Below are 56680 nucleotides of genomic sequence, written 5' to 3' on the forward strand. Positions count from 1 at the left end.
CGCTTACCTCGCGAAGGCGGGGTTGTCGGTCGCGGTCGTCGAGCGCAACGATGTCGCGGGCGGTGGTTGCAGCACCCAGGAACTCACGCTCCCCGGGTTCCGGCACAACACCCACAGCAGCTACCACTTCCTGGAGGAGGGCCCGGTCCCCGCCGACCTGGAGCTCCAGCGGTACGGCCTGCGCTACGTCTACCCCGAGACCCAGCACGCCACGGTCTTCAGGGACGGCCGGGCGATCACGGTCTACACCGATCCCAAGCGCACCGCCGAGTCCTTCGCCCGGTTCTCCAAGGCCGACGCCGCGCGCTGGCTGGAGCTGTACGAGCGCTACGCCGAGGCGGCCAGGGGTCTGATGAACGGCTTCCTGTACTCCAGGCCGCTGCCGCCGCCGGTGCTCGCCGAGCGGATCAAGGGCGACCTCGGCCGCGACATGATGAGCTACATGCCGCTCTCGCTCTACGAGGCCGTCGACAGGAACTTCGAGAGCGACCAGGTCAGGGTGCTGTTCAAGTCCTTCCTGCACGCGATCTCCATCGAGAACGTCCCCGGCACCGGCGGCTTCTTCCCCCGGCTGCTGTCGCGCATCGCCAGGCTCGGGGTGCCCGTGGGCGGCGCGGGCAACGTCGCGAGCGCGCTGCGCGCCGTCATCGAGGAGCACGGCGGCACCGTGGTGACCGGCGCCCACGTCGAGCGGATCCTGGTCGACGACGGGCGGGCCACCGGGGTGCGGCTCGCCGGCGGCGACGTGCTCACCGCCCGCCGGTTCGTGGCCAGCGCGGTGGACGCCCCGCAGACCGTACGCCTGGCGGGCCCGGAGAACTTCGGCGCGGAGATCGCGGCCAAGGTCGAGGACTACAAGTGGGCCGGGCACAGTCTCGTCACCCTCCACCTGGCGCTCGACGAGGCGCCGCGCTACCGGGCCGCCGAGTTCGAGCCCGACGTGGACCGGGCTTTCCTCGTGGTGCTCGGCGCCGACGACAGCGAGCAGCTCGGCCGCACCTTCGACCAGATCCACCGGGGACAGCTGCCCGACCGGCTGGCCGGCAACGGCGCGTGCCCCTCGCTGTTCGACCCCTCGTACGCGCCGGACGGCAAGCACGTGGCGTTCTGGTGGCCGTGGGCCCCGTACGACCTCGGCGGCGACCCGGCCAACTGGGACCTGCGGCGCGAGGAGGTCGGGGAGCGGCTGCTCGCCGAGTGGGCCGAGTACGCCCCCAACCTCGCGGGAGGCGCCGTCCTGGGCAAACGGGTCTTCTCACCGCTCGACATCGAGCGGCACTGCGTCAACATGGTGCGCGGCAGTCACCACGTGGGGGCCTACGAGCCGTCCCAGCTGGGCGGCAACCGGCCGGTCCCCGAGATGGGCCAGTACCGTACCCCCGTCGACGGCCTCTACCTCTGCGGCGCCAGCAGTCACCCGGGCGGCTCGGTCTCCGCGGCCCCCGGATACAACGGCGCCAACGCCATCGCAGAAGACCTCGAACTGGAAACCTGGTGGACGCCGGTTCCCGCACCCCGGTGGAGCGAGTGAAGTCCCGTTTTGTCACCAAGGATCCAGCGACGCCAGGGTTCAGGATGGGCAGTCCCGCATCCATGCACGAGCAGCTGTCCCTGCTCAACGCCGCCAGCAAGCGCATCGGCAGCACGCTGGACATGTTCGAGACCGGCAGGGAGCTGATGGACGTCGCCGTGCCGCGCTTCGCGGACGCGGCGGGCATCCTCGTACAGGACCGGCTGGTGACCGAGGGGGAGTTCCCCCAGGAGACCACCGACGGCTCGGCGCTGGTGCGGCGGATCGCGGTCGGCGTGGCCGACCCCTCCCCCGGCGAGTACGCCAAGGCGTTCCCCGTGGACGAGGTGGCCGTCTACGAGGCCTGGACCCCCTACGCCCGGTGCATGGCCACCGGCAACCCGATCCTCTACCCCCGGCTGGGGCGCAGGACCGCCGAGGAGATCGGGCGGTTCTGGAAGCGCGACTCGGTGTCGAAGGTGCTGGAGGACAGCTCCTTCCTGGTGGTGCCGCTGAAGGCGCGCGGCCGGGTGCTGGGCTTCGTCATCTTCACCCGCAGGCCGACCAGCCAGCCCTTCGACGAGCAGGACGTCAACCTGGCCGAGGAGCTCGCGGCCAGGACCGGGGTCTGCCTCGACAACGCGCGGCTCTACAACCGCGAGCGCCGCACCGCGCTGACCCTGCAGAGCAGCCTGCTGCCCGTCGACCTCTCCCAGCCGCTGGGGCTGACGATCGCCTCCCGCTACCTGCCGGCCAGCGACCTGGTCGGGGTGGGCGGCGACTGGTACGACGTGATCCCGCTGCCCGGCTGCCGGGTCGCCCTCGTCGTCGGCGACGTGATGGGGCACGGCATCAGGGCGGCCGCCACCATGGGCCAGCTCCGCACGGCCGCGCGCACGCTGGCCAGCCTGGACCTGAGCCCGGCCGACGTGCTGTTCCGGCTCAACCTGATGAGCCAGGACCTGGACGCCAGCCAGATCGCCACCTGTGTGTACGCCACCTACGACCCCGTCACGCGGCGGTGCGAGATGGCCTGCGCGGGGCACGTGCCGCCGATCCTGGTGCGGCCCAACGGCGAGACCGAGCTGCTGGAGCTGCCGCCGGGGCTCCCTTTGGGCATCGGCAACGAGCCGGCCGAGATGCGGGAGTTCACCCTTCCCGGCGGGACCGTGCTCGCCTTCTACACCGACGGCCTGGTGGAGAGCCGCAACCGGGACATCGAGGAGGGCATCAACGCACTGCGCGGCCTGCTGGCCGGCCCCGACCACGATCTGGAGGAGGTCTGCGACCTCACGATCAGGGCCCAGCGGCCGGGGCACGAGCGTGACGACATCGCCCTGCTGCTGGCCAGGGTGTCCGAGCTGACGGAGAACGAGTTCGTCGAGACGTCGCTGCCCTCCGACCGCCGTTCGGCCTCCCAGGCCCGCCGTTTCGTCCGGGCCACGCTCGACGACTGGGAGCTGGCCTCGCTCTGCGACAACACCGAGCTCATGGTCAGCGAGCTGGTCGCCAACGCGGTCGAGCACGGTCAGGGCGAGGTCGAGCTGCGGCTGCTGCGCGGGCCCACGCTGGTCTGCGAGGTGTCCGACAGCTCCGCCTCCGAGCCGGTCATGCGGGAGGCGTCCAGCACCAGCGACACCGGCCGCGGCCTGCACCTCATCAACTGGCTCGCCCACCGCTGGGGATCCCGCCTCACCCCGAAGGGCAAGATCGTCTGGGTCGAGCAGAGGCTGCCCTAGCCTCGCGGCCCCGCCCGGTCACCCGTACGGGCTCCGGTGCCGCCTCCCGCGCCGCCGGAGCCCGTGACGACGACATGACGAGGCCCCACGCCGCGAGGATCGCGGCGTGGGGCCTCACGGTGCCGGAGCGGGGTCCGGCGAGTCCTCAGCGGATCTCGTAGACGGCGGTGGTGCCGCTGACCTCGTTGCCGACCACCAGGAGCGGGCGGTGGGTGGGGCTGTCCCCCGCGGGGACGAACAGCACGCCCTCGGGACCGACGTCCCCGGCCGTGCCGTCCTCGATCGAGCCGGTGAAGTCACGGGTGTTGACGTATCCGGCCAGGCGCGGCGCCCGCGGGTTCGCGAGGTCGTAGGCGACGATCCCGCCGACCCGCTCCAGCCCGGCGAAGGCGTAGGTCCGGCCGCGCACCTCGCCGACCGTGACCCCCTCGGGCTCGGGGCCCTTGTTGTCGCTACGGCTGTCGAAGGAGTCGTCCTCCTCGTTGTCGGCGTTGAAGGCGTCGGGCAGTTCCTTGGCGACGAGCCGCTCCAACTGGTCTCCGGAGTCCCAGACGAGCGCTCCCGAGGTGGACCTGATCGAGATCGAGCGGGCGCCGAACGCGTGCAGCTCGGTGTAGGCGCCACTCGCGTCCTTCGGAGAGTCGGCGGCCACGTTCAGCCGGCCGAGCTCGGTGTCCTTCTTGAGGTTCTCGGCGTCGGGCAGCGCGATGTTCGCCGACTTGACCCTGACCTCGTCGGCGTGGCAGCCCCACTCGCGCCCGTCGCCCTCGTTGGCGGTGACCAGGTAGGTCCGCCCGTGGTCGCGGAAGTGCGCGATCGCGTCGGGCTGGTACATGCCCTTCACCGGCCGGGGCCTGATGTCGATCTTCCCGTCCTTGTCCGAGGCGTCGAACCCGGTCTTCGACCAGTCCTTCAGCCCCAGCGGGACGACGTCGCGGACCGCAGCCCGGTCCAGGTCGACGATCGCGAGCGCGTTGTTCTCCTGGAGGGTCACGTAGGCGGTGTCGCCCTCGACGGTGACGTACTCCGGCTCCAGGTCCCGGGCGGCGGTGGCCCCGGGGCCGGTGATCCGCACTCCCCTGGCCCGCAGCCGCTCGGCGTCGAACCTGGCGAACCCCGCGGTCCGCACCGTCCAGCGGTTCAGGTCGACGACGCTCACCGAACCCTCGGGGTCGGCCACCTCTCCCTCGCAGTAGGAGGACGGCTCGCCCTCGTTGGCCACGACCACCCGCTTCCCGTCCGGGGTGAAGGTCACCATGTCGGGCAGCGCGCCCACGGTCACCTGCCTGAGCTTCTTCCCGCTCCGGGCGTCGAAGAAGGCGACGGTGCCCCGGTCGGTCTTGACCGCGGCCTGCTGGGCCACGGCGACCAGGCCGCGGCGCACCGCGACGCTGTTGGCGCCGGGGGTGGCCAGGGTGGCGACCTTGCGCGGCTTGCGCGGGTCGCGGATGTCGAGCACGTCGACGGTGCCGGCCTGCGCGTTCACCACGAAGACCCGGCGGGTCGAGGCGTCGTACGCGGTGATCTCCGAGGCGCCGGCGGCGACGGTACCGGTGGTGTAGCGGCCGAGGAAGGTCAGCTTGAGGCCCCCGTTGCCGGATTCGGCTGCGGCCGGGGCCACGGAGACGGGGAGAAGGAGCAGGCCGGTGACCGCCGCGGCGGCCGCCCGGGTGAAAGTCGTGGTGCGCATGAGGCGAATTTTCGCGAAATATCGTGACTTCCCCCTGACGTCGAGATGACCGCGGGATGAAGCCCCACGGTCGGGTGTACCCCGCACGAATTCCCCGGGGCACCTCCGGCATGCCGGTCATGTCCGTTGACGCGATGACTACTGGCTGTCGAGGGGTTACGGTCAAGATGAGAGCCGGGAGGAAACCCGGGAGGGCATCGGGAGGGGCATGATGACCATCGACATACCCGAGGCTTACCACCGTGCACTGGACGACTTCGGCGCTCTTGTCCACCGGATCGGCCCCGAGCAGTGGGAGAACCCGACGCCGTGCGTCGACTGGGACGTGCGCGCCCTCGTCAACCACGTGGTCGGCGAGAACCTGTGGGCTCCCGTGCTGCTGGCCGGCGGGACCTCCGCGGACGTCGGCGACGCCTTCGAGGGGGACCTGCTGGGCGACGACCCCATCAAGGCGTTCGACACCTCGGCCGTGCCCGCCATCCAGGCGGCGACGGGTGTCCATGCCCTCGATGCCCTCGGCCGCCTCGTCCACCTGCCGTTCGGCGACGTGCCCGGCCGGGAGTACGTCACCGAGCTGTTCGCCGACGCGCTCATCCACACCTGGGACCTGGCCCGTGCCATCGGCGCCGACGAGCGGCTCGATCCCGAGCTGGTCGAGGCCTGCGCCGCCTGGTTCAGCGACGCGGAGCCCGGCTACCGGCAGGCCGCGACCGTCGGGGGGTACCGGGAGACGCCCCCCGACACCGACGCGCAGACCCGGCTGCTGGCCTCCTGGGGCCGCCGCGCCTGACCGTCCGCTCTCCGGGCGCCCGCACGCGACCTCCGCGGGGAGACCGGGCCGCTAGCCGGCCGCGGGCCGCCGTCCGTGGTTGGCCCTGCGCTTCTTGCGGGCCCTGGCCTTGCGTGCTCGCCTGCCCATGCCGACCACCCCTTCGCCGAGGTTCTTCAGGGTTCCTCCGGGTCCGTACGGGACTCGATCTCACCCGCCCAGACCTTCACATTCCTCCCGGAACGCCCGTCGCACAAGGCCCGGACGACGATCCGTCCGGCTCCGGCGGAGCGTGTTTCCCGGCGTTTCCCCGGCACTGCCCCGACACTGCCCCGGCCTTGACGTTCCGCGCCCCGGCGGGCGGACGCACGGTCGACTCCCTGTCCGGCGACGGGCGTGTGATCGATTCTGCGCCCCGGCAGGGGGACGCGTGATCGTTTTCCCTCCCGCCCCCTCCGGCGCGGCGCCGGCCGGGTTCTAGGCTCCGTCACATGAGCGAGAAGCTGATGGCCCGCTGGCGATCCCTGGCCGGCCCCGGGGCCGACCCCCTCGGCCGCGAACTGATCACCCGGTACGACGAACCGCACCGCAGGTATCACACGACCGCCCACCTGGAGGCCGTGCTCACCCACATCGACGCCCTGGCCGATCACGCCGGGCGTCCGGACCTCGTACGGCTGGCGGCCTGGTTCCACGACGCCGTCTACGACCCGCGGCGCGGCGACAACGAGGAGCGGAGCGCGGGGCTGGCCGAGCGCGCGCTGCCGGAGCTGGGGTTGCCCGCGGAGGCCGTGGCGACGGTCGCCCGGCTGGTCAGGCTGACCGTCACGCACGACCCCGCGCCCGGCGACGCGGACGGGGCCGTGCTGTCCGACGCGGACCTGGCGATCCTGGGCGCGTCCCCCGAGGTCTACGCCGCCTACGCGGCGGCCGTGCGCGAGGAGTACGGCTTCGTCCCCGACGACGCGTTCAGGGCCGGGAGGGCCGCCGTGCTGCGCTCGCTGCTCGACCTTCCGGTGATCTTCCATGTCGCCGACCTGGAGGGGACGGCGAGAGCCAACATCACGGCGGAACTTGATCGGCTGTGAGCGGTTAGTCACCACGATCCAACAGTCTTCCGCCATCCTTGCCGTGGTAATTTGGTGGAATCTGGTGGATTAAGGGGAGTGGGGCAATGCTCGCCCAGCAGCGGCAACAGGCGATCCTGGAGAGGGTGCGCGGTAGCGGCGGGGTCAGGGTCGCCGATCTCGTCCGGGAGCTCGGCGTGTCCGACATGACGATCCGGCGCGACCTCGAGGTGCTCTCCGAGCGCGGCCTGGTGGAGAAGGTCCACGGCGGCGCCACCGCCGCCGGGCCCGGCGCGACCGAGGAACCGGGCTTCGCCGCCAAGTCGGCGCGCCGGCAGGCGGAGAAGGAGACGATCGCCCAGCACGCCGCCCGGCTCGTCCGGCCCGCCACGGCCATCGCGCTCTCCGCGGGGACCACGACCTGGACGCTCGCCCACCACCTGGTCGACGTGCCCGAGCTGACCGTGATCACCAACTCGATCCGGGTCGCCGACGTCTTCCACCGCTCCCCCAGGGCCGATCGCACGGTCGTGCTGACCGGCGGGGTCCGCACCCCCTCCGACGCCCTGGTCGGCCCGGTCGCGGTCTCGGCGATCCGCGGCCTTCACGTCGACACCCTCTTCCTCGGCGTGCACGGGATGAGCGCCCGCGCCGGGTTCACCACCCCCAACCTGCTCGAGGCCGAGACCAACCGCGAACTGGTCGCCTCCGCGCACCGCCTGGTGGTGCCCGCCGACCACACCAAGTGGGGCACGGTCGGCATCAGCACGATCGCGGAGCTGGCCGAGGCTCACATCGTGGTCACCGACTCCGGCCTGACCGAGGAGGCCCGGGAGGAGCTCGCCGCCTCGGTGGGCGAGCTGATCATCACGGAACCCCAGCGGGAGAGCGAGATCGCCGGCCGATGAAGCGTACGATCACCCACCTGGCCGACGGCCGGGAGCTCTTCTACTTCGACCGGCGCGACGACGCCGACCGCGGAGCGGCCGACCGGCGCGATCTGCCGCCCCGGCCCGCCGCCTCCGAGCTGCGCTACGACCCGCTCACCGAGGAGTGGATCGCGGTGGCCGGGCACCGCCAGGGCCGCACCTTCCTGCCCCCGGCCCGCGAGTGCCCGCTCTGCCCCTCCACCCCCGGCAACCTCACCGAGGTGCCCTCCTCGGGCTATGACGTGGTGGTCTTCGAGAACCGGTTCCCGTCGTTCTCCGCCCAGCCGGGCGACCACCGGGAGATCGGGGGGCTGAGCGAGGTCCGCCCGGGGGTCGGCAGGTGCGAGGTGGTCTGCTTCACCTCCGAGCACGACTCCTCGTTCTCCCGGCTCTCCCCCGAGCAGGTCGAGCTGGTGATGGAGGCCTGGGTCGACCGTACGGCAGAGCTGTCGGCGACGCCCGGCGTGGAGCAGGTGTTCTGCTTCGAGAACCGGGGGGCGGAGATCGGCATCACCCTGGCCCACCCGCACGGCCAGATCTACGCGTACCCCTACGTGACCCCGCGCACCAGGCTCACCCTCGGGGTGGCCGAGCGGCACCGGGAGCGGACCGGCGGCAACCTGTTCGCCGACGTCCTGGCCGCGGAGCGGGCGGCCGGGATCCGGGTGGTGGGCTCGAACGAGCACTGGACGGCCTTCGTCCCGGCCGCGGCGCGCTGGCCCGTGGAGGTCCACCTCTACCCGCACCGCGGGGTCCCCGACCTGGTCGCGCTGGACGCCGAGGAGCGCGCGGCGTTCGGCCCCCTCTACACCGACGTGCTCCGCCGCCTCGACGGACTGTTCGGCGTGCCCATGCCGTACATCGCCGCCTGGCACCAGGCACCGGTCTCCGTCGGCCGCGATCTGTCGTACGCGCACATGGAGCTGTTCAGCATCCGCCGCGCGCCGGACAGGCTGAAATACCTCGCCGGGTCGGAGTCGGCGATGGGCGCCTTCGTGAACGACGTGTCGCCCGAGGGCACAGCACATCTCCTGCGCTCTGTTATCACGAACTGATTACCGCTTGGTCTCGTCTTGAGGTCGCATGACCTGCTGTTTACCACTACTATCCTTCCCACATCAGCTTTAAACGCTGATTTGCCTAATCTCGGGCACCTTGCCCGGGAGCCGGGGAACCACCGCACCTGGGGTGAAACCACTTCGGTGGAAGGGCTTCCTCCAGCCCGAACCCGTCAGCTAACCCGGTAGGCGGAAGGAGAGGAGAGTTCGTGGCGGCCCCGTCCCCCACGTTCCGTCGGCATGCGGCTCTGGTCCTCTGCCTGAGCTCGATCGCCGCGTTCACCATCGGTGCCCCCACGGCGGGAATCGCGGAACCCAAGCCCACCGAGGCCAAGCTCCGCGCCGACCTGGCCAAGCTCGGCAAGAAGGTCGACAAGCTGATCGAGACCTACGCGGCCAAGCGCGAGTCCCTCAAGAAGGCGCAGAAGGCCGAGAGCGTCGCCAAGCAGAACCGGGAAAAGGCCGAACAGGTCTACGTCGAGGCCAAACGGCAGGTCGACTCCATCGTCCAGCTCCGCTACCAGAGCAGCGGCGGAGGGCTGCCCGCGCTGGTGTTCTCCGGCGACATGGGCGCCGCCGCGGTGATGGAGCAGCTCACCGCCCAGCAGAGCGCGCACCTGGAGGGCTTCGCCGGCAGCCTCGAACGCAGGAAGAAGGCGGCCGAGACGGCCGCCAGGCTCACCGACGAGATCGGTGAGGAGGCCAAGGAGGTGGAGGCCCAGCGCGAGGAGGCCGAAGACGTGATCCGCGACATGAAGGACAAGCTCGACCGGCTCGCCCCCACCGGTTCCGGCCGCCGCTCCGACGGCAGCTGGGCCCCGCAGCTCCCCACCGGCGCCGACAACATCACCGACCGTACCCGGATCATGCGCGACGCCGTCATGAGGCGCTTCAGCCTCCCGTACTCGGTCGGCTGCTACCGGTCCGCCAACGACGGCGGCGAGCACCCCCTGGGCCGCGCCTGCGACTTCATGATGAGCGCCGGCGGCACGATGCCCTCGGCCGCCAACACCGCACTGGGCGACGAGATCGCCGCCTGGGCCATCAAGAACAAGGCCAAACTCGGCGTGAAGTACGTGATCTGGCGCCAGCGCATCAACCACGGCTCCGGCTGGAGCTTCATGTCCAACCGCGGCGGCGTCACGGCCAACCACTTCGACCATCCGCACATCTCGATGTACTAGTTCTCGGGTACCCGCCTCTCTCGGGGCACATCCAGGGTCTGCGGCACGCCGAAGAGCAGCCGCGCCGTGTGCGGTGGGCCGTCCAGCGTGCGCCAGGGCGGCGTCAGCTCTGGCGGGTCGACGGTTTCGATGTGGGCGGCGAGCCGCGGCGCCACGCTCTCCGGAAGCGGGATGTCACGCAGCTTGCCCCCCCTTCGGGGAGCGAAGGCGCAGCTCGGCAAGCCGGTAGGTGGAGCGGCCGAGGTCTGCGCGGCCGGCCACTGCTCGTCGTACTCTCTGACAAAGATCTTTCCGGCGTCTATGCGCTCGTCGCGAGTACTCGCGACGAGCGCATAGACGCGGGGCATATGCCACTCCCGGAGGGGATGCCTGTGGCTCCGGTAACCGGCCAGGGCAACCGGGAACACACCAACCCTGTGCCATCTCAAACCATCGCATGCAGATTGAGCTGGGAGTCTTCCAGAACGGCTGTGCGGGACACCTAACGGATCAGTAAGGCCCGGGCCGACCCGCTCCGGAGTAGTGCTCCTGCACTCGGGTGTACTGCTTCACCCAGAACGTGTCTTTCTCGTCTTTCGAAGCACCTGGCCGGAGCAGCTTGAGTTCTGTCGCCAGGGCGTAGAAGCCGCCACCCGGGTCGGTCCCGCCCTTATGTGTAACGAGCGCCGAGATCATCAGCTTGGTTTCCGGATAGCTCCTCTCCACGATCAGCCCCAGGAGGTATCCGATACCGGCTCGCTCATCGGCCCGCCCGAAATCGAAGCCGGGAAGGCCGGTTCTCTGCATCAAAGCGTTGTTCAGGTCCTCGTACGACGTCCCGCTTGGACTTTGAGCACGCTCGACGAGAAACTCCAGCCCAGCTTCCGTAAGCTGATCCCATGTCTCTTCGTCACGACTGTACTTGTACATTGAATCGCCTCCATCCGGGGATGGTAGCAATGAATCCGGAAGATCGGACGGCACATGGCCGGATCTCCAAGGGTCCTCGAAATCCCTGCTTCGTTTGATCCGGCAGAATCGCTTCTACTCGATTCATGGCCCCTCGCCGACCGGTTACGCTGGTAGCGCTAATCCGAAAACCGTACAGTCCCATTCCTGGCTGTGCTGTGACCGGTGTCAGCCGGCGTCGCAGTAGCGGTTGCTCAGCGGGACGTTGTCGAACTTGATGGTCTTCCAGGCGAGCCCAGGCGTGCCCATGTAGGCGCCCCTCACCTTGACCACCACGCAACCGCCGCGGTTGTAGGCGGCTCTCACGTTGTTGCCGGCACTCCAGTAGTGGTAGCCGACCGCGATGACGCAGGCGGCCTTGGCGCCCACGTGTGGCACGAGCCTGCACAGGCGGGAGGCGGCGGTCTTCGCGCTCCATCCGTAGATGTCGAAGTTCCGCTTGATCGTGCGTGTGGTGGCCCTGCTGAAGTACCAGGAACACGTGGTGATGCCACAATTCCTCCGCACCCGGCTCACGGCCTGAAGGGCGTCCGCAGGCATGCTCGCCGGCATGAGGTCGCCGATGGCCTTCGTGGACGGGGTGGCGAGAAGGTGAACTGCCGTAGTGGGGGCGGCGTTCGCCCGGGGGGCGATCGCGAGTGTGCCCGCCCCCGTCGCGCCGGCGAGCGCCACCGTCGCGGTGAAAGCACGGAGGCGAGGGGAAGTCATGCGCATTGTTCTCCCTTTCCGGTTACGGCCTCGGCGGGAAACCTCTGGCCGGTGATCTGCTCGTGCCCTTCGCGGGACGGGCATGCGGTTTTTCTCGTAAGCCGAGATGGGATGGGGAAAGCGTCCGGCCGGACATTTCCAAGGGCATTTCACGGTGCTTTCCGACTCGTGTCGGCCGGTGAAACCAGATCTACCAAGCCGATGCTTCATTCCTTTTTGAATAGCAAGATCAGACGTACTGTCAGGGCCCGGCGGGTTGTTGACGGGCGGTGAGGCACGCGCCCGGCAGGAGCCGCTTTCAGCAGGTGACGGTCTTTTCGTACTTGGCGAACGCGGCTTGGGGAACGAAGGCCCAGAATTTGTTCTGGTTTTTCTTCATGGTGAAACACCAGCTGTCCTTGCCCCGCTTGACGAGCACCTTCACCCTCACCGTCTTGCCGCACTTGTTCGTCAGCCTGACTCCCTGACGGATGATCAATTGGCGCTTGACGCAGGACGGAGCGGTGCCGGCCGACGCGGACGCCACCACCGCACCGGCGGCCGTCGCAGGTGCCGCGCCGGCCGCGCCCGCGGGTGCCAGGGTGAGGGTCGCCGAAGCGACGACGACGGCGGTGGAGATCTTCAGCGTGCTGAGCATGGGGACTGTCTCCTGGTGTCGGCTCTCTACGGGAACGGTGTTCGAAACGTGGGACGACGATCCGCGGGCGCGGTCACGGGGGTCCCGTGCCGTCTCGGCGGACGGCACGGGGAAACGGTTCGCCGCGCGGATCCGGGAACCGTCAAGCCTGGGGAGCTTGGTCAGCACCGGAGCGAGAGGAGGCAGTAGAAGTACCTCTTGTGGTTCCAGAGCAGGGCCCTGAAGACCTTGGGGAGCGCGTCGAACGCCGCGGAGTAGCGGGCCCATCCCTCTCGCGCCGCCTTCTCCAGCTTCGACCACACCCACACGCCGCCAGCCTTCATCACGGCGTGGCAGGCCAGCCGCTGCTTCCAGCCTTTCACCCGGCCGCATGAGAACTTCGCCGCCACGGTTGCCGAAGTGACCGCCCCTGCCGTGGGAACGGGGTTCTCCGATGCCGTCTGCACAACCATGGTGTGCGCGGAGCGCGCCACGGGGGCCGCATGGGCCGTCACCGGTGCGCCGAGGCTCACAGCGGTGGCGGTCAGTATGACCGCCACCGCCATCTTGGGGAATCGCATCTGTCGTTCTCCTTTTCTCTCTCGGGTCTGCTTGAGGAAGGGGAAGTGCCACACCCCGGCCACCGGTGAAACACCGGTCCGGAGTCACGCGCCGGCCCGATATGTCACCGGACGGGACGTAGAAACCGTCCCGCTCTGGGCTGTACCGGCCGCGTATCCCCCGATCCGATGTGCATCGCCGTCAGCGCGGCGCCGGCGAGGCATCGATTCCGGGTCTTCGTCAGCAATTTCTCTCTGGACTCGTAAATGAGACACGAGTCTGGTGAGTGATCCGATGCGCGAACGTCTCGCGAGGCGTTTTCGAAACCCTCCGTCGAGATGTCCGGACGGGATGCCGCGGGATCGTGCGGTGGCCGGTTGGCGCACGTGTCAGCGCGATATGTCACCGGCACTTGATGTCGGTGATTCGAACCCTCTGCCCATTGCGCACCCTGTGCCAGCCCGGTCCGAAGCTGCGGATCCAGGCCACCTTGACCTTGCACCCTGGGCCGACCCAGTATCCGTCGACGTCTTTGACTCCGACATCGGAGCCGTCTTGTCCTGGCCTGAGCGAAAACTGAGTGCTGCGATGGTTTCGGCTCCCCCAGTCGTCCGTGATCAACAGGCTGTACCGGTTGTCACGGTTGTAGACGTAGCCGCATGCCGGCCTGAGGCAATTCCTGTCGGCGGCGGTAAGGCCGCCACTTTCGTCGTTCCGCACTGTCGAGTGGTTCTGCACCGTCGATGGGCTTGCGATGCCGGTGGCCTGCGCCGGCGCCGTGGACGCGATCACTCCCAGAAGAGCGAAGGTCGCGCAGATCCAGGGTCGGCTTGCTCTGTTCACGTTCTCCTCCTCGCCGCGTAGCCGTAGGGCCCGATGCCACGGGCTCGACACGCAGTCAATTTCCCGCCGGTTTTCGGCCGATCAGGTTTGCCGTTTTAGTCCCGCCCTCTTTTGTGGGCTTCGGTGTTTCTCGTTCCTCTGCGACCAGCCGGCCGCCGTCGCGATATATGTCTACTGTTCAAACGTTGTTCAGGGTCGGTGGCTGGATCCTGAACAACAACTGGTGAACAATCCGGTGTCTCAGCAACTGTCGACTTCGCGAGACAGCACGCCCGGACCTTTGACTCCCCCACGCGGCGAGCGACCGGCGAGAGAAATTCGGCAGCGATTCCTTGTTGAGGAATATCAACGAGTGGCGGTGACGAAACGGGGTGGGGCCGGTGCCCAGACCAGAAAGACCGGTGGGGCCAGGTGACGTCGTGGTGGTGGAATTCGCGACCGACCTGCGGCGATTACGGGAGAAGGCGGGTTCTCCGACGTATCGGGATCTGGTGCGAAAGGCGCACTACTCTGCGGCAGCGCTCTCCGAGGCCGCCGGCGGGCGGAAACTTCCCAGTCTTGCGGTGACCTTGGCCTACGTGCGGGCGTGTGGCGGGGATGCGGTCGAGTGGGAGCGGCGGTGGCATGAGGTCGCCGCGGAGCTGGCCCATGCGGATACGCCCCCGGCCGGGGCGGAGACGGAGGCCCCGAGTCAGGACCGGTCGCCTTACGTCGGTCTCGCCGCGTTCGAACTCGATGACGCCGAGCGGTTCTTCGGTCGCGAACGGCTGGTCGACGAGTTGCTCACACGGGTGTCCCAGCGGCGGTTCCTCGCGGTATTCGGTCCCTCCGGTGCGGGGAAGTCCTCGGTGTTGCGAGCCGGCCTGGTCGCGAAGATTCGATCGAATGGGCTTGGGACCGGGCAGGAATGGCCGACGGTCCTGTTCACCCCCGGACCGCATCCGCTGGAGGAGTGTGCGATCCAGCTCGCCGCCATGACGGAGCAGACGGCGGGGCGGGTGCATGCCGATCTGGTGGCTGATCCGCGCAATCTTCATCTCGGCATCCGCCAGATTCTGGCCGACCGGCACCCTCATGGTGAGCTGGTGCTGGTGGTCGACCAGTTCGAGGAGGTCTTCACCCTCTGTCAGGACGAACAGGAAAGGGCCCGGTTCATCACGGCGTTGGTGACGGCCGCTCAGGCCCCGAACAGTTGGACCCGGGTGGTGCTCGGAGTACGAGCGGATTTCTACACGCACTGTTCGGATCACCCCGACCTGGTCGCCGCGTTGAGCGACGCCCAGGTTCTGGTCGGGCCCATGAGCGCCGATGAGCTGCGCCGGGCGATCACACAGCCCGCGATTCGCGCGAACTGCACCGTGGAAGGCGCACTGCTGGCGGAGATCGTGACCGGCGCCGCCGGCCAGTCGGGTGCGTTGCCGCTGGTCTCCCACGCCTTGCTCGAGACATGGCGGCGCCGACGGGGAAATACCCTCACCCTGGCCGGATATCAATCATCGGGTGGGATCCGTGGCGCGTTGGCGCAGACGGCCGAGAACCTCTACACCGCCCTCACACAAGAGCAGCGCCACCAGGCGCGAGACCTGTTCCTGCGCCTGACCGCGCTGGGTGAGGGTACCGAGGACACCAAACGCCGTATCGGTCGAACCGAACTGGACCTCGACCACCCCGGCCTCGGTGCCGTGCTGGACAAGCTGGCCAAGGCCCGGCTCATCACGGTGGGCGACGAGACCGTGGAGATCGCGCACGAGGCGCTGATCGGAGCCTGGCCTCGCTTGCACACGTGGCTCACCACCGACCGCGAAGACCTGCGGACGCATCGCCAACTCACCGAGGCCACGCACACCTGGGAGTCGCTGGAGCACGACCCCGGGGCGTTGTATCGAGGGGCACGTCTGGCGCTGGCCCGCGAATGGGCGACCCGAGACAGTCACCGCGACAGGCTCAACTCCGCCGAGCGCACCTTCCTGGACACCAGCGTCGCCGCCGAGATGGCCGAGCAGCAGGCCACGGCACGCCGCCATCGACACCTGCGATATCTGACCGCCGGTCTGACGATCTTGCTGCTCGTCACCAGCACCGTCGGGGCGATCTCGGTCCGGCAGAGTCAGGAGGCGGCGCAGGCGGGCCGGGTCGCGCTCTCCCGTCAACTCGCGGCTCAGGCTCTCGCGCTGATCGACTCCCGGCCCGGCACCGCCATGTTGCTGAGCGTGGAAGCCTTCCGCGTCGCGCCCACGGCCGAATCTCGCAGCGCCTTGCTCAGCATGTCCGCGCGCCGGGCGTACCAGACCGAACTCACCGGTCACACCGACGCGATCGCCGAGATCGCCTTCAGTCCGGACGAGCGCACCATGGCCACCGCGAGCAAAGACAAGACCGTGATGCTGTGGGATGCTCGACGTCGTACCCATCTGGCCACCCTGACCGGCCACGCGACCTGGCTGAGAGCGGTGACTTTCAGCCCGGACGGGAGCACCCTGGCCACCGGAGGGGACGACCAGAACCTCGTGCTCTGGGATATGGCACGGCGCACGCGCCTGGCCACCCTCACCGGCCACACCGGGCCGATCAAAGACATCGCCTTCAGCCCGGACAGGCGCACCCTCGCCTCCGCCGGCGCGGACCAGACCGCCATCCTCTGGGATATGGCACGGCGCACGCGCCTGGCCACCCTCACCGGCCACACCGGCTTCGTGCAAACAGTGGCGTACAGCCCCGACGGGCGTACCGTCGCCACCGGCAGTGCCGACCACACGATAAAACTGTGGGATCCAGCCACCGGTAAACGGCTGGCCACCCTCTCGGGCCACACCCAGTCAGTAGACGACCTGGCCTTCAGCCCCGACGGTCGCACCCTCGCGTCCACCGGCGGCGACCAGACCGTCGTCCTCTGGGATATGGCACGGCGCACGCGCCTGGCCACCCTCACCGGCCACACGGGAGAGACCAGGACGGTCGCGTTCACCCCCGATGGACGAACCCTGGCCTCCGCCGGCCATGACCGGACAGTCGTCCTTTGGGACGTGGCACGGCGCACGCGCCTGGCCACCCTCACCGGCCACACCGACAGCGTCTACACGGTGGCGTTCCATCCGCGCTCACCCATGCTCGCCTCCGCGGGCGAGGACGGGAGAGTCATCTTCTGGGACCCCACGCGCCTGCCCCTCAGCGGCCACTCCTGGGTCAACGACGTCGCCTTCAGCGACGACAGGCGCACTCTCGCCACGGCCGGTTCGGATGGGACGATCACGGTGTGGGACACCGAACAGCGCACTCGGCTCGCCACACTCAACGGCCGGGCCGGGCCCGTCAACGCCGTGGCTTTCAGCCCCGATGGCCGCACCCTGGTATCCGCCACCGGCACGCCCCAGCACCGTTCGCGTACCCCTGACTACGCCCTCACCATCTGGAACACCACGGGCCGCGCATCACCGGTCAAGCTGACCGGGCACACCGATTCCATCCGCGATGTCGCCTTCAGCCCGGACGGACGCATCCTGGCCACCGCCGGCAACGATCGAACGGTGATCCTGTGGGACGTCGTTCGTCGGACCCGCCTGGCCACCCTCACGCACCCCGCCGCGCTCAACAGCGTCGCGTTCAGCCCGGACGGACGCATCCTGGCCGTCAATGGTCATGGTCACACCCTGGCGTTGTGGGACGTGGCACACCGCACCCGCCTGAGCTCCCTCACCCACGGCCGGATCCTTTCGGCGGTCAGGTTCAGCCCGGACGGCCGAACCATCGCATCCGCCGACCAGGATCAGTCCGTGATCCTCTGGGACGTCGTTCGTCGGACCCGCCTGGCCACGCTCATCCACGACGCGGGACCGGTGGACACCCTGGCGTTCAGCCCGGACGGTCGCGTCCTGGCCACCGCGGGAAGTAGTCGAACGATCACGCTCTGGGATCCGGCCACCGGTGAACGACTCGCCACCTTGGCCGGCCACACGGGATCCATCAGAGCCGTCGCGTTCAGCCCGGACGGCGACCTCGCCTCCGCCGGTGAGGACCAGACGGTGATCCTGTGGAACATCGACGCGCGGCGAACGGCGGCACACATCTGCGCCGCTCTTGCCCGCGACCTCGGCCAAGATGAGTGGAAGCAATTCCTGCCGGATGTCCCCTACCGCAAGACGTGCGGTACGACCTGAATTCCCTTCCTTCGCGCTCGGCGTCAGCGTGAACCGCAGCACCGATGCTTCGGTCTCGCGGTCCAGGCCTGCCGGACATCGTGACGACGCGCCCCCGCGAGTCACCCGAATGGATCCGGAAGCACTCGTCTCGGCATGAGAGCGCACGCATCCGCCGTGGTCTCCACCGTCTCGACCGCAGCGACGCACACGTCATGAGACGGCGGTGAGTGCAGGCATACAAGCCCGTACGGCCGAAAACCGTTTGCCTCGGGTGGCGGGCTCGGGGAACGTGGTGTCCATGACGCTCTGACGGACAGCACCCCGCCACCCCGAGATGCCACGGCGCCGACGCGCCCCGTAACGCTGTCAGCCCACACCCTTTTAAGCGAGCCTCTTTGTCTCAGCGACACTCCCCGCAGGACTCCCCGCCGTCGTCCACCGCGGCCACGGGTTCGGCCACGGTCACCGTGTTCGCCTCCTCCGCGAGCTGGATCGAGTCCGACGCCCTCGCGCAGTGCCACCAGGTGGCCGCCCTCGACGGCATGACGCACGTCGCCGCCATGCCGGACCTGCACCCCGGCAAGGGTGCCCCCATCGGGGCCGCCATGGCGTCGACCGTGCTGTACCCGTTCCTGGTGGGCTCGGACATCGGTTGCGGCATCGCCGTGTTCCCCATGAAGCTCAAGCGCGCCGTACCCGAGAAGCTCGCCGCCCGGTTCCCCGACCTCGATCGCGCGCTGGATCCGGAGCAGGACGCCGACGACCCGGCCTGGGCCGTCGTGAAGGGCGACATCCCCGCCGGTCACGTCGAGGGTCTCGGGACGGTCGGCCGGGGCAATCACTTCGTCGAGCTGGCGCGGATCGGGACCGTCTTCGAGCCGGGCCACGCGAGCCGTCTCGGACTCGCCGACGGCGACCTGGTTCTCATCGTCCACAGCGGTTCCCGGGGGCTGGGCGAACGGATCCTGCGGGCACACACCGCGGTCCACGGCGCGGGCCCCGCCCCTGATCCCGGCGCCTACCTGGCGATGCACGACGACGCCGTACGCTGGGGATCACTCAACCGGCGGCTGATGGCCGCCCGGGTCGCCCATGCCCTGGGGGCCGAGCCCGCCGAGCCGCTCGTCGACCAGTGCCACAACCTGGTCGAGATCCGCGACGGGGTCTACCTGCACCGCAAGGGGGCGGCGCCGGGTGATGGCCGCGACGTGCTCATCGCCGGTACGCGAGGCACCCCTTCCTACCTCGTGGCCGCCCACGCCGGACCGGACGCCAACCATTCCGTCGCGCACGGCGCGGGCCGCAAGATGTCGCGTGCGGACGCCCTGCGCCGGGGCCGGGCCAAGCACACGGTCGAGGAATTGCGCCGCACGCCGGTGGGGTCACTGGTGGTGTGCGGAGACCGCCAGCTGCTCTTCGAGGAGGCGCCGACGGCCTACAAGCGCATCGAGCAGGTGATCGCCGACCTCGTCGACCACGACCTGGCCACGCCCGTGGCCACCACGGTCCCTCTGGTCACCTACAAGACGTCCGACCTCGGATCCACGCCCCAGCGGGACCAGCGCCGCAAGCGAGGCCGGCGGTGAGCGTCCACCTTCTCCTGTCGGCCGGGCGTGGCCCGCAGGAGTGCGCCTGGGCGCTGGCCCGGCTGCTGCGCCGCCTGGAGGCCGACGCCACCCGGCAGAACCTGGAGACCCATCGGGCCGAGACCGTTCCCGGCGACCGGCCCGGCACCTACCGGTCGGTCCTGGTCCGGATCTCGGGAGCAGGCGCCGAGGCGTTCGCCGCCTCGTGGACCGGAACCCTGTGCTGGCAGGCCCCCAGCCCGTACCGGGCCGGCACAGGCCGGAAGAACTGGTACGTCATCGCCCGGCCGTGTCAGGTCGACATCCCGCGCACGACGTTCGCGGAGGCGGATGTCGACGTCGTCGCCTGCCGCACCGGCGGCCCCGGCGGTCAACATCGGAACAAGGCCAGCACGGCGGTACGGGCGACCCACCGGCCCTCGGGGATCGTCGTCGTGGTCGACACCGAGCGGCAGTTCAGCCTCAACCGCCGCATCGCCATGCGGTTGCTGCGGCAGCGTATCGAGGACGGCGACGAGGAGGCGGGGCGCGCCGTCACCACCGCCCGCCGACGCATCCACGACGAGCTCGTACGCGGTGACCCCACCCGTGTCGAACGTCCGGAAATGCCGGAGCAGGACCTGGCCTCGCAGGAGCGGACGCGCCGACGACCGCGGTAGTCCACCCGACCACGCCCCGCCGCGGGAGGAGAGGCGCACCCGCGAACCGGCGGGACCGCTGAGGCGTCGCGGCCACGGGTGCGTCAGCGGGCCGGGGTCCGGGGGCGGTTCCACCAGAGGGAGAGGGACAGGGCCGCGGCGATGAGGACGGCGCCGCCGGCGGCGAAGGCGGCGGCTGTGTCGACCCGTTGGTGGATGACGGTGAAGCTGCCGGGGAGGGCGTCGAGGGCGCTTTGGAGCTGGCCGGCGTTCTCGGCGCGGTGGTAGGAGCCGCCGGTGGTCTGGGCTATCCGTTTGAGTGCGGGCTCGTCGATGGTGCGGGGGCTGCGGCCCCTGTCGAATCCGCCGCGGCCGCCACCGCCGCCCCAGCCGCCGAATCCGCGGCCGTCGAACTGTGAGTTGTCGCAGACCATCGGGGCCGGGTTCGTGGTGCCGAAGCCGATGGGGAAGACGCGGACGCGGCGCAGGGCCGCCTCCTGGGCGGCGAGCTGCGGGTCGACGCCCTGGGTGTTGGCGCCGTCGGTGAGCACGACGATCGCGGCCCCGGCGTAGCCCGACCCGCCGCCGCCGGGGTCCGCCCCGGTGGAGGCGACCGACGGGTCGACCTCCGCGATCGCGTCGATCGAGGTGAGCATCGCCTGCCCGATCGCGGTGCCGCGGGACACGGTGAGGCCGTCCAGCGCCTCGATCAGCGAGTCGGTGTCGTCGGTGGGTGGGACGAGCAGGCCCGCGGTGCCCGCGAAGGTGACCAGGCCGATGCGCGGCCCGCCCCGCTGCGACTCGATGAACTCGGCGGCGGCTTTCCTCGCGGCGGTGATGCGGTTGGGTTCGACGTCCGTGGAGCACATGGAGCCGGAGGTGTCGAGCGCGAGCAGGATCGTCACCGACGTCTGCGGCACCGGGACCGACGCCTGTGGCCGCGCGGCCCCGACCGCGAGCAGCGCGAGTCCGGCCATGAACAGTGCCGCGGGAATCTTCCGCGTCCAGCGCGTACGGCCGGGCAGGGCGCTGCGTACGAGCGCGATCGAGGTGACGCGCACGGCGGCCCGCCGGCGGCGGCGCCGCGCCCACTCGCGGATGACGAGGATCAGCGGGATGACCAGGATGGACAGCAGTGCCCACGGCCATGAGAACACCATTCAGATCACCCGTCCGGACCGGAGCACGGTGAGCGCCGCACCTGCGGTGAGCAGCGCGAGGGCGAGCCCGATCAGCCCGCCGGCGAGGGGCAGCGGCTCGTCGGAGACGGTGAGCCGCAGGTCGATCGTGTCGGCGATCCCGTCGAGCCGCGCGGTGTCGGAGGCGGGGTGGTAGGCGCCGCCGGTGGTCTGCGCGATCACGGTGAGGGTGTCCTCCTCGAGCGAGGTCTGCAGATGGTAGCCGTCGACCTTCACCGTCGCCCCGGCCGTGGTGCCGACGCCGACGGTGTGGATGTGGACACCCGCCCCCTGGGCCACGGTGGCGGCCCGTTCGACGTCCGCGCCCTGGTTCTGGCCGTCGGAGAACATCACGATCGTCGCGGACGGCCAGTAGCCGATGTCGGGCGCGGTGCCGTCGCGGCCGACGGCCACCCGCTTGCCGGTGATCGCCGACAGGGAGCCCGTGATGGCCGTCCCCAGCGAGGTGCCGCCGGTGACCTTCAACCGGTCGATGGCCTTGAGCGCGACCGAGTGGTCGGCGTCGGGCCGGGCGGTGGTGAGTGCCCCCCGCTCGAACGCGACGACTCCGATGTCGACGCTGTCGGGCTGCGCCGCCACGAACGCGCGGGCCGCCCGCTGCGCGGCCGCCAGCCGGGTGGGCGCGACGTCGTCGGCACCCATGCTGTTGGAGACGTCGATGGCGAGGATGACGGTGCCCGCGGTCCGCGGGACCGGCACCATGGCCGTCGGTCCGGCGGTGGCGATCGCGAGTACCCCGACACCGGCGATCGTCAGGCCGATTCCGAGGTACGCCCGGCGGCCACCCGGCACGGCGACCCCGGCCGCGGTGAGGGCGGCCGTCCGGCGGCGCGCCGAGACGACGGCCGCCCAGGCGAGTGCCGCCGTGACGAGCAGCCCGACGGCCAGTGGCAACAGGGAGGACAGGGTCACGAGGCCTCCTTCCCCGGCCTCATGTGTCCGTTGACGACCTCGGCGGGCTCGGTCATGGCGACCGGTCCCCGGTTCGGGCGACGACCTCGACGAGCGCCTCGGCCAGATCGCGGTCGGTGTCGATGCGGTGGACGGGCACCCCGGCCCGGCGCATGCCCGCCTCGAGCTTGGCGTCGCGGGCGTCGACGGCGGCGCGGAAGCGGACCCGCAACAGCGGGTCGGCGGAGTCGACGACGAGCTGCTCGCCGGTCTCGGCGTCCTCGACCACGATCAGCCCGGCTTCGGGCAGCACGTCGTCGGCCGTGTCCACGATCCGCAGGGCGACCACCTCGTGCCGCCGGGCCAGGCGCTGGAGCGAGCGCTCCCAGTCGCCGTCGCCGATGAAGTCCGACAGCACGACGACGAGCGCGCGGCGGCGCGCGAGCCGTCCGGCCGCGTCGAGCATCTCCGCCAGGTCGGTGGTGGTGCCGCCGCGCGCCCCAGAGGTGCGTTCCAGCTCGGCGCCGATCCGCAGCGCGTGCCGCCGGGAGGTGCCGGGCGGCACGACGCGCAGCGTCCCGGTGTCGAACAGCAGGGCGCCGACGCGGTTGCCGCCCCGGCCGAACAGCCGGGCGAGGACGAGCGCGAGTTCGGCGAGTACGTCGTGCTTGCCGCGCCCCGGCCGGCCGGCCGCCATCGACGCCGACCGGTCGAGGACGAGCCACACCGTCAGCTCGCGGTCCTCGGTGAACACCCGCAGGTGCGGCTCGTCCAGCCGTGCGGTCACGTTCCAGTCGATGTGCCGGGCGTCGTCGCCGTCGCCGTAGGCGCGTAACCCGGTGAAGTCGATCCCGGAGCCGCGGTGCGCGGTGCGATGGGCGCCCTGGAGCCGGCCGTCGAGCCTGCGGACGACCTTCCACTCCAGGCGGAGCATGAGCCTGTCGGGGGCGGTGGCCATGACAGCTCAGCGGTTCTGCAGGACGACGTCGGGCGCCCGGACGGCCCCGAGCACCCTGGTGATGATCGTGTCGGCGTCGACGTCGTCCGCGAGGGCCTCGTAGGACAGCACGAGGCGGTGGCGCAGCACGTCGAGCGCGAGCTCGGACAGGTCGTGCGGCAGGACGTAGTTGCGACCGCGCAGGAACGCCAGCGCCCGGGCGCCCGTGACGAGCGCGATGGACGCCCGCGGGCTCGCCCCGTAGGTGACATACCGTTCCAGCTCGCCGAGCCCGGCCGTCGCGGGGGAACGCGTCACCGAGACCAGCCGTACCGCGTAGTCGACGATCGCCGGATCGACGTACACCTGCTGAGCGCGGGCCCGCATCGCGATCAGGTCCTCGGCCGTCACCATCGGCCGCGGCGGCTCGGGCGGACGCAGCGCTCGTCCGACGATCGCCTGCTCTTCGGCCTGCGTCGGATAGTCGACGACCACCTTCATCATGAAACGGTCGACCTGCGCCTCGGGCAGCGGGTAGGTACCCTCCGACTCGATCGGGTTCTCCGTCGCCATGACCAGGAACGGCTCGGGCACCCGGAACGTCTCACGGCCGATCGTCACCTGATGTTCCTGCATCACCTCCAGCAGGGCGCTCTGCACCTTGGCGGGGGCGCGGTTGATCTCGTCGGCCAGCAGCAGGTTCGCGAACACCGGGCCAAGCTCGGTTCTGAACTCCCCGGAGTGCTGGTGGTAGACCCGCGTGCCCACGAGGTCGGCCGGCACCAGGTCGGGGGTGAACTGGACGCGCTGGAAACTCCCGGCGATCGTGGCGGCCAGCGACCTCACCGCGAGCGTCTTGGCCAGGCCCGGCACGCCCTCGACGAGCAGGTGGCCGTCGGCGATCAACGCGACGGCCATGCGCTCCAGCAGGACGTCCTGCCCGACGATCGTGCGTTTGACCTCGAACAGCACATGTTCGAGCGGATGGGCCGACTCGGAGGACTTGGTCGAGGTCATATGGTGTTCCTTCTCGTGACGCTTCGGTCAGATCTGGGGCCCGTCGCCCGGCGGCCCGTCGCCTTCGCCACCGCCCAGGGCCGCGCCGATCGGCACCGCGAACGCGATGCCGGCGAACGCCTCGTCGCCTCCCGGGTCGGCGATCGAGACGACGATCCCGATGACCAGGCCGCGAGCGTCCAGGAGGGGACCGCCGGAGCTGCCCGGGTTCGCGGAGGCGTCGAACTGGATGAGCCCGTTCAGGTCGCCGTCCTTGGCGGTCCGGTTCAGGCCCGACACGACGCCGGTGGAGACGCTGTAGGTCAGGCCCAGCGGATTGCCGATCGCCACGACGGGCGCGCCCACGGTCGCGGCGCCGCCGAGCGTCGCCGGGACGACGATCTCCGGCAGCTTCGCGGGCGTGAGGGTCGCGACGTCGAGCTTGGGATTCGACGACGCGACGACGGCCTTCGTCCTGGTGCCGTCGGCGAACGTCACGGTGACGTCCTCGGCGCCTTTGTTCGAGGTGTCTTCGACGACGTGGTGCGCCGTCAGGATCGTCCCGTCCTCGGCCGCGATCACCCCGGTCCCGAGCGATTTCCCCGCCTGGATGACCACCACCGACGGCCCGACCCTCTTGAAGACGTCGGGCACCGTGAGCGTCGCACTCGGCGTCGGCGTCGCGCTCGGCCTGGGCGCGGCCTCCTCGCCGTTCCCGCCGCCGCCCCCCAGCCAGTACGCGAGCAGCGCCACGGCGACAAGCGCGCCGCCCCCGGCGACGAACCGCCGGGCAGGCCCGGTCGCGACTCCCCGAGCCTCGACCGCATCGGCCTCCTGCGGCACGCGCTCCATTTTCCCATACTCATAAATTTCAGTTGAAAATGCTACAAACTTCGCCTGAGAACTCCCTGGGAACCGGTCCCCGCAGCCCCGCGCGCGGCACGGAGCCGTTGAGTGCCGACCGGCCGGTGACGTCGAGCGGCGGCTATGCCGCCGCATGGTCGACGGTCTTGTCCACCAACGCTCTCAGGTTGGTCGCCTGCCCAGGTTGCGGGGCCGAGACGGCGCGCGTGCACGGCTATCACGAGCGGAGCGTGGCCGATGTCCCCATCGACGCCCTCCGTGTTCTGGTGGTGGCGCGGATTCGCCGCCTGGTCTGCCCGGCATACGGCTGCCACCAGACCTTCCGCGAACAGCTCCCCGGCGCGCTGGAACGCCACCAACCTTGACCAGGACCGCGATGCCGTCCGCGCGGCCCTGACCCCGCCGTACCACAACGGCGGCACCGAAGGCGTGAACACTTCGGCCTCGCCGCGCTCATGGGGTCAGCAGCCTCACCGCCGCCCAGGTCGCGGCTTCGGACGGGAACAGCGGGCCTCGCCGTGGGGGAGCCGGAGCAGGCGGGACAGCGTGGGGCAGTAGGTGGGCGGTGCCGGTGTCCCAGTACACCCATTCGACGGCGCCGCCCTTGGACCGGACGGGGGCGCGCCGGTGCTCCAGGCCGAGTTCCGCGACGTTCAGCGCCAGGATCTCCGCAGCCCGGGCCGCGGTCTTGTAGCCGACCTCTTAGGCCCCGGCCTACTCGTTGCCGTGGGTGGGGACGATATCGAGCTTGCGCATGCGGCGCTCCCCCCACTCCCCCAGAGTGCCGAGCGCCGCGTAGAGCGCAACGCCTTCGTCGGTCAGCTCGTACTCGACCCGGGGCGGTGTCTCCTCCAACACGGTCCGCCGGACGATCCCGTCCGCCTCGAGCTCGCGTAGCTGCTGGGCGAGCACCTTCTCGCTGATGCCAGGGAGGCTGCGGCGCAACTCGCCGAACCGATGGAGCCGCTCATCCAGCGCCCAGAGGATCAGCGCTTTCCCTTGCCTTCGACGACGTCCATCGCGGCGTCGAGGGCACAGATGTAGGGCGGGTTGCGCATCCGCCTCATGATAGCCGGGACGCCCCGCCCTACTCGTGGATGCCCGGTGCGGGTTCAGCCGGCGGCGACGGCGCGCCGCATCCGCCACAGTGAGGCGCGCAGGTGTCCGGCGAGATCCGCGGGCACACCCGCCTCCCCGGAGGCGGAGAGGATGTTCTCCAGGCCGGTCGCCTGCATCGCAGGGTTGTACTCGTCCGGGACGGATTCGCTCACGTCGGCGCCGTCGACCGTGATGGCGAGCATCTGCTCCATCCACGGGCGTAGCACCTCGCGCTTGAACGTCTCCACGTTCCCGCCTTCCGCGTGGACCAATGCCACCGCATGGTCCGCTCCGGCGCCCATGCCGTACATGCCGCTCAGCGCGGCCATGTCATACAGCGCCGCGAACCCTGGGTCCTCGCCCGCCCAATGAGGAAGACCGATGGGGCCGAGCACAGGGGCGATACGGTCGAACACGTCACGCGCACCGCTGTAGAGGATGAAGGCCCCCTCGGTCCCCACCGTCGGAGGCACAGCCATGATCCCGCCGGCGAGAAAACGCGCCCCGGACTCCTTCAGCCATCCGGCGAGCTCGCGCGCTTGCCGTACGGAGCCGCTGGTCAGGTTGACTATCGTCTCATCCGTCAGCTGCCGCGCGACCGGGGCGAGCGTGTCACGGACGCTGGCATCGTCCAGCAGGCACGCGACCGTCAGATCGCCCGCCTCGATCGCCTCTTCCACGCTCAAGGCATCCCGCGCACCGCGGGCAACGAGTTCACCCGCTTTCCCGGGGGTACGGTTCCAGACCGTCACCTCGCGACCGGCTTCGAGGAGCGCGCTCGCGAGCGCGTGCCCCATGGCTCCCAGACCGAGGATGCTGATGCGTTCATGCTGCGTATTCATGCGCCACGCTCTTCACCGGACGCGGTTCCTGCTACAAGAACGCACTTCGAAGTGCGTGGTTACCCGGAGGTTAGCGACGTGGCCTGCGCCGATCCGGCCGACGCCCATGTCTCCATCGACGAGAACCTCAGCCTGATGGCCATTCTGAACGGCTACATCGAGGGCACCGCCCGCGACGAGGTCACCTGGGCCGAGGAGATCCGCCGCAGCGGGCTCACCGAGACGGAATGGATGGCGCGGAGCTCCCCGCACGTCCATCAGCTACTGGAGAGCGGCCAATACCCGATCTTCACCAAGATCGCGATAAGGGTGACCTCGATCGGTTCCTGCGGACGGGTACGCAGCACCACGTCTTGGGCGAACCCGTTCGGGCGGTGAGCACCAGGTCGGCACCCTTTGCCACCGAAAGCCGGGGTACATCGGAGTCTCCACGAAAACCCGCGCGGTTCACGCGTCCGGGCGCCCTTCACGTCGTGGAGGGCGCCCGGCGGGATCACGGGATCAGGAGGCGAGAACCCGTAGCTCCGAGAGCTGGCCCGCAGGCCAGGCGGTGTTGGCGGTGAACACCAGCCGGACGTACCGTACGGCGGCCATGTTGAAGCTCGCCGCCACGGCGTTGCCCGAGGCCGGGGTGAAGGCGTACGCCCGTGATCCGACGATCGGCCGGTAGGTGACGCCGTCCGTGCTGCCCTCGATGGACAGCGTCTGGGTGCGGGCACCCCACGACGGCGGCAGTGCCATCTCCACCTGGTAGATCTGGCAGATCGCGCCGAGATCCACGGTCAGGGACTGCGGGAAGGCGTTGTTCGCGCTCTCCCAGTAGGTGGCGGTGTTGCCGTCCACCGTGTTCGCCGTGCCGTACCCCGGCTGTGCGGTCCCCTGGACCGGCCGGCCGAGGGCCGCGTTCTTGCCGGCCGCGGAGAACGCCTGCACCTCAGCGATCTTGATGGTCGGCGTCCAGGGACCGTTCGGGAAGCTCAGCGACAGGCAGCACCCGTGGACCGGCGGGAAGGTGATCGTGACCTTGTTGCCGGTGGCCGGGTTGAAACTGTAGGTCTGCGCCGGACTCACCGTGACGTTGTTGTCCACCGTGCCCAGGTAGGCCGCCTGGACCGACATCGTCAGCGTCCGGGCCGGCTCGCCGGCCGGGAGCTGCACGACCACCTTGTCCGTCGTGCGGCGGCCGCCGTCGAAGGCGTAGTTGATCGACACCGAGTTCACGAACGCCGGGACCTCCCAGTAGGTGGCCGGATCGTCGTCGACCGAGTAGAAGCCCCAGTGACCGTCGGTGCCGGGCAGGGTCCTGTTGTAGCCCATCACCACCGGGAGTTCGGTTCCCGGCGCGATGACGCCCGACCTGGCCCGCGCCACGGCGGCGTAGGCGTCCAGCTTGCCGTGCCCCCAGACCTCGTTCACCGTCCCGGCGGAGGCGCAGGAGGTGTCGGGCTTCGGTACGGCGCTGAAGTCCAGGATTTCCCGGGTCGCGTCGACGTTGCCGCGCAACGACGGCACCGCCGCCCAGATCAGGGCCACCGTCGCCGCCGTGTGCGGGGAGGCCATGGAGGTTCCGCTGTGGCTCGCGTAGCCACCGGGTACCGAGGAACGCACGTTCACCCCGGGGGCGGCGATGTCCGGCTTGATGTAGGAGGCGCCGTCACCCCGGCTGGAGAACGGCGCGATCACGTCGTTCACGTCGAAGGCCGCCGAGCTGTAGGCCTGGATGAGCCCGCCTGGGTAGCCCGCCGTCCCGCAGTCCGGTCCGTCGTTGCCGATGCCGAAGGCCGGGAAGATGCCCGCCTGCACCCAGGAGGACAGGACGTCGGCGTACCACTCCGAATATCCCGGGCTGCCCCAGGAGTTGTTCACCACGTCGGGGGCGAGGTCGGGCCTGGGGTTCTGCCCGGCGAGGTCGGTGGGGGCCAGCATCCACTGACCGGCCGCCAGCAGGGTGGCCGCCGAGCAGGTCTCACCCTCACACCCCTTGGCCGCGATCCACTTCACCCCGGGAGCGACGCCGATCTTGTTCGTACCGCCGTCGTCTCCGGCCATCGTCCCCATCGTGTGCGTGCCGTGCCCGTTGGTGTCGCACGGCGCCGCCGTGGGGCACCCTCCCGCCGGGTTGAACCAGGCGTAGTTGTGGTTCACGCTGCCGCCGGAGTTGCCCCGGTACTGACCGAGCAGGGCGGGGTGGTCCCACTGGACGCCGGTGTCGATGTTGGCGACCACGATGCCCTGGCCGCGGTCGGAGAACTCGCTCCACACCTGGTCGGCACCGATCTTGTCGACGTTCCACTCGACGCCGTCCACCGTGGCCTGCGCCCGTGGGGCCACGATGGGTTCCGGAATGACGACCGGGACGTCCGCCTCGATCTTCGCCACCTCGGGCAACGCGGCGAGCCGCTCCAGCAGCGCGCCGTCGCCGGTCACCCTGACCGTGTTGGAGATCCAGAACGACGTGAAGTCGGCGTGGGCGGCGCGCAGGATGGCGATGACCTGCTTCTGGGAGGAGTCGGCCGCCTCCTTACGGATGCGGATCACCTCCGTGGCCCGCCCCGCGCGGGTCTGCTTCCCCGCCACGGTGCCGAGATCCGCCCGCTTGGCGAGGCGCACCCAGAAGGTGGCGACCCGGCCGTCGGCCACGCTGTTCCGGACCGCTGCCGGGATCTTGGGCGGCGGAGTGGGTTCGGCCGCCGCGGGGGTGTTCGCCGGGCCGCCCGCATAGGCGGCGTTGGAGGAGAAGACGACGGCCGTGGCGACGGTGGCCGTCACCAGGGCACGTAAGAGCCGCATGGATCGCGACAAAGGAGAGGTCCTTTCCTAGGGGGACGTCCGCCGGCGTCTCTGCACAGGCCGCACGGACGGGAAGGCTCCGTACGGCTCACGCGATGCCGTACGGGGACATCCGGGTAGCGCCTCAGCCCGGATGGACCTGGAGGTGAGGGGATCGGGAAAGCCGTTCAGCCGGTCGGCTCGCGGCGGCGGGAGTGGTGAGCCGCCACCGGCCGTAGCCGTCTTCGCCACCGATGAAGATCACGGTGTTCCAGGTTGACGAGTTTTTCTCACGTGGGCGGTCGAGGGCCACTGCGCCCCCGGGCCCGAACCGACAGACACGGCCAAGATCCCCCGTTCCAGCCACGCCCCACACCCTAACGATCTACCCCTTCGCCCGCGACCCCATTTATCCCATTTTTTCCTGTTTAGATATGAATTCTGCGTTAATTAGTTTATTTCTTGCAATCGGAAGTTCGGCAGGATCCACGGCGGCCAGGAGGCTCCCGCGAACGAACGACGGCGTGCGAACGACGGCGTGCGCCTGACGAAAGCCGCGACCGGAGCCCTAGACCCTGTAGACGGGGGCGAGGTCGACGAATATGCGGTAGTCCGTGATCAGACCGTCGTCGCGGGTGCGCCAGATCGACACGGCCACGACGGTGGCGTCCTCGCCGTCGAGCCGCCGGTAGGTCACCTCGGTCTCGGCGATGATGTCGGCGTCCACCTGCCAGTTCCTGACGATCCGGTGCCGCAGCCCGCCGATGGTGGAGAAGAACGCCCGCAGCCCGGCGGCGATGGCCTCACGTCCCGTCATCGGCTCGGCGTTGCCGAACACCAGCGTGGCGTCCTCGGCCAGCAACCGCACGAACTCGTCGGGGTCGAACGAGTCGACCGTCCGGAAAACGCGTCGCACCACATCGTCGGTCATACCGATCCTTCTCCGCGCAGTCGGGATCACTGCTGGGGACGATACGGGGCGAAGGGCGACGCGCAACTATCGCGAAGGTGGGTATCCCATCGTCGTGTGGCCCGCCGAAGATCTCCGAACCCGGGGCGTGGCAGCGTGGATCGCCTTGCGCGTACGATCCTCGCCGGACGGCGGAAATCTCTGGGCCATGCCCGCCCTCCCCGTGCTCGCCTTCGTCGCCTGGGCGGGTGGCGCGATCGCCGCCCTTGGCACCGCCACCGTCCAGGGCGGCGGAGCCTGGCCGATGTTCTTCCTGGGCGTCCTCGTCCTACTCGCGGCACGCCCCCCGCTCATGCTCAAGAACCACCTCGCCGGATTCTGAACCACCGGTGCGGCAGAAGTGGCCCGATCCGCGAACGGCCACTTCATCGACGAGGACCGGGCTCCTGTCCGGAAGACGCGGGGGACGCGGGAGCCCCGGGCGGCACAGGCGACTCGGGGCGGCCGGGAGACTCGGAACGCCTGGAGCGGTCGGGAGACTTCGAGCGCTCGGGAGGCTTGGGAGCCTCCGGACGGCGGACGTAGACCGGGGTGCCCGTCGGGGTCATGTCGTAGAGCGCTTTGGCGTTGTGGAGTGGGACCCGGATGCACCCGTGGGACGCGGGATGCCGCGGGACCCGTTCCGAGCCGTGGAAGCCGATGCCCTCGTTGAAATAGATGGTGTAGAACTGGTCGCCCAGGGGCCCGCTGGTCCATCCGGGCGTCCTGAACCAGGCGCGGAAGTCGCCGGTGGGGGTGACGGCGATCCCGCAGTTGCCCTTCTTGCAGTAGTGCTCGCCGTTACCGGTTGAGATGTGGGAGACCAGTGCGGGCTCGCCGTCCCGCCACGCCGTGAGCAGCTGGCGGCGCAGGTCGATCTCCACCCTGGTGGGCTCCCCGTACGACACCAGCGGCCTCAGGCGCTCCGGACGGGAGAGCGCCCGCCAGGTCTGCGGGTCGATCTGGTCGGTGGGCGGCAGCCCGTTCGCCTTCTGGAAGGCCCACACGGCCGCGCGCAGCGCGGGACTGTACTCGTCGCCGACGTCTCCCGGCCCGAATCCCAGCCGGTCGAGGCGCCGGTGGACCTCCTGCACCTGGGCGCCCCTGTCGCCGGGGCGCAGGAGGGGGAACCGTGACAGCGGGGTGTGCTCGGGACGGGGTGCCGGAGAGCGCTCATGAGGAACGGGCATCCCGGAATGCCGCGACGACATGACACCGGTGTTCACGACACCGAATGGCAGGCACGCGGTGAGCACGAGGGCCGAGTTCGCGATCAGGAAACATTTGATGGTTCTCCGCATTTTTTTGACGCCTATCCGCTCTCGGGCGAAATCCGTTAGAAGGAATACGAGTACTTGCGATCCTCTATCGCCGCGCGCACCAGACCGACGGCCTCCTGGGCGCATCCCCAGGAGAAACTGAATCCGGCTCCGCCGTGCGCGAAGTTGTAGACGACCTGTTCCTCCTCGTCCCACTCAAGGCAGACGTTCTCGTTCCGGAACGGCCGCAGCCCCACCCGTACCGGCTCGTCGGGATCCAGCCTGGCGTGTCGCAGCGCGGGCATGAAGGCGAGGCATCGCTCGTACATCTCCCGCACGGGAGCGTGGTTCTCCAGATTGATTCCGGTATCCCACTCGTCCTTTTCCGCCAGCCCCCCGAGAACGAGGAGTCCCGGATTGCGCGGCACGATGAAGACGATGTCCTGCTCGTCCTTGTTCTCCTCTTCGTGGGAGACGCAGTGAGCCTCGCGGATCCGGCGCCCGCGGAGCCCGTCGTTGCGGACGCGTACCAGCGCGCCGCGCAGCGGGTACATGCCGATGCCGCGGAGCCCGGCGGTGCCGAGACCCGCGCAGCAGACGATCAGCTCGGCGTCGAAGCGGTCGAGCAGCTCGTCCCGCCGCTCGGCGAGCAGTCCCTCGACCCGGTACCGCTCGACCCGCACGCCGTGGACCTTGACCTGTCTCATCAGCCACGCCATGTACTGATCGGTGTCGATCATGGGCGCCATGTGCGAGTACGCGTCGACCACGCCGTAGTCGGGACTGACGCCGTTGCGTTCGGCGAGCGACCGGTCGCGGACGAAACCGCGCACCTTCCCCGCGAGTTCCTGCATCTTGTGGAGATCGTGCGGACTCTCCTCGACGGGGTGCTTGAAATAGAAGTTGGATCTTCGCATGGCCACCCCGGGCACCTTGGCCCGAGCCAGCTTCTCGAACATCTCGTACGAGGTGACGCACCACTCCTTGGAGCGGGCGAGCGAGATCTGGTCGTGGTGGTAACCGCACACCGCGGGTGGCCACTCCCACAGCGCGCCCGCGACGACCGAGACGATGTCGGGGGCGAACCTCTCCGCGACGACGGTGACGCGGAACCCTTCCCTGGCCAGGCACAGCGCACTGGTCAACCCGCTTACCCCGGCCCCGACGACAAGTATCTTCTCTGAATTCGCGCGCACCTGGGAACGCCTTCTTTCCGGATCCATCCAGCTCGATCACTTTTCGGCGTGACCGACCGCGGGAGGTCGTCACGACGAACGCTGAAACCCCTCCACAGTAAATCGGGCACCGGCGAATCCCGGAATGGTGGCGAACCCGGCATGGGAGAGAACCGGCCCCGGGCCGATGGGAAACCATTACCGATCGCGGAAATAACCTGGATCGAAGAGGGAAAAGCCGCACTCGACCTGAATGCTCCGATGACGAACCTTTGGTCGCGTGCCAGATTTTCATCACCAATCCACCGATCGACCCGGGCGAATATTGACACCTCCTTAGTCCGGCCCCGGGTGTCACGACGGGCCGATCGGGGGCACAGCGGGGTGAATTGCCTACTTTGCTCTGCGGACTCGCCTATATGCCCTCGGTGGGATTGTTGAGGGCAGGTATAGGGCCGAGTCTCACTTGTTGTAGAACGTGGTGACTAAAGACATATACCGAGGTGTACGCGCGCGCTCCGGCTCACCGCCGGCGGGATGTCCCCTCCCACGGTCACCGCGAAAAGATGTGGATGTGACAGAGGCACCTCGTGACGACAGGATGGGACGTCATGACCGACACCCGCGTTGACCCCGCCTTCATCGCCGACGAGAGCACCATGCTGCACTCCTGGCTGGACTGGCACCGGGAGACCCTGGCCGTGAAGTGCGCCGGGCTCTCGGACGAGCAGCTCCGCATACGTTCCGCCGAGCCGTCCACGCTCTCCCTGCTGGGCCTGGTCCGCCACCTGGCCGAGGTGGAGCGCAACTGGTTCCGCAACGTCCTCAACGGCGAGGGCGTCGCCCCGTTCTACTACTCCGACGACGATCCCGACGGCGACTTCGACACCCTTGAGACGAGCACGGCGGAGCAGGCGTTCGCCCGCTGGCGGGGCGAGGTCGCGTACGCGCGCGAGGTGTCCGCCGGGCTTCCAATGGACACCATAGGCAAGGCGCAGCGCCACGACCACGACGTCTCGCTGCGCTGGATCCTCATCCACATGATCGAGGAGTACGCCCGGCACAACGGCCACGCCGACATCATCCGCCAGCGGATCGACGGGGTCGCCGGGGAGTAGCGCCGTCCGGCCGGGACGTACGCGTCCACGGCGGCGGAAGCCCCCACGGAAACCGGGCTGCCGGGAGGACGACCCGGTCAGCTCGGGGCGGGGATCTCCGCGAGGGTCTCGGCGATCACCTGGTCGAGGTTGGCCAGGTTCGCCGGACGGGCGATGGCGGCCTCGGCGAAACGGCCGAGGAGCCGGGCGAAGGCCTCGCGGTCCGGCTCGTCCCAGTCGGCCATCAGGCCGTCCAGATAGGTGCGCCGGTGGCGGACCACCACCTCCAGCACGCGGCGGCCCCGCTCGCTCAGCACGAGCCGGGCCCGCCTGGCGTCCACGGCTGACTCCTCGCGCTCCACGAACCCCGCGCAGACCGCGTCGTTGACCAGCCTGCTGGCGGTGGACGGATCGACGCCCAGTTGCTCGGCGACGGCGCCCACGGTCACCTCGGGCACGTCCAGGCTCAGCTTGTGCACGGCGTGCACGACCATCACGTTCGACATGTGCACCGGCCGCCGCGGCTCGGCGGCCCTGCGCGCGCGCAGTGGCCGCGACCAGATCCGGCGCAGCCGGAACAGGGCCACGTCGATCACCGCTCCGGGTGTCCCCTCGTTCACGGCGCCACCCTAGCCGCTGCGGGCGGGTGCGCCGCCGTCCCGGCCCCTCCCTCGGGCCGGTGGCGGAGAGACCGGCGCGTACGGGAGACGGTCAGCCGGACAGGCGGACCGGGTTGACCAGGTCGGCGTACATCAGCAGGCCCGCCATGATGATCATCAGGAAGGCGATCGCGTAGGTGAGGGGAAGCGCCTTGGCGATGTCGACGTGGCCGGGCGTGGGGCGGCGGGCGACGCGGGCGAAGCCGCGCTTGAGCCCCTCCCACAGGCCGCCCGCGATGTGGCCGCCGTCCAGGGGAAGCAGCGGGATCAGATTGAACAGGCCGATCGCCAGGTTGAAGCCCGCCAGCAGGTTGATGAAGACGACGACCTTGTTCTCCAGCGGGATCGAGGCGGCGGCGATCTCGCCGCCGATGCGGCTCACGCCGATGACACCGATCGGGCCGTTCCTGTCGCGCTCGTCACCGGAGAAGGCGGCGTGCCAGACGCCCACCATCTTCTCGGGGAACCTGAGCAGCGAGGCGGCGGTGGCCGAGGTGAGATCCCCCATGTGCGCGGCCACGGCGCCGAGGCTCTGCTGCTCGATGACGATCTTCGGGCTCACCCCGAGGTATCCGACACCCTTTTCGATCTTGCCCGGCTCGTCCAGCGACTCGCGGTCCTGGGCGATGAGACTGGCGTTGACGGTCATCTCCTGACCGGCCCGCCTGATGCCGAGCGCGATCGGACCCGCGCCGTGGTCGCGGATGGCCCGCGTCGCGGCGTCCCAGCTCGCGGCGGGCCTGCCCGCCACGGACACGATGACGTCCCCCGGCCTCAGCCCCGCCGCGCTCGCCGGGCTGGGCTTGTCGGCCGCGGTGCACTCGGGGTTCTTGGCGTAGTCGGCGGCGGTCTTCACGCACTGCGGGATCGAGGCGATCTCGGTCTTCTGTGTGGGGATGCCGAACCCCATGAGCACGATGCCGAACAGGACGAACGCCAGCACGAAGTTCATCGCCGGGCCGCCGGTCATGATGATGACCTTCTGCCACCAGGGCTTGCGGTAGAACACCCGGTCCTCGTCGCCCGGCCGCACGTCCTCCAGGGCCACGTCGCGGGCGTTCTCGATCAGGCCCTGCCAGGGGCCCGTGGAGACCGAGCGCACCTTGCCAGGGGCGTCGGTGGGCCGGGGCGGCAGCATGCCGATCATGCGGATGTAGCCGCCGAGCGGGAGCCACTTGATGCCGTACTCGGTGTCGCCCTTGCGACGCGACCACATCGTCGGGCCGAAACCGACCATGTACTGGGTGACCTTGACACCGAACAGCTTGGCCGGCACCAGGTGGCCGATCTCGTGCAGCCCGATCGACACCATCAGTCCCACAAGAAAGACGATGACCCCGACCACGGAGAGCCAGCTCACAGGTTCATACCCCCATCGCGGTTTCACCGACAATGCCCCATAAGAGGTTAGCCCAAGTATCCGGCCCCCACGCCGCCGCGGAAAGCGGCATTCCCGATCGGGTCGCCTGCCCGCCCTTTGCCGATCGAACGCACTCCGTTGACATTCAGCGATCGCACGAACACTCTTTGGTGAGGTGAGGTGAGACGAGAGAGAGGAGCGTTTTGATCGGGATCCTGGTTGCCGAGCATCTTCCCCTGGTCCGGCGCGGGCTGGTGGCGACGCTGGAGAACGAGAACGACATGGAGGTGGTGGCCGACGTGTCCACCGGCGAGGACGTGCTTCCCGCCGTCCTGCGGCACACGCCGGAGACGGCGGTCATCGGTCTCGGCCTGCCGGACGTCTGCGGCTTCACCACCGCGCTCCGGCTGCACGAGGAGGCTCCCGGCTGCCGGGTCCTCCTGCTGTCGCGCGACCCCAGCCCGGGTCAGGTCCGCCGGGCCTTCGCCGCCCACGCGCTCGGGTTCATGAGCCTGGAGGTCGGCCCCGAGCAGCTGGCCGACGGCGTCCGCCAGGTGGCGGCCGGCCGCCGCGCGGTCGACTCCGAGCTCGCGGTGGCGGCGCTGAGATCGGCGGAGAACCCCCTGACCCGCCGGGAGCTCGACGTGCTCCGGCTGGTCGCGCGGGGGGCCAGGCCCAGCGAGATCGCCGACCAGCTGTTCCTCTCCGTGGGAACGGTCCGCAACCACCTGTCGCGAATCATGTGCAAGACCCAGGCGCGCAACCGTCTCGACGCCGTACGCATCGCCGGCGACTCCGGGTGGCTCTGACCGCCGAAAGAGCCGGGCCGTTCACGGGTGGCTCTGACCGCCGAGAGGAGCCTGGCCGGTCAGGGGCGCCAGATGAGGATGAGGGCGCAGTCGTCGTTGTGGCCCGACGACATGGAGGCGACCAGGTTGCGGGCGCCGTCGCGGAACCCCGAGGGCATCAGGCGCTCGGCCTCTCCCAGCAGGCGGTCCAGGCCGGCGTCGATGTCGCGCCCCGGCTGCTCGATCAGGCCGTCGGTGTAGAGCATGAGCGCGTCGCCCTTGCGCAGCATCCCCTGGTCGGCCTCGCAGTGCAGGTCGGGCACGACGCCGAGGACGACGCCCTTGGCCGTGGAGACCCGCCACGTCCCGGTGCCCGACTCGAACTTGACCACCGGGGGGTGACCGGCCGAGGTGATGACGTACTCGCCCGTCACGAGGTTGAGCCGGAGGTGGACCGCCGTGACGAAGCCCTCGGCCTCGCGCTGGCGGTGCAGGTAGGTGTTGCAGGCGGGCAGGAAGTCGGTGACCGAGCCGAGCAGCCCGCCGAAGGTGCCCGACAGCAGCAGCGCCCTGGTGCCCGCGTCGACGCCCTTGCCGGACACGTCGACCAGGGCGAGCTCCATCGTGTCGCCCTCGCGCATGGAGACCAGGAAGTCGCCGCCGAAGGAGGAGCCTCCGGCCTGCTTGAGAACGACCTTGGAGCCCCACTCCTTGGGCAGCGGGGGCAGGTCGCTCTGGCTCTTGAGGCGGTCGCGCAGCTCCAGCAGCATCACGTCGCCACGCAGGCCCTGCACACCGAGCTTGCCTCGGGTGCGGGCCATCAGCGCGGCCAGCACCGCGGTGAAGCCGAAGGTGACCAGCAGGCCGGGGCCGATGTATCCCACCCCCCGCACCACGGCCACGTAGACCAGGGAGACCGCGACCGCGCACAGCAGCTTGGCGAGACTGTTCAGCCTGAGCTGGAGCCCCGCCACGAGGGTGATCGGGATCATGAGCGCCGGGGAGAACCACTCCATGGAGACCCTCGCGGCCAGCCCGCCGATCAGCAGGGTGAGCAGGATGAGGGTGATGAGCAGGTTCCGGTCGCGCGCCAGGGGGCCGCGCCGCAGGAAGCGCACGATGGGAACGAGAAGAGGGACGCGGACCAGGAACGCGCGGAGCGCCGGAGGAAGCAGCGGCACCGGACGAGAACTCATGATGCGCTCGACTGTATCTGGCTATCCCCCCTTTGGGCAGCCCACTTGACCAATGCCTTGATCATTAAGCAGGGATATTAGATGGCCGGAACCGTTTGTCCCCTACTACCGTTTGGAAGATGACTTTCAGCCTGCGTCCGATCAGCGAAGCCGAATGGTCCGCCTGGAACACCGTGGACGAGGAGGCGTTCGGCAGCGTCGTCCCGGAACACCGGCAGGAGATCTTCAGGCGCAACGTCGAGTTCGACCGCTCGCTCGGCGTGTTCGACGGCGACCTGCTCGTGGGCACCGCCGCGACGTACAGCTTCAGCATGAACGTACCGGGCGGCCCGATCCCGGTCGGCGGCGTCACCGCGGTCGGCGTGCTGCCCTCGCACCGCCGCCGGGGCATCCTCTCCTCGCTGATGACCCGCCAGCTGTCCGACCTCCACGAGCGGGGCGAGGCCGTCGCCGCGCTCTACGCGGCCGAGGCCGCGATCTACGGGCGCTACGGCTACGGCAGGGCCGCGGACTGCATGGTCTTCCGGATCCCCACCGCGAACGCGGCCTTCGCCCGGCACGCCCCGGTCGACCCCGCCCTGCGGCTGCGCGTCGTCAGGCCCGCGGACGCCAGGTCCGTCCTCGAGAAGATCTACGAGTCGGCGTTCGAGGAGCGTCCGGGACTGTACGCCCGGCCGCCCGCGCGCTGGGACACGGTGCTGACCGACCGGGAGTCCGACCAGGGCGGCGCCGGCCCGCTGCGCGCCGTGGTCGCCGAGGACGACGGCGGCCCGCGCGGTTACGCGCTCTTCAGGATCAAGGCCTCCTTCGACGACCACGACCTTCCCACCGGCGAGCTGCGGCTCAAGGAGCTGTTCGGCCTCGACCCCGCCGCCTACGCGCTGCTCTGGCGGCACGTCCTGGACCGCGACCTGGTCTCGCACGTCTTCGCCCAGAGCCGCCCCTCGGACGACCCGCTGATCCACCTGCTGGCCGAGCCGCGCCGACTCCACGCGCTCTGGCTGGACGACCTGTGGGTCCGCGTCGTGGACGTCGACCGGGCCCTCACCGCCCGCCGCTACAGCGCGCCGGTGGACGTGGTGATCGAGGTCGAGGACACCGTGTGCCCGTGGAACGCGCGCCGCTGGCGGCTGACGGCCGACACCTCCGGTGCCCGCTGCGTCCCCTCGGACGACCCCGCCGACCTGGCCCTGCCCGTCTCCGTGCTGGGCGCCGCCTACCTGGGCGGGCGACCGCTGGCGGCACTGCTGGCGGCGGGCGTGGTGCGGGAGTCGCGTGCGGGGGCCCTGCGGGAGCTGTCCGCGGCCATGTCCTGGGGCCCCGCCCCCTGGGCCGGCCTGGTCTTCTGACGGCTCCTCCGAGAACGGCGACCGCCACAGCCGCTCCCGGCGGCCGGAGCCGCTCGCCCGGGGAGGATCGGGGCCGGATGGGAGCCGCCGGGCGAGCCGGAGCGGGTTATGGTGGCGGGCATGGCACTGCAGAGCTTGCAGATCACCGCGATCACCGCGATGCGGGCGCGAGACGTCTCACGCCCGTCGCAGGAGCAGCAGGAGGCCGCGGACCGCCGCCCCCTGCGTGACGAGACGCCCCGCAAGGAGCCCGCGCGCAACGGGACGCGCCGCGAGCCGGCGACCCGCGAGCGCGACCGGTGAGGACTACGAGGACTACGGCAGCGGCGGGAGCTGGCCGATGGTCTCGTACGAGGTGAGCTGCGCGATCCTGCGGTTGTGCCGCTCGGCCCCGGAGTAGGAGGTGCCGAGGAAGGTCTCGACGAACCGGATCGCCTCCTCCGGCTCGTGCATCCGCGCGCCGACGCTGACCACGTTGGCGTTGTTGTGCTCGCGGGCGAGCCTGGCGGTCTCCTCGCTCCAGGCCAGGGCGGCGCGGACGCCGCGCACCTTGTTGGCCGCGATCTGCTCGCCGTTGCCCGAGCCGCCGATGACGACGCCCAGGCTGCCCGGGTCGCCCACGACGCCCTCGGCCGCGCGCAGCACGAACGGCGGGTAGTCGTCCTCCGCGTCGTAGACGAAGGGACCGCAGTCCTCGACCTCGTGGCCGTGCTCCTTCAGCCAGGAGACGACGTGGTTCTTGAGCTCATAGCCGGCATGGTCGGCACCGATATAGACGCGCACCCGCCCAGTTTCGCAGGTGTACGCGGGCGGCTCCACCCGGCCCCGGCTAGAGTAACAGCCGCACTACTCCCGGAACCCTTACAAGAGAGAGCCCCCACATGCGTGACATCCGAGTGGTCGGTGACCCTGTCCTGCGCACGCCCGCCGAGCCGATCACCGACTTCGACCGCGACCTGCGGCGCATGATCGACGAGATGTTCGCCGTGATGTACGCCGCGCAGGGCGTCGGCCTGGCCGGTCCGCAGATCGGCGTGTCGAAGCGGATCTTCGTCTACGACTGCAGCAACCGCAAGGGCCATGTGATCAACCCGGAACTGACCGTGGACGACGACGCCGAGGTCCTCGACGAGGAGGGCTGCCTGTCCGTCCCCGACCGCGGGACCGGCACCCCGATCTACGCCAGGACGCCCCGGGCCGCGGGGGTCACCGTGAGCGGCCTTGACCGGCTGGGGCGGCCGATCCGGATCAGGGCCCGCGGCACGCTGGCCCGCTGTTTCCAGCACGAGACCGACCACCTCGACGGCAGGCTCTACGTGGACAGGCTGGCCAGGGAGGCCGCGAGGAAGGTCCTGCTCCAGGCCCCCTGATCCCCCTGCGCCCCGGGCGGCCGTCAGAGCTGGACGGCTTTGATCTCCAGATACTCCTCGAGCCCGAACTCGCCCAGCTCGCGGCCGAGGCCCGATTGTTTGTAACCGCCGAAGGGCGCCCGCGGGTTGAACCGGCCGCCGTTGACCGCTACCTGGCCGGTGCGCAGCCGCCGGGCGACCGCGACGGCCCGCTGCTCGTCGCCCGCCCACACCGCGCCCGCCAGGCCGTACGGCGTGCCGTTGGCGATGTCGACCGCCTCGTCCTCACCCCGGAGGTAGGGGATGATCGTGAGGACCGGGCCGAAGATCTCCTCCTGCTCGATCACCATCCCCGGCTCCACCCCGGCGAACACCGTGGGCTCGACGTAGAAGCCGCGTTCCAGGGGCCGGTCGGCGCCTCCGGCGACCAGCCGGGCACCCTCCTCCTGGCCGCGGTTGATGTAGCGGACGACCCGGTCGCGCTGGGCCGCGGACACGAGGGGGCCGAGCCTGGTCGCCTCGTCGAAGGGGTCGCCGACGGTGTATCTCCCCGCGGCCTCGACCGCGAGGCGGACGGCCTCGTCGTACCGGTCGCGATGGACGATCATGCGGGTCCATGCCGAACAGGTCTGGCCGGAGTTGACGAAGGCGTTGGCCACCGTCGCCTTGACCGCCGTCTTCAGGTCGGCGTCCGGCAGGATCAGGCTGGCGGACTTGCCGCCGAGTTCCAGGGCCACCCGCTTGATCGTCTCGGCCGCGAGCGCGGCGACCCGGCGCCCGGCCCCGGTGGAGCCGGTGAACGACACCATGTCCACGTCGGGATGGGTGGCCAGGGCCTCGCCCACCACCGGGCCGTGGCCGCTGACCATGTTGAGGACCCCGGCGGGCAGTCCGACCTCGTCGAAGATCCCGGCGAGCGCGAAGGCCGCGAGCGGCGCCACCTCGCTGGGCTTCAGCACGACCGTGCAGCCCGCGGCGAGCGCGGCGCCCACCTTGCAGACGACCTGGTGGAGCGGATAGTTCCAGGGGGTGATGGCGGCGACCACCCCGACCGGCTCCCTGAAGACGCGGGAGTTGCCGACCTGCCCGCCCTCGAAGTCGTAGGTCTCGGCCAGCTGGGCGTACGAGGCCAGCACCCCGGCCGGCATCAGCGTCTGCACCCTCATCGCCAGGCCGTACGGGGCACCCATGTCCGTGGCGATGATCCTGGCTATCTGGTCGGAGCGCTCCCGTATCAGGTCGGCGGCCGCGGCGAGGATCCTGCCCCGCTCGGCGGGGAGCGTCGCGGACCAGGAGGGGAAGGCCGCGCGGGCGGCGGCCACGGCGGCCTCGACGTCGGCGGGCGCCCCGGCGGGAACCCTGTCGATCAGCTCCTCGGTCGCGGGATTGACCACGTCGATGCTCTCGCCCGACGCGGACGCCTGCCAGGCTCCGTTCAGATAAAGGTGACGCATGCCCTCATCCTGGCGTGCGTGCCGTTGTTACGCGAGGGCGAGCGGGGCGCTGCTCCCGTACAGAGATGATCTTTGTACGGGAGCACAGCGGGTGGGCACGGCGAGGCCGGCCGCCGCGGTCGCGCGCGACGGGCGGCACCGGCGGGCGGAAACCGGGGAGGAACGGATCAGTCGAAGATCGGCGGCCGGGTCCTGGAGCGCTTGAGCTCGAAGAAACCGTCGGTGCCCGCCACCAGGCGCACGCCGTCCCAGAGCCTGCCCGCCTCCTCGCCCTTGGGGGCCGGCGAGATGACCGGGCCGAAGAAGGCGACGCCCTCGACGGAGATCACGGGGGTGCCGACCTCCTGGCCCACCCGGTCGATGCCGTCGTTGTGCGAGGCGCGCAGTGCCTCGTCGAACTCCGTCGAGTCCATCGCGTCGGCGAACGCGCGGTCGAGCCCCGCGGCCTCCAGGGCCTCCTCGACGGTCTCGCGGAGCCTGTCGAGCTCCTTGGCCCTGCCCTGGTTGTGCAAACGGGTGCCAAGCTCGGTGTAGAGGCGGCCGACCGTCTCGGAGTCGTACTTCTCCTGCACGGCGGTGACCACCCGGACCGGGCCGATGGCCTTGGCGATCAGCTCACGATAGCTTTCCGGGACGTCTTTGTCCTCGTTCAGCACGTTGAGGCTCATGATGTGCCAGCGCGGCTCGATCGACCGCACCTTCTCCACCTCCAGCAACCAGCGAGAGGTCATCCACGCGAACGGGCAGAAGGGATCGAACCAGAGATCGACGGGGGTTCGCTCAGTCATCTTTTTTCCGCTTCCTGGTCGTGAGGCTGCTTCGGTAGCGACAACCCGGACGGCGGAGTTCCCTATTCCACAGGTGGATTAATACCTTGACATGCCTCTTTATTCTCGAATCTGGGTATCGGTCCGCAGGCTGAGGCGAAGCGGCGCTCCGCGGCCTTACGTGGCAGGATTCAGTCACCCCTTAGCAATGGAGCGGGGGAAGTTGTGAAGAGGGAGCGGTAGTGGCAGGCAATCTGACCCGTGACGAGGCGCGCGAGCGCGCACGGCTGCTCAGCGTGCGGTCCTATGCGGTGGAGCTCGACCTGACCGAGGGTGAGGAGCGCTTCGAGAGCGTCACCACGGTTCGCTTCACCAGCACCCGCCCGGGTGCGGGGACGTTCGTCGATCTGGCCGGCGCCAAGGTACGCAGGGCCGTCCTGAACGGCGTCGAGCTGGACGTGAGCGGCTACGACCCGGAGACCGGGCGGCTGCCGCTGCCGGGCCTGGCCGAGACCAACGAGCTGCGCGTGGACGCCGACTGTTCCTACAGCCGCACCGGCGAGGGCCTGCACCGCTTCGTCGATCCGGTCGACAAGAGCGTCTACCTGCACAGCCAGTTCGAGACGGCCGACGCGCACCGGATGTACGCGTGCTTCGACCAGCCCGACCTCAAGGCCACCTTCGAGCTGACCGTGCTCGCGCCGTCCCACTGGGAGGTCATCTCCAACGCGGCGCCCGACACGGCCGAGGAGCTGCCGGAGCACCGCGGCAGGCACGGCGCGCTCCAGGCGTCCAGGCGCTGGCACTTCCCGCCCTCCCCGGTGATGTCGACCTACATCACCGCGCTGTGCGCCGGGCCGTACCACAAGGTGACCTCCGAGCACGACGGCATCCCGCTGGGCCTGTACTGCCGGGCCTCGCTCGCCGAGCACCTCGACCCGGACAACCTCTTCGAGGTGACCAGGCAGGGCTTCGACTTCTTCCACAGGGTCTTCGGCGTCCGCTACCCGTTCGGGAAGTACGACCAGCTCTTCGTCCCCGAGTTCAACGCCGGGGCGATGGAGAACGCGGGCTGCGTGACCTTCCTGGAGGACTACGTCTTCCGCTCGCGCGTCACGGACGCGGTGATCGAGCGCCGCGCCGAGACGATCCTGCACGAGATGGCGCACATGTGGTTCGGTGACCTGGTCACCATGCGCTGGTGGGACGACCTGTGGCTGAACGAGTCGTTCGCCACCTACGCCTCGGTGCTCTGCCAGGCCGAGGCCACCCGCTGGGGCCAGGGCGCCTGGACGACCTTCGCCAACGTCGAGAAGGCCTGGGCCTACCGCCAAGACCAGCTGCCCTCGACCCACCCGATCGCCGCCGACATCGTCGACATGCACGCGGTCGAGGTCAACTTCGACGGGATCACGTACGCCAAGGGCGCCTCGGTCCTCAAGCAGCTCGTCGCCTACGTGGGGCTGGACAACTTCCTGGCCGGGGTCCGCGCCTACTTCAACGAGCACGCCTGGGGCAACACCACGCTCGCGGACCTGCTCGGCGCACTGGAGCGCACCTCGGGGCGCGACCTGTCCTCCTGGTCGAAGGAGTGGCTGGAGACCTCCTGGGTCAACACGCTGCGCCCGTCGTTCACCGTCGACCCCGAGGGCCGTTTCCTGGAGTTCGACGTGCTCCAGGAGGCCCCGGCCGACTACCCGACGCTGCGCTCGCACCGCGTCGCCATCGGCCTGTACTCCGTACGGGACGGCGAGCTGGTCCGCGTCAAGCGGGTCGAGCTGGACGTCGTCGGCGCGCGCACGGCCGTGGCCGAGCTGGTCGGCGAGGTCCAGCCGGACCTGGTCCTGATCAACGACGACGACCTGACGTACGCCAAGGTCAGGCTCGACGAGCGGTCGCTGCGGACCGTGACGGAGGGCGGCATCGGCAGGTTCACCGAGTCCCTGCCCCGCGCGCTGTGCTGGTCGGCCGCCTGGGACATGACCCGCGACGCCGAGATGTCCACCCGCGACTACCTCACCCTGGTCATCTCCAACATCGAGTCGGTCACGGACATCACGGTCGCCCAGACCGTGCTCCGCCAGGCCCGCCTGGCCGTCCAGCAGTACGCCGACCCCGCCTGGCGCCCCGAGGGCCTGTCCCGGCTGGCCTCCGCGCTGCGCGGCCTGGTCACCGCGGCCGAGCCCGGCTCCGACCACCAGCTCGCCTACCTGAACGCGCTGGCGGCCGTGGCCACCTCCACCGAGGACCTGGCGTTCCTGAAGGGGCTGCTGGACGGCGAGACGGTGCTCGACGGCCTCACCGTCGACACCGACCTGCGCTGGACGCTGACCGGCGCCCTGGTCTCCGGCGGCCTGCTCGGCGAGGAGGACATCGCCCATGAGCTGCTGCGCGACGCCACCGCGACGGGCGAGCGCTCCGCCGCGCTCTGCCGCGCCGGGATCCCGACGGCCCAGGGCAAGGCGAACGCCTGGGCCGCGATCGTCGAGGGCAAGCTGAGCGGCGCGCTGCTCCGCTCGACGCTCGTCGGTTTCATGGACCCGCGCCACCCGGACCTGCTGGAGCCGTACGGGGAGAAGTACTTCGAGGAGATCGGCAGGATCTGGAAGTCCTGGACCTCCGACAGCGCCCAGAACTTCGCGAACGGCTGCTACCCGGCGCTGAACATCTCCCCCGAGACGGTCGCCAGGACCCAGGACCTCATCTCGTCCACCCAGCCGCCGCAGGCCCTCAAGCGCCTGCTGCTCGAGGGCGCCGACGGCATCGGCCGCGCCCTGCGCGCCCAGGCCAAGGACGCCTCGGCGGCCTGACCCCGCCGCGAAACCGGGCCGGCTCGCGGGGATGGGCCGGTCTCGGAGCGGATCCCGGGGTCAGGGCGACCGCCCGGACCCCGGGCGACCGGGAGACCCGCCACGCGGACGCCCCTCGCCGTCACGGCGAGGGGCGCGTCGCCCGGAACCTCCCCGGGGCGAAGCCTTGGGTGATTTCCGGCAAACACTGGTAGAAATAGTCGTCAAGCGCGGGAACCGTCCCGCGTCTCGCCGTGTGTGGACACCGGTCCTGCCGCTTGTGGGTCATGAGAGGGTAAATCACGTGGAATCAGCGCGTGACCTGCTCGTCTCCCTGGCCCGGAGATACGCCTTCGGCGATGTCGGAGCCCTCGCCTCGGGCGTCGTGGAGGACGCGGCCAACATCGAGGCGGCGTGCGAGTTCGGCCAGCGGCTGCTCTCGCTCGACGCGGAGGACTTCGCCGCCGAGGCGCGGGCCGTGCCGAGCGACCTGCGGCGGCGGGCGCGGGCCTGCACGATGCCGCAGACGCCCCGCGAGCAGCCGCGCGGCGCGCTGGAGTCGCTGCGGCCCGCGTACGGGCTGCTGCTGGAGGTCATCGCGGTCAGGTGGCACCGCCGCGAGCTGAGCCCCATGGTCGCCGCCGTCCACATCGCCAGCGAGTACCTCCCGCTGCTCGCCTTCGAACCGGTGCTCGGCAGCGCCGGAGACCCGGTTCGCTGGCCCGAGGGGCTCACCGCTCCGGGCAGCAGGTTCGGGGTGATCGGCGACCGCGACTGCGACCACACGAGGGCCGAGCAGTCGGCCGTCAACCGGACCCTGCGCGTGGCCGGGGAGCCGGCCGAGGGGTGGCGCGCCTACTTCGACCGCCAGCACAGCCAGGTGGCCGGGGCGCTGGCCACCTGCGTGGCCGACTGCCGCAACCCCTGCACCGCGATGGACTGGGTGGAGCCGGACCGCCGCGACGACCTCGCGCTGCGTTCCCGGGTGGCCCTGGCCTTCGCGGAGACCCCGCTGGTGCGGTTGCGCCACGCGGCCCCGGTGGGCCACGGGTTCGGCGTGCCCTCCCCCGAGGAGGTCACCGAGGCCTGGGAGCGCAGCCGGCCCGTCCTGGCCAAGAACGGCGTGGGCGGCGAGGCCTCCGACGACGACGGCTTCCCGCTGCCGGGGTTGCCGGCCCTGTTCTCCGCCGTCGCGGGCGCCCCGGTGAAGCCCTCGACGCTGCTGGCGGACATCAGCACGTACCTGGTGAGGCTTCTCCAGCCCTGACCGGGCGGGCCCGGAGGCTCGCTCAGAGCCGGCCGTCGACGAACACCGACAGCGCGCAGCAGGTGATGGAGACCGTCATGAGCAGGACGCCCCGGCGGATGAAGCGCTGCTTGGCGTCCCCGAAGGCGTTGAGCCTCCTGATCTCCAGGACGAGCAGGTCGACCCCCGCGCCCGGTTCCGCCCTGTACCCCAGCCGGGGGTCCGGTCCCGGCGACGGGTCGCCGGCGAACCCGCCGGGGTAGAAGCGGCGCCGCTCCAGGGCCCTGCCCGCGAGCCCGGCGGTACGGCGCCAGAGGGCTCCGGCGAGCACGAGGATCCCCATCAGCCAGAAGAACATGCTCGTCCACCAGAGCCACTCGACCTTGCTGGACAGCTCGCCGGGCCTCCAGTGGCCGTTCAGCAGCCCGACGACGACGGCAGCGGCGGCGGCCCCCGTCGTGAACAGCAGGATGGCCGCCGTCTCGTTCTCCCTGCGGACCTTCCCTCGGGCGTCCGCGAGCGTCGCCTGGACGTAGTCGAGGATCCTGCCGGGCTCCCGTTCCGCCGTGGACCTCCTGCGAGAGCGACCCCGTAGCGCGTCCCACATGATCCTCAGCACGAGCCGATTATCCGGGAAAACCATTCTCGTTCCGCCCGGACGGGCCGCCCTCGGGACCGGCCCGCGTGATCACCTGCGCCGCGACGCCTGGTCCGCGAGCAGCAGGACCCCGGTGACCAGCCCGCCCACCAGGTCGCCCAGGCCGAACACCGCGGCCATCGACGTCGCGGCCACGCGGCACTCGGCGTCGGGCAGCCACTCCCCGGCCAGGGAGCCCGTGACGATCTCCAGGGCCCTGCCCCGCTGGTCCACGAAGACGAGCACGGCCCTGTCGGCGTCGGCTCCCAGCGCGGCGTGCAGCCGCTCGGAGAAGTGACGGCGCGGCCCGATCGCCGGACCGAGGTAGGCGGCGAAGCGCAGCCCGGTACGCCGTTCCGCGGCGCGCAGGGCCTCGCGGACATCGTCCCCCTGTGTCGAGGTCAGGGTGAGCATCTCCGTCACCTCGCCTTCACCGATTCAGCGATGGTCCGGCGACTCACCGGCCGGCCGGGTTCACCAGGCCGCCGACGCCCCGCCGGTGTGCCGTCCGGGCTCGGAGGTCTCCGCGAGCGAGACCCAGTCGATCTCCGGCGCCGGGGGCCGGGCCGGGCGCCGCTCGGTGAGCACCAGGACCGAGTCGGTGATCCCCCGCTCGCTGCCGAACGGGCCGCCCAGCCAGACCGCGCCCGCCGAGGTGCTCCTCGCGGCCTTGTCGCGCATCCTGCCGGGCATCGTCACGAGCAGGGTGATGAGCGCGAACAGGCCGCCGGAGACTCCGACGAGAAAGCCGAAGACCTCGATCGCACTGTCCACACCTCAAAAGTAACCCGGCGCCGACCACCCGTCGAGGGCTACCAGGTGGCGGGCCTGCGCTCTCCCCAGAAACCCCCTCTGGCGGCCTCGATCTGCGACGACACGGAGATCAGGGTGCCCTCGTCGCCGAACCTGCCGGCCAGCATCACGCCGATCGGGAGACCCTCGGCGCTCCAGTACAGCGGGAGGTTCACCGCGGGCTGGCCGCTGACGTTGTAGACGGCGGGGAAGGCGGCGAACCGCTTCATCCGCTCGAGGGTCTCCTCGGGGTCGTCGACGTCCTCGAACCAGCCCACGGGCCGGGGCGGCTGCGTCACGGTCGGGGTGAGCACCGCGTCGTACGGGTCGGTCGCCCGCAGGCCCATCCGGGTGGCGAGCTGCAGCCCCGACTGGGCCTGCAGGAAGTCGGGGGCGGGCGTGGCGAAGCCGCGCTCGCGCAGCCAGGCGGTCAGCGGCCTGAGCCTGTCCTGCCTGGTCAGGTCGACCGGGTGCATGCAGGAGAACGAGTACCAGAGCGTCACGAACCGCGGCACCAGCTCGGGCCCGAACGGCGGGTCGATGTCGACCACCTCGTGCCCGAGCGCCGCCAGCTCCGCCGAGGCGTGCTCGTAGGCGGCGAGCACCTCGGGCTCCACCACCGCGCCGGGGACCAGCGGCTCGGCGTAGCGGGCGATCCGCAGGCGCCCGGGGTCGCGGCCCGCGTACGCGCCGAAGGAGCCGAGCTCGGGTGGCGGCGCGTGGTAGAGGTCACCGGGGTTGTGGTGGGCCATCACGTCGAGCAGCGCGGCGGCGTCGGCGACGGTCCTGGTGATCGGGCCGTTGGTCGACAGGCCCGCCAGGTCGGGGATGATCGGCGCGAAGCTGATCCTGCCCCGGGAGGGCTTGAGGCCGAACAGCCCGCAGACCGAGGCGGGGATGCGGATCGACCCGGCGCCGTCGCTGCCCTGCGCGGCGGGGGCCAGGCCCGCGGCGACCGCGGCCGCCGCGCCGCCGCTGGACCCTCCCGCCGACCGGGAGAGGTCCCACGGGGTACGGCTGGGCGGGGAGACGGAGGTCTCGGTGTAGCACGGCAGCCCGAACTCGGGGGTCGCGGTCTTGCCGATCATGATCGTCCCGGCCTCTCTGAGCCGCTCGACCACGCTGTCGTCCACCGGCGCGACGAAGTCCTCGTACGTGGCCGAGCCGAAGCGGATCGGCACGTCCTTGACGAGGTTGAGGTCCTTGATCGGGATCGGCACCCCGGCCAGGGGTGAGGGGTCCTCCCCCGCGAGCACCCGGGCCTCGACCTTGTGGGCCTGCTCCAGGGCGAGTTCGGGGGTCACCGTCACGTAGGCGCCGACCCGGGGGTCCAGGCGGACGATCCGATCGAGGTAGTGCTCGGTGATCTCGACGGGTGAGATCTCCCTGCGCCGCACAGCTGCCGCCTGCTCCAGGGCGTTAAGATCGTGAATGTGGGTCACGCCCCGCACAGTAGGCGCAGAACACGCGGTTATCCAGAGCGAAAAGCCCTAAGGTACCCGGTTCATAGCAGTGCCAAGCGGGTGACGGCGGTCACAAAAGTATGAGATACGCAATACTAGGCACCCCCGAGGACGTCAGCTACCGTGAGTTACGTGGATTCCGGTCAGGTACCAGAAGACGGTAACACTACGTCACCGATTTGGGTCAGTGACCGACAGGCCGAGGACCGGCCGACGTCTCGACCCGCCGCGCCAGCGTCTACGTACGCACCTGTCGAGCGCGCCTCGCTGCGCGGTCTGCTCGACCACCCGAAGTACCGCCACCTGCGCCGGCGCGTCATCATCGCGGTCGGTGTCGGCGTGCTCGCGGGCATCCTGCTGGCCAGCTTGCCGCTGGGCCTCACCGCCGCCGTGGTGGCCGCGATCGTCGACACGGTGCTTCGCGCCCGTTCCAACTCCTCGGTGCCCGCCTGGCGGCGCGCCTCGGTCGCGGAGCGGCGCACGGAGATGCAGCTGAAACGGCTGGAGCGCGGGGGTTACCGCACCCTGCACGCCCGCGCGATTCCCGGCAGCGAGGCCCAGATCGACCATCTGGTCGTGGGCCCCACCGGCGTCTACGCGGTCGACTCCGAGAAGTGGGACAAGCGCCTGCCGGTCCGCGTCCAGTCGCACCGCAAGCTCTTCCACGGCCCGTTCAACCAGAAGCCCCGCCTCGACGAGGCCCGCTGGGAGGCCTCCCAGGCCGGAGAGCTGATCGGCGCCGAGCTGGGCCGCGAGGTCACGATCGTGCCGTCCCTGGCGATCTACGGCCCGGCCATCCCCTGGAAGGTCCTCAACGTCCGCGAGGTCGACGTATTCGACGGCAGTCGTGTCCGTAAATGGATCACCAAGCGGGAACGCTCACTCACCGACGCCGAGATCGACAGGATCTTCGAGGCCGCCGAGCAGGTCCTGCCCGCCCGCTACCCGGAGAACTGATTCCGGACGTCCCGCGAGCCCTTTTTCGCACGACCGTGCCTCTCCCGTCGGGACCGACGGGAGTCAGCCCCGCCACGGCGCCCCGGCCCGGCGGCTCCCGTCTCCCCTTCCCGCGCGTGCGCCGACTGCTCGTCCCCGTGGGTGCCGGTCGCGGGCGGCGCGGCGGGTGACCGAGAAGTCTCCCCGGGTGCCGCTCGCCCCGGGTTCGCCGGGCGCGGAGACCTTCGGTAGTGTCGGAGGACACCCTGGGCCCGTATCGGGCCCACCGGCCGCCGCCCCGGTGCCCACCCCGTGCCCCGTCGGCGTCCCGGAACCGTCCCGGTGACCGGTGCGGCGCCTCGCCGCCCCCCGCCTTGTCACCCCTCGTCCGGTACGTTGATCATGCTCGGGCGGTGTTCACGGAACATGTGGTCACGAGCCGGGCCTCGTCACCGCCGCGGCGCCTCGATCATGCTCGGGCGGTGTTCACGGAACATGTGGTCACCGGCCGGATGTCTCGCGGCATGGACAGGCGTCTCACGCACCGGGCGGTAGCCGTACCATTTGTAGACACGGTTTCGATGATGGGAGAAGCCTCATGCCCGCCCTCAGGTCTCGTACGGTCACTCACGGCAGGAACATGGCCGGGGCCCGGGCCCTCCTCCGGGCGACGGGCGTAGCCGGCGAGGACTTCGGGAAACCGATCATCGCCGTGGCCAACAGCTTCACCCAGTTCGTCCCCGGGCACGTCCACCTCCGCGAGGTCGGCGACGTCGTCGCCGGGGCGATCCGCGAGGCGGGCGCGATCCCGCGCGAGTTCAACACGATCGCGGTCGACGACGGCATCGCGATGGGTCACGGCGGCATGCTCTACTCGCTGCCCAGCCGGGAGCTGATCGCGGACGCGGTCGAGTACATGGTCAACGCGCACTGCGCCGACGCACTGATCTGCATCTCCAACTGCGACAAGATCACCCCGGGCATGCTGCTCGCCGCCTTCAGGCTCAACATCCCAACGGTCTTCGTCTCCGGCGGGCCGATGGAGGCGGGCAAGACCCCCAACGGCAAGCTCGACCTGATCGACCCGATGATCGCCGCCGCCGACGACTCCGTCTCCGACGCCGAGCTGCTGGAGATGGAGGAGAACGCCTGCCCGACCTGCGGTTCGTGCAGCGGGATGTTCACCGCCAACTCGATGAACTGCCTGGCCGAGGCCATCGGCCTCGCGCTCCCCGGCAACGGCACGATCCTCGCCACCCACAAGGCGCGCAGGAAGCTGTTCGAGGACGCCGGGCGCCAGCTGGTGGAGATCACCCGCCGCTACTACGAGCAGGACGACGAGACGGTCCTGCCGCGCGCCATCGCGACCAGGGACGCGTTCGAGAACGCCATGGCGCTGGACGTGGCGATGGGCGGCTCGACCAACACGATCCTGCACATCCTCGCCGCGGCCCGCGAGGCCCAGGTCGACTTCGGGCTGAAGGAGATCAACGAGATCTCGCTGCGGGTGCCCTGCCTGTGCAAGGTCGCCCCCGCCACGGCGAAGTACCACGTCGAGGACGTCCACCGCGCGGGCGGCATCCCGGCGATTCTGGGCGAGCTCGACCGGGCGGGCCTGCTCCACCGCGACGCGTACACCGTCAACGGCGGCACCCTGGGCGACTACCTCGACGGCTGGGACCCCCAGTCGCCGCGGGTGCTGCCCGAGGCGCTGGAGCTGTGGCACGCGGCTCCCGGCAACGTCCGCACCGTCAAGCCCTTCTCCCAGGGCGCCCGCTGGGAGGAGCTGGACCTCGACCGGTCCGAGGGCTGCGTCCGCGACTCCGAGCACGCCTACACCCGTGACGGCGGTCTGGCCGTCCTGTACGGCAACATCGCCACCGAGGGCTGCATCGTCAAGACCGCCGGGGTCGACGAGTCGATCTGGAGGTTCGAGGGCCCGGCCGTGGTCTTCGAGTCGCAGGACGACGCGGTCGAGGGCATCCTCAACAACAGGGTCAAGGCCGGCGACGTCGTGGTGATCCGCTACGAGGGGCCGAAGGGCGGGCCCGGCATGCAGGAGATGCTTTACCCCACCTCGTTCCTCAAGGGCAAGGGGCTGGGCAAGGACTGCGCGCTGGTCACCGACGGCCGCTTCTCCGGCGGCACGAGCGGGCTGTCCATCGGCCACGCCTCCCCCGAGGCGGCCGAGGGCGGCACCATCGCCCTCGTCGAGGACGGCGACCTCGTCGCGATCGACATCCCCGGCCGTTCGATCGAGCTGAAGGTCTCCGAGGATGAGCTGGCCGCCCGCCGCGAGAAGCTCCTGACCGACCTGGGCGGCTACCGGCCGCGCGACCGCCAGCGCCAGGTGAGTGCCGCGCTCCAGGCGTACGCCGCGCTCACCACCTCGGCCTCCACCGGCGCCTCGCGCGACCTGTCACAGCTGTCCCGCTGACCTGGGCTTCCTGTCGGGTACAGATGCCTTACCCGACAGGAAGTTCGAAAAAATGTCAGTGCTCGGACGTATTATCTGGGTATGACTAACGTCATGAAGCTCACCGCCCCGCTCACGGCCGCCGAGATCGCCGCACTCGCCCTGTCGATGGCGCATCTGGGGTCGGGTCCGCAGGCCAACGCCGCCCGCAGCGGCCTGCGCCACGCCTTCGAGCAGATGGAGCTCGACGACGACGTCGTCGCCACCACCCTGGCGACCCTCACCGAGCCGATGTCCGCCCCGATCGCCGACCGAGCCCGGACGATCGCCAACGCCATCACCTCAAACCTCGTCATCCGCCTCCACTACCAGGACGTCTCCGGCCGGGTCACCGTCCGCGACGTCGACCCGGTGACCTGCATGGTCCACCGCGAATACTGGTATCTCGTCGGAATGTGCCGCATGCGCGGCGCGATCCGGGCGTTCAGGTTCGACCGGATCATCGCCACCGAGCCCACCTTCGTGCCGGCCCGCCCGCATCGGGCCGAGGCGTTCCTGCCCTTCCAGGGCAAGCGCGCCGCCTAGCAGGACAGCCGGTCGGATTCGTCGGATCTGTCACCTGGCGGCGCGAGCCGATCCGGGTGGCAGGCCCGAATACGCAGGCGGGCCTGGCCATCCTGCCCACACTGGTCGGATACGCGGCCACACCGCGCTGAACGGCCGGCCACCCGCCGGCCGCGTACCCGACCTCTCAGGTCAGTACACCTAGCCGCAGCAGCCGCCTCCGCAACACCCGCCGCCACCGCCGGAGGGCTGGGGCGCGGCGGCGGAGCCGGTGGAGCCGCCGGTCACGGCGACCGTGGAGAGCAGCTTGACGGTGTCGTCGTGGCCGTCGGGGCAGAGCGCCGGATCGCCGGAGTGGGCCATCGGGCGGGAGATCTCGAAGGTGGACCCGCAGGCGCGGCAGCGGAAGTCGTATCGGGGCATGACACCAAGGTTACCCAGGTTGCCCGGATCGCTCACGCGAAGATGATGGAAGCGTAGTCGCCGACCGGCCGGTAGCCGATCGCCTGATAGATCGAGTTGGCCGCAGGGTTGGACAGATCGGTGAAGAGCAGCACCTCGGCGGCGCCCTCGGCCCTCACCTTGGCACTCACCGCGTGCGAGATCGCGGTGCCGTAGCCCTTCCCACGGGACTCCGGGGGCGTGTAGACCGGGCCGACCCGGGACATCCCGCCGAGGGATGCGGAGGCCCCGGCGAACGCGACGGGCCGCCCGCCCGCCTCCCACACGACCAGTTCCCGCCTGGCGATCCGGCTGGCCACCAGCGCGGTCAGGCCGACGTGGGCGACGCCTTCGGCCTCGGCCTGGAACTCCTCGCCCCACCGGACCAGAAGGTCGAGATCGGCGGCGACGGCGACCCGGGAGGTCCCGTCCGCGCGGGGCACCGGGGAGGCGAGCGCGTCGAGCCGGTAGAGGCGCTCGGTGCGGCGCCCGGCCTCGGGCCGCCACCAGGAGGCGGAGAACGTCTCGGCCAGCGGGAGCGGCCCGTGCACGCCGGAGATCGCCCGCTCCGTCTCGATCAGGCGGGTGGCGAGCTCCGGCACGGTGTCGGCGGGGATCACGGGGAGCAGAAGGGCGTGGGGAGGCGTCTGGACGGCCGCCGCCACGACCCGGCCGTCGCGTTCCAGCCACCCCAGCAGCGCGTCGTCGCCCCACAGGCCGTCGCGTATGGCGCGCAGGACCGTGAGCGGGACGGTGTTGCGCACCGGATCCCGCAGCAGCCACGGCTCCGCCACACCCGTGTACGCCTCGGCATCGGAGGTGAAAACCCATGTCATGAGGTGATTGTGCCGATCGTGGATCTTCTGCGCCGGCGGGCGGCGCCCGGCGCGCGGGCATGACAGGGCCGACGGGGCCGCCGCGGCCGCGTTCCGCAGGGTGGCCGCGGCGGCCCCGTCATCCGGACGCCGGCCCTCAGGCCGCGCTCTCCGCGAGGTAGGGCGCCCACTGGGGGTCGCCGACGATGTGCGCGCCGATCAACCGCCAGTGGACGCCGCGTGGCACCACCGGGGCGACGTTGAGCGTCCACCCCAGTTCCTCCAGCATGCGGTCGGCCTTGCGGTGGTTGCACGTCGTGCACGACGCGACGCAGTTCTCCCACGTGTGGGGGCCGCCTCGGGAACGCGGGATGACGTGGTCGATGGTCTCGGCCCGCTGGCCGCAGTAGGCGCACCGGTAGTCGTCCCGGCGCATCAGCGCGGTCCGGGTCAGCGGGATCCGCGACCGGTATGGGATCCGGACATATCTCCGAAGCCTGATCACCGAGGGGACGTCGAGCGTGCGGCTCGCCGAGCGGAACACGGCGCCCCGCCCGTCACGGTGCACGACGTCCGCCTTCTCCCTGAGCACGAGCACGACGGCCCGGTGCAGGGAGAGCGTGGTCAGGGGTTCGTAGGTGGCGTTCAAGAGCAGGACCTGGCGCATCAGCGGGCCTCTCCCGCCGCACGACGCGTCAATTGAGGGGGCACGCCACTGCGTGCCCCGGCTGGCGGCCCCTCCTGGGGCCCGGGCGCTTCCGTCACGAGGACCTCCGCCGGACGGCCCAGCGGATGCTCACCACGGCACCGTCCTTCACCAAGTTTGGCTGCTGCAACCTGGTTCTCGCCACCCATAAATGACTGGAGAGACACCTGATACGTTTTATGCCCGCATTACCAGTTCTTAACTCCTCCTGCCGCAGATCAGATACGCCCCCCGCGCAATGCCCCCGTCCCGCGGCCCCGAGGTCGTAGTGTTCGAGCCATGACGCGACAGCCATACCCTCCAGCCAGCCGTCTTGAGCTCGTCGACGAGCTCCACGGTGTGCCTGTTCCCGACCCCTATCGATGGCTTGAGGACCCGGACGATCCGGCGACGAAGGACTGGCTGGTGGGGCAGGAGAGACTGCTGGAGACCGAGCTGGACGCCCTTCCCGGCCGCGAGGGCTTCAAGGCCCGGATCGCGGAGTTGCTCGGATCGGGGTCGATCGGCGCGCCGACGTGGCGCGGGGAGCGGCGGTTCTTCATGCGGCGCACCCCCGGGCAGGAGCACGCCGTCCTTTACACCGTGGACCCCGGCGGCGCCGAGCGGGCGCTGCTCGACCCGATGGCGCTCGACCCGACCGGACTGACCACCCTCGACTCCTGGCAGCCCGACAAGGAGGGCCGCCTGCTCGCCTACCAGGTCTCGGTGGGCGGTGACGAGGAGTCGAGCCTCTACCTGATGGACGTCGCGTACGGCGACCGGATCGAGGGGCCGATCGACCGCTGCCGCTACTCCCCCGTGGCGTGGCTGCCGGGCGGCGAGGCCTTCTACTACGTGCGCAGGCTGCCCGCTACCGAGGTGCCCGAGGGCGAGGAGCAGTTCCACCGCCGGGTCT

General features: G+C 70.3%; 54 protein-coding genes, 1 pseudogene and 1 riboswitch (2 of these 56 cut by a window edge). Of the genes and pseudogenes, 24 read left to right on the forward strand and 31 right to left on the reverse strand.

The annotated features are described in order from the left end of the window. Together OG587_RS42065 and OG587_RS42070 are read left to right on the forward strand one after the other, a co-directional pair. Window positions 1-1531, forward strand: the 3' portion of a protein-coding gene (locus tag OG587_RS42065; RefSeq protein WP_329084430.1) for a phytoene desaturase family protein. Its footprint begins 56 nt before the window's first position; 1531 of the gene's 1587 nt are visible here — the last part of the coding sequence; the start codon falls outside the window, past its left edge; it ends in the stop codon at window positions 1529-1531. Between the two features lie 44 nt (window positions 1532-1575). After that, window positions 1576-3249, forward strand: a complete 1674-nt coding sequence (locus OG587_RS42070) for an ATP-binding SpoIIE family protein phosphatase (protein ID WP_329084431.1) — start codon at window positions 1576-1578, stop codon at window positions 3247-3249. A gap of 145 nt (window positions 3250-3394) precedes the next feature. On the opposite strand, the gene OG587_RS42075 is transcribed toward OG587_RS42070, so the two are convergent. Then, window positions 3395-4939 carry a choice-of-anchor I family protein gene (locus OG587_RS42075; RefSeq protein ID WP_329084432.1) on the reverse strand — a complete coding sequence of 515 codons (1545 nt, stop codon included), beginning with the start codon at window positions 4937-4939 and terminating at the stop codon, window positions 3395-3397. Window positions 4940-5147: 208 nt separating this feature from the next. Between OG587_RS42075 and OG587_RS42080 the strand changes: the two genes are divergently transcribed. The 5 genes from OG587_RS42080 (at window position 5148) to OG587_RS42100 (ending at window position 9946) form a co-directional block, all read left to right on the forward strand. Further along, window positions 5148-5729, forward strand: a complete 582-nt coding sequence (locus OG587_RS42080) for a TIGR03086 family metal-binding protein (RefSeq protein ID WP_329084433.1) — start codon at window positions 5148-5150, stop codon at window positions 5727-5729. 470 nt (window positions 5730-6199) lie between these two features. Then, on the forward strand, window positions 6200-6796 hold the full coding sequence (locus OG587_RS42085) for an HD domain-containing protein (RefSeq protein ID WP_329084434.1): 597 nt from the start codon (window positions 6200-6202) through the stop codon (window positions 6794-6796). A gap of 86 nt (window positions 6797-6882) precedes the next feature. Beyond that, window positions 6883-7683 carry a DeoR/GlpR family DNA-binding transcription regulator gene (locus OG587_RS42090; RefSeq protein ID WP_329084436.1) on the forward strand — a complete coding sequence of 267 codons (801 nt, stop codon included), beginning with the start codon at window positions 6883-6885 and terminating at the stop codon, window positions 7681-7683. After that, complete coding sequence (gene galT / locus OG587_RS42095; protein ID WP_329084438.1) at window positions 7680-8759, forward strand: galactose-1-phosphate uridylyltransferase; 1080 nt, start codon at window positions 7680-7682, stop codon at window positions 8757-8759. Before OG587_RS42090 ends, galT begins: the two co-directional genes overlap by 4 nt. 72 nt (window positions 8760-8831) lie before the next feature. Continuing rightward, a riboswitch (cyclic di-AMP (ydaO/yuaA leader) is annotated at window positions 8832-8968 on the forward strand. 3 nt (window positions 8969-8971) lie between these two features. After that, window positions 8972-9946, forward strand: coding sequence for a coiled-coil domain-containing protein (locus OG587_RS42100; RefSeq protein ID WP_329084439.1), 975 nt, complete (start codon window positions 8972-8974; stop codon window positions 9944-9946). On the opposite strand, the gene OG587_RS42105 is transcribed toward OG587_RS42100, so the two are convergent. The 6 genes from OG587_RS42105 to OG587_RS42130 all read right to left on the reverse strand — a co-directional run bounded on the left by OG587_RS42105 (window position 9943) and on the right by OG587_RS42130 (window position 13622). Next, window positions 9943-10293 (reverse strand): hypothetical protein, encoded by a 351-nt coding sequence (locus OG587_RS42105; RefSeq protein ID WP_329084440.1) that lies wholly within the window; start codon window positions 10291-10293, stop codon window positions 9943-9945. The genes OG587_RS42100 and OG587_RS42105 overlap by 4 nt on opposite strands. 142 nt (window positions 10294-10435) lie before the next feature. Beyond that, the gene (locus tag OG587_RS42110) at window positions 10436-10855 is read right to left on the reverse strand and encodes a hypothetical protein (protein ID WP_329084441.1); all 420 of its coding nucleotides are present in this window, start codon (window positions 10853-10855) and stop codon (window positions 10436-10438) included. Between the two features lie 207 nt (window positions 10856-11062). After that, window positions 11063-11602 carry a hypothetical protein gene (locus tag OG587_RS42115; protein ID WP_329084442.1) on the reverse strand — a complete coding sequence of 180 codons (540 nt, stop codon included), beginning with the start codon at window positions 11600-11602 and terminating at the stop codon, window positions 11063-11065. A gap of 298 nt (window positions 11603-11900) precedes the next feature. Beyond that, entirely contained in the window at window positions 11901-12239 is a 339-nt protein-coding gene (locus OG587_RS42120) for a hypothetical protein (protein WP_329084443.1), read from the reverse strand. A 161-nt stretch (window positions 12240-12400) separates the two neighbouring features. After that, entirely contained in the window at window positions 12401-12799 is a 399-nt protein-coding gene (locus OG587_RS42125; protein WP_329084444.1) for a hypothetical protein, read from the reverse strand. Window positions 12800-13181: 382 nt separating this feature from the next. Continuing rightward, window positions 13182-13622: a hypothetical protein gene (locus OG587_RS42130; protein WP_329084445.1), complete on the reverse strand. Its 441-nt coding sequence runs from the start codon at window positions 13620-13622 to the stop codon at window positions 13182-13184. 425 nt (window positions 13623-14047) lie between these two features. On the opposite strand from OG587_RS42130, the gene OG587_RS42135 reads away from it, so the two are divergent. From OG587_RS42135 to prfH, 3 genes are all read left to right on the forward strand, one after another. Then, window positions 14048-17776, forward strand: coding sequence for an nSTAND1 domain-containing NTPase (locus OG587_RS42135; RefSeq protein WP_329094176.1), 3729 nt, complete (start codon window positions 14048-14050; stop codon window positions 17774-17776). 377 nt (window positions 17777-18153) lie between these two features. After that, window positions 18154-19344, forward strand: coding sequence for an RNA ligase RtcB family protein (locus OG587_RS42140; RefSeq protein ID WP_329084446.1), 1191 nt, complete (start codon window positions 18154-18156; stop codon window positions 19342-19344). Further along, the gene (prfH, locus tag OG587_RS42145) at window positions 19341-20003 is read left to right on the forward strand and encodes a peptide chain release factor H (RefSeq protein ID WP_329084447.1); all 663 of its coding nucleotides are present in this window, start codon (window positions 19341-19343) and stop codon (window positions 20001-20003) included. Before OG587_RS42140 ends, prfH begins: the two co-directional genes overlap by 4 nt. 83 nt (window positions 20004-20086) lie before the next feature. Here the strand turns inward: prfH and OG587_RS42150 are convergent, their stop codons facing one another. The 5 genes from OG587_RS42150 to OG587_RS42170 are packed head-to-tail and all read right to left on the reverse strand — an operon-like array spanning window position 20087 to window position 24857. After that, entirely contained in the window at window positions 20087-21142 is a 1056-nt protein-coding gene (locus OG587_RS42150; protein WP_329084448.1) for a VWA domain-containing protein, read from the reverse strand. Continuing rightward, window positions 21143-22093, reverse strand: coding sequence for a VWA domain-containing protein (locus OG587_RS42155; protein ID WP_329084449.1), 951 nt, complete (start codon window positions 22091-22093; stop codon window positions 21143-21145). Between the two features lie 52 nt (window positions 22094-22145). After that, a complete protein-coding gene (locus OG587_RS42160) occupies window positions 22146-23030 on the reverse strand; it encodes a DUF58 domain-containing protein (RefSeq protein ID WP_329084450.1) in 885 nt (294 codons plus the stop codon). A gap of 6 nt (window positions 23031-23036) precedes the next feature. Continuing rightward, window positions 23037-24026 (reverse strand): AAA family ATPase, encoded by a 990-nt coding sequence (locus tag OG587_RS42165; RefSeq protein ID WP_329084451.1) that lies wholly within the window; start codon window positions 24024-24026, stop codon window positions 23037-23039. Window positions 24027-24053: 27 nt separating this feature from the next. Beyond that, on the reverse strand, window positions 24054-24857 hold the full coding sequence (locus OG587_RS42170) for a S1C family serine protease (RefSeq protein WP_329084452.1): 804 nt from the start codon (window positions 24855-24857) through the stop codon (window positions 24054-24056). 188 nt (window positions 24858-25045) lie between these two features. Here OG587_RS42170 and OG587_RS42175 point away from each other — a divergent pair. Continuing rightward, window positions 25046-25228 (forward strand): annotated as a pseudogene (locus tag OG587_RS42175) (transposase family protein); the annotation flags it as partial. Between the two features lie 355 nt (window positions 25229-25583). Here the strand turns inward: OG587_RS42175 and OG587_RS42180 are convergent. After that, window positions 25584-26015 (reverse strand): winged helix-turn-helix transcriptional regulator, encoded by a 432-nt coding sequence (locus tag OG587_RS42180; protein ID WP_329084453.1) that lies wholly within the window; start codon window positions 26013-26015, stop codon window positions 25584-25586. After that, on the reverse strand, window positions 25982-26809 hold the full coding sequence (locus tag OG587_RS42185) for an NAD(P)-dependent oxidoreductase (protein ID WP_329084454.1): 828 nt from the start codon (window positions 26807-26809) through the stop codon (window positions 25982-25984). The genes OG587_RS42180 and OG587_RS42185 overlap by 34 nt, the downstream gene beginning before the upstream one ends. A gap of 78 nt (window positions 26810-26887) precedes the next feature. Between OG587_RS42185 and OG587_RS42190 the strand changes: the two genes are divergently transcribed. Next, complete coding sequence (locus OG587_RS42190) at window positions 26888-27187, forward strand: hypothetical protein (RefSeq protein WP_329084455.1); 300 nt, start codon at window positions 26888-26890, stop codon at window positions 27185-27187. A gap of 123 nt (window positions 27188-27310) precedes the next feature. Here the strand turns inward: OG587_RS42190 and OG587_RS42195 are convergent, their stop codons facing one another. Then, entirely contained in the window at window positions 27311-29611 is a 2301-nt protein-coding gene (locus OG587_RS42195; RefSeq protein ID WP_329084456.1) for a S8 family serine peptidase, read from the reverse strand. Window positions 29612-30146: 535 nt separating this feature from the next. Further along, the gene (locus tag OG587_RS42200; protein ID WP_329084457.1) at window positions 30147-30509 is read right to left on the reverse strand and encodes a nuclear transport factor 2 family protein; all 363 of its coding nucleotides are present in this window, start codon (window positions 30507-30509) and stop codon (window positions 30147-30149) included. 187 nt (window positions 30510-30696) lie between these two features. On the opposite strand from OG587_RS42200, the gene OG587_RS42205 reads away from it, so the two are divergent. After that, complete coding sequence (locus OG587_RS42205; RefSeq protein WP_329084458.1) at window positions 30697-30870, forward strand: hypothetical protein; 174 nt, start codon at window positions 30697-30699, stop codon at window positions 30868-30870. Window positions 30871-30913: 43 nt separating this feature from the next. On the opposite strand, the gene OG587_RS42210 is transcribed toward OG587_RS42205, so the two are convergent. Together OG587_RS42210 and OG587_RS42215 are read right to left on the reverse strand one after the other, a co-directional pair. Continuing rightward, complete coding sequence (locus OG587_RS42210) at window positions 30914-31717, reverse strand: L,D-transpeptidase family protein (RefSeq protein WP_329084460.1); 804 nt, start codon at window positions 31715-31717, stop codon at window positions 30914-30916. A gap of 146 nt (window positions 31718-31863) precedes the next feature. Then, window positions 31864-33009 (reverse strand): FAD-dependent oxidoreductase, encoded by a 1146-nt coding sequence (locus OG587_RS42215; RefSeq protein ID WP_329084461.1) that lies wholly within the window; start codon window positions 33007-33009, stop codon window positions 31864-31866. 563 nt (window positions 33010-33572) lie between these two features. On the opposite strand from OG587_RS42215, the gene OG587_RS42220 reads away from it, so the two are divergent. Beyond that, on the forward strand, window positions 33573-34079 hold the full coding sequence (locus tag OG587_RS42220) for a DinB family protein (protein ID WP_329084462.1): 507 nt from the start codon (window positions 33573-33575) through the stop codon (window positions 34077-34079). 77 nt (window positions 34080-34156) lie between these two features. Here the strand turns inward: OG587_RS42220 and OG587_RS42225 are convergent, their stop codons facing one another. Both OG587_RS42225 and OG587_RS42230 read right to left on the reverse strand, forming a co-directional pair. Then, window positions 34157-34678, reverse strand: coding sequence for a MarR family winged helix-turn-helix transcriptional regulator (locus OG587_RS42225; protein WP_329084463.1), 522 nt, complete (start codon window positions 34676-34678; stop codon window positions 34157-34159). A 91-nt stretch (window positions 34679-34769) separates the two neighbouring features. Further along, entirely contained in the window at window positions 34770-36077 is a 1308-nt protein-coding gene (locus OG587_RS42230) for a M50 family metallopeptidase (RefSeq protein WP_329084464.1), read from the reverse strand. 203 nt (window positions 36078-36280) lie between these two features. Between OG587_RS42230 and OG587_RS42235 the strand changes: the two genes are divergently transcribed. Further along, complete coding sequence (locus OG587_RS42235; protein ID WP_329084465.1) at window positions 36281-36886, forward strand: response regulator transcription factor; 606 nt, start codon at window positions 36281-36283, stop codon at window positions 36884-36886. A 59-nt stretch (window positions 36887-36945) separates the two neighbouring features. Here OG587_RS42235 and OG587_RS42240 read toward each other — a convergent pair whose 3' ends face one another. Then, complete coding sequence (locus OG587_RS42240; RefSeq protein ID WP_329084466.1) at window positions 36946-38061, reverse strand: PP2C family protein-serine/threonine phosphatase; 1116 nt, start codon at window positions 38059-38061, stop codon at window positions 36946-36948. A 119-nt stretch (window positions 38062-38180) separates the two neighbouring features. Here OG587_RS42240 and OG587_RS42245 point away from each other — a divergent pair, with 119 nt between their 5' ends. Next, a complete protein-coding gene (locus OG587_RS42245) occupies window positions 38181-39410 on the forward strand; it encodes a GNAT family N-acetyltransferase (protein ID WP_329084467.1) in 1230 nt (409 codons plus the stop codon). A 120-nt stretch (window positions 39411-39530) separates the two neighbouring features. Further along, entirely contained in the window at window positions 39531-39713 is a 183-nt protein-coding gene (locus OG587_RS42250) for a hypothetical protein (RefSeq protein ID WP_329084468.1), read from the forward strand. Window positions 39714-39725: 12 nt separating this feature from the next. On the opposite strand, the gene OG587_RS42255 is transcribed toward OG587_RS42250, so the two are convergent. Beyond that, the gene (locus OG587_RS42255) at window positions 39726-40193 is read right to left on the reverse strand and encodes a ribose-5-phosphate isomerase (RefSeq protein ID WP_329084469.1); all 468 of its coding nucleotides are present in this window, start codon (window positions 40191-40193) and stop codon (window positions 39726-39728) included. Window positions 40194-40291: 98 nt separating this feature from the next. Between OG587_RS42255 and def the strand changes: the two genes are divergently transcribed. Next, window positions 40292-40780 carry a peptide deformylase gene (gene def / locus OG587_RS42260; protein WP_329084470.1) on the forward strand — a complete coding sequence of 163 codons (489 nt, stop codon included), beginning with the start codon at window positions 40292-40294 and terminating at the stop codon, window positions 40778-40780. A 23-nt stretch (window positions 40781-40803) separates the two neighbouring features. Here def and OG587_RS42265 read toward each other — a convergent pair whose 3' ends face one another. Together OG587_RS42265 and OG587_RS42270 are read right to left on the reverse strand one after the other, a co-directional pair. Next, window positions 40804-42213, reverse strand: a complete 1410-nt coding sequence (locus OG587_RS42265; protein ID WP_329084471.1) for an aldehyde dehydrogenase family protein — start codon at window positions 42211-42213, stop codon at window positions 40804-40806. Between the two features lie 167 nt (window positions 42214-42380). Then, the gene (locus OG587_RS42270) at window positions 42381-43001 is read right to left on the reverse strand and encodes a mycothiol-dependent nitroreductase Rv2466c family protein (RefSeq protein ID WP_329084472.1); all 621 of its coding nucleotides are present in this window, start codon (window positions 42999-43001) and stop codon (window positions 42381-42383) included. Window positions 43002-43222: 221 nt separating this feature from the next. Here OG587_RS42270 and pepN point away from each other — a divergent pair, with 221 nt between their 5' ends. Continuing rightward, window positions 43223-45790 carry an aminopeptidase N gene (gene pepN / locus OG587_RS42275; RefSeq protein WP_329084473.1) on the forward strand — a complete coding sequence of 856 codons (2568 nt, stop codon included), beginning with the start codon at window positions 43223-43225 and terminating at the stop codon, window positions 45788-45790. A gap of 283 nt (window positions 45791-46073) precedes the next feature. Next, complete coding sequence (locus OG587_RS42280; RefSeq protein ID WP_329084474.1) at window positions 46074-47036, forward strand: hypothetical protein; 963 nt, start codon at window positions 46074-46076, stop codon at window positions 47034-47036. Window positions 47037-47058: 22 nt separating this feature from the next. Here the strand turns inward: OG587_RS42280 and OG587_RS42285 are convergent, their stop codons facing one another. The 4 genes from OG587_RS42285 to OG587_RS42300 all read right to left on the reverse strand — a co-directional run bounded on the left by OG587_RS42285 (window position 47059) and on the right by OG587_RS42300 (window position 49886). Beyond that, window positions 47059-47634, reverse strand: coding sequence for a hypothetical protein (locus OG587_RS42285; RefSeq protein WP_329084475.1), 576 nt, complete (start codon window positions 47632-47634; stop codon window positions 47059-47061). Between the two features lie 69 nt (window positions 47635-47703). Further along, window positions 47704-48066 carry a DUF5130 family protein gene (locus OG587_RS42290; protein ID WP_329084476.1) on the reverse strand — a complete coding sequence of 121 codons (363 nt, stop codon included), beginning with the start codon at window positions 48064-48066 and terminating at the stop codon, window positions 47704-47706. Between the two features lie 60 nt (window positions 48067-48126). Further along, complete coding sequence (locus OG587_RS42295; RefSeq protein ID WP_329084477.1) at window positions 48127-48426, reverse strand: hypothetical protein; 300 nt, start codon at window positions 48424-48426, stop codon at window positions 48127-48129. Window positions 48427-48464: 38 nt separating this feature from the next. After that, window positions 48465-49886, reverse strand: coding sequence for an amidase (locus tag OG587_RS42300; RefSeq protein WP_329084478.1), 1422 nt, complete (start codon window positions 49884-49886; stop codon window positions 48465-48467). Between the two features lie 153 nt (window positions 49887-50039). On the opposite strand from OG587_RS42300, the gene OG587_RS42305 reads away from it, so the two are divergent. The 3 genes from OG587_RS42305 (at window position 50040) to OG587_RS42315 (ending at window position 53844) form a co-directional block, all read left to right on the forward strand. Continuing rightward, window positions 50040-50864 carry a nuclease-related domain-containing protein gene (locus OG587_RS42305; RefSeq protein WP_329084479.1) on the forward strand — a complete coding sequence of 275 codons (825 nt, stop codon included), beginning with the start codon at window positions 50040-50042 and terminating at the stop codon, window positions 50862-50864. Window positions 50865-51441: 577 nt separating this feature from the next. Beyond that, the gene (gene ilvD, locus OG587_RS42310) at window positions 51442-53280 is read left to right on the forward strand and encodes a dihydroxy-acid dehydratase (RefSeq protein WP_329084480.1); all 1839 of its coding nucleotides are present in this window, start codon (window positions 51442-51444) and stop codon (window positions 53278-53280) included. Between the two features lie 81 nt (window positions 53281-53361). Beyond that, window positions 53362-53844, forward strand: a complete 483-nt coding sequence (locus OG587_RS42315; protein WP_329084481.1) for a helix-turn-helix transcriptional regulator — start codon at window positions 53362-53364, stop codon at window positions 53842-53844. Window positions 53845-54024: 180 nt separating this feature from the next. Here OG587_RS42315 and OG587_RS42320 read toward each other — a convergent pair whose 3' ends face one another. From OG587_RS42320 to OG587_RS42330, 3 genes are all read right to left on the reverse strand, one after another. Further along, window positions 54025-54246 carry an FmdB family zinc ribbon protein gene (locus OG587_RS42320; protein WP_329084482.1) on the reverse strand — a complete coding sequence of 74 codons (222 nt, stop codon included), beginning with the start codon at window positions 54244-54246 and terminating at the stop codon, window positions 54025-54027. 32 nt (window positions 54247-54278) lie between these two features. Further along, complete coding sequence (locus OG587_RS42325) at window positions 54279-55100, reverse strand: GNAT family N-acetyltransferase (RefSeq protein WP_329084483.1); 822 nt, start codon at window positions 55098-55100, stop codon at window positions 54279-54281. Between the two features lie 136 nt (window positions 55101-55236). After that, on the reverse strand, window positions 55237-55746 hold the full coding sequence (locus OG587_RS42330; RefSeq protein ID WP_329084484.1) for an HNH endonuclease: 510 nt from the start codon (window positions 55744-55746) through the stop codon (window positions 55237-55239). Between the two features lie 318 nt (window positions 55747-56064). Here OG587_RS42330 and OG587_RS42335 point away from each other — a divergent pair, with 318 nt between their 5' ends. After that, window positions 56065-56680 carry the 5' end (the start) of a prolyl oligopeptidase family serine peptidase gene (locus OG587_RS42335; protein ID WP_329084485.1) on the forward strand. It continues 1457 nt past the right edge of the window, so the window shows 616 of its 2073 coding nt (coding positions 1-616); the start codon lies at window positions 56065-56067; its stop codon lies off the right edge, out of view.

The sequence above is a fragment of the Streptosporangium sp. NBC_01469 genome (assembly GCF_036227305.1).
Taxonomy (GTDB): Bacteria; Actinomycetota; Actinomycetes; order Streptosporangiales; family Streptosporangiaceae; genus Streptosporangium.

What these genes read in the sequence shown, in the direction of transcription:
- OG587_RS42070 (WP_329084431.1), top strand. Translation starts at nt 1,576, where the DNA reads ATGGGCAGTCCCGCATCCATGCACGAGCAGCTGTCCCTGCTCAACGCC.
- OG587_RS42075 (WP_329084432.1), bottom strand. Translation starts at nt 4,939, where the DNA reads ATGCGCACCACGACTTTCACCCGGGCGGCCGCCGCGGCGGTCACCGGC.
- OG587_RS42080 (WP_329084433.1), top strand. Translation starts at nt 5,148, where the DNA reads ATGATGACCATCGACATACCCGAGGCTTACCACCGTGCACTGGACGAC.
- OG587_RS42085 (WP_329084434.1), top strand. Translation starts at nt 6,200, where the DNA reads ATGAGCGAGAAGCTGATGGCCCGCTGGCGATCCCTGGCCGGCCCCGGG.
- OG587_RS42090 (WP_329084436.1), top strand. Translation starts at nt 6,883, where the DNA reads ATGCTCGCCCAGCAGCGGCAACAGGCGATCCTGGAGAGGGTGCGCGGT.
- galT (WP_329084438.1), top strand. Translation starts at nt 7,680, where the DNA reads ATGAAGCGTACGATCACCCACCTGGCCGACGGCCGGGAGCTCTTCTAC.
- OG587_RS42105 (WP_329084440.1), bottom strand. Translation starts at nt 10,293, where the DNA reads ATGCCCCGCGTCTATGCGCTCGTCGCGAGTACTCGCGACGAGCGCATA.
- OG587_RS42110 (WP_329084441.1), bottom strand. Translation starts at nt 10,855, where the DNA reads ATGTACAAGTACAGTCGTGACGAAGAGACATGGGATCAGCTTACGGAA.
- OG587_RS42115 (WP_329084442.1), bottom strand. Translation starts at nt 11,602, where the DNA reads ATGACTTCCCCTCGCCTCCGTGCTTTCACCGCGACGGTGGCGCTCGCC.
- OG587_RS42120 (WP_329084443.1), bottom strand. Translation starts at nt 12,239, where the DNA reads ATGCTCAGCACGCTGAAGATCTCCACCGCCGTCGTCGTCGCTTCGGCG.
- OG587_RS42125 (WP_329084444.1), bottom strand. Translation starts at nt 12,799, where the DNA reads ATGCGATTCCCCAAGATGGCGGTGGCGGTCATACTGACCGCCACCGCT.
- OG587_RS42150 (WP_329084448.1), bottom strand. Translation starts at nt 21,142, where the DNA reads ATGGTGTTCTCATGGCCGTGGGCACTGCTGTCCATCCTGGTCATCCCG.
- OG587_RS42160 (WP_329084450.1), bottom strand. Translation starts at nt 23,030, where the DNA reads ATGGCCACCGCCCCCGACAGGCTCATGCTCCGCCTGGAGTGGAAGGTC.
- OG587_RS42165 (WP_329084451.1), bottom strand. Translation starts at nt 24,026, where the DNA reads ATGACCTCGACCAAGTCCTCCGAGTCGGCCCATCCGCTCGAACATGTG.
- OG587_RS42170 (WP_329084452.1), bottom strand. Translation starts at nt 24,857, where the DNA reads ATGGAGCGCGTGCCGCAGGAGGCCGATGCGGTCGAGGCTCGGGGAGTC.
- OG587_RS42185 (WP_329084454.1), bottom strand. Translation starts at nt 26,809, where the DNA reads ATGAATACGCAGCATGAACGCATCAGCATCCTCGGTCTGGGAGCCATG.
- OG587_RS42200 (WP_329084457.1), bottom strand. Translation starts at nt 30,509, where the DNA reads ATGACCGACGATGTGGTGCGACGCGTTTTCCGGACGGTCGACTCGTTC.
- OG587_RS42205 (WP_329084458.1), top strand. Translation starts at nt 30,697, where the DNA reads ATGCCCGCCCTCCCCGTGCTCGCCTTCGTCGCCTGGGCGGGTGGCGCG.
- OG587_RS42210 (WP_329084460.1), bottom strand. Translation starts at nt 31,717, where the DNA reads ATGCCCGTTCCTCATGAGCGCTCTCCGGCACCCCGTCCCGAGCACACC.
- OG587_RS42215 (WP_329084461.1), bottom strand. Translation starts at nt 33,009, where the DNA reads ATGGATCCGGAAAGAAGGCGTTCCCAGGTGCGCGCGAATTCAGAGAAG.
- OG587_RS42220 (WP_329084462.1), top strand. Translation starts at nt 33,573, where the DNA reads ATGACCGACACCCGCGTTGACCCCGCCTTCATCGCCGACGAGAGCACC.
- OG587_RS42240 (WP_329084466.1), bottom strand. Translation starts at nt 38,061, where the DNA reads ATGAGTTCTCGTCCGGTGCCGCTGCTTCCTCCGGCGCTCCGCGCGTTC.
- OG587_RS42245 (WP_329084467.1), top strand. Translation starts at nt 38,181, where the DNA reads ATGACTTTCAGCCTGCGTCCGATCAGCGAAGCCGAATGGTCCGCCTGG.
- OG587_RS42250 (WP_329084468.1), top strand. Translation starts at nt 39,531, where the DNA reads ATGGCACTGCAGAGCTTGCAGATCACCGCGATCACCGCGATGCGGGCG.
- def (WP_329084470.1), top strand. Translation starts at nt 40,292, where the DNA reads ATGCGTGACATCCGAGTGGTCGGTGACCCTGTCCTGCGCACGCCCGCC.
- OG587_RS42265 (WP_329084471.1), bottom strand. Translation starts at nt 42,213, where the DNA reads ATGCGTCACCTTTATCTGAACGGAGCCTGGCAGGCGTCCGCGTCGGGC.
- OG587_RS42270 (WP_329084472.1), bottom strand. Translation starts at nt 43,001, where the DNA reads ATGACTGAGCGAACCCCCGTCGATCTCTGGTTCGATCCCTTCTGCCCG.
- OG587_RS42290 (WP_329084476.1), bottom strand. Translation starts at nt 48,066, where the DNA reads ATGCTCACCCTGACCTCGACACAGGGGGACGATGTCCGCGAGGCCCTG.
- ilvD (WP_329084480.1), top strand. Translation starts at nt 51,442, where the DNA reads ATGCCCGCCCTCAGGTCTCGTACGGTCACTCACGGCAGGAACATGGCC.
- OG587_RS42315 (WP_329084481.1), top strand. Translation starts at nt 53,362, where the DNA reads ATGACTAACGTCATGAAGCTCACCGCCCCGCTCACGGCCGCCGAGATC.
- OG587_RS42320 (WP_329084482.1), bottom strand. Translation starts at nt 54,246, where the DNA reads ATGCCCCGATACGACTTCCGCTGCCGCGCCTGCGGGTCCACCTTCGAG.
- OG587_RS42325 (WP_329084483.1), bottom strand. Translation starts at nt 55,100, where the DNA reads ATGACATGGGTTTTCACCTCCGATGCCGAGGCGTACACGGGTGTGGCG.
- OG587_RS42330 (WP_329084484.1), bottom strand. Translation starts at nt 55,746, where the DNA reads ATGCGCCAGGTCCTGCTCTTGAACGCCACCTACGAACCCCTGACCACG.